45 protein-coding genes and 2 pseudogenes (1 of these 47 running past the window's edge) are annotated in these 57,671 nt (G+C 44.6%); 30 read left to right on the forward strand and 17 right to left on the reverse strand.

All coding sequences use genetic code 11. The annotated features are described in order from the left end of the window. Positions 1–75: 75 nt before the first annotated feature. Positions 76–333 (reverse strand): annotated as a pseudogene (locus J5X92_RS15220) (TonB-dependent receptor); the annotation flags it as partial. Between the two features lie 537 nt (positions 334–870). Between J5X92_RS15220 and J5X92_RS15225 the strand changes: the two are divergent. Then, the gene (locus J5X92_RS15225) at positions 871–2,190 is read left to right on the forward strand and encodes a dienelactone hydrolase (protein ID WP_126873864.1); all 1,320 of its coding nucleotides are present in this window, start codon (positions 871–873) and stop codon (positions 2,188–2,190) included. A 180-nt stretch (positions 2,191–2,370) separates the two neighbouring features. On the opposite strand, the gene J5X92_RS15230 is transcribed toward J5X92_RS15225, so the two are convergent. The 5 genes from J5X92_RS15230 to J5X92_RS15250 form a co-directional block, all read right to left on the reverse strand. Further along, positions 2,371–5,352 carry a TonB-dependent receptor gene (locus J5X92_RS15230; RefSeq protein ID WP_126873863.1) on the reverse strand — a complete coding sequence of 994 codons (2,982 nt, stop codon included), beginning with the start codon at positions 5,350–5,352 and terminating at the stop codon, positions 2,371–2,373. Between the two features lie 66 nt (positions 5,353–5,418). Next, a complete protein-coding gene (locus J5X92_RS15235) occupies positions 5,419–8,091 on the reverse strand; it encodes a glycoside hydrolase family 16 protein (RefSeq protein ID WP_126873862.1) in 2,673 nt (890 codons plus the stop codon). Between the two features lie 405 nt (positions 8,092–8,496). Next, complete coding sequence (locus tag J5X92_RS15240) at positions 8,497–11,637, reverse strand: carboxypeptidase-like regulatory domain-containing protein (RefSeq protein WP_208806045.1); 3,141 nt, start codon at positions 11,635–11,637, stop codon at positions 8,497–8,499. 110 nt (positions 11,638–11,747) lie between these two features. Beyond that, positions 11,748–12,524, reverse strand: a complete 777-nt coding sequence (locus tag J5X92_RS15245) for a fimbria/pilus periplasmic chaperone (RefSeq protein WP_013786428.1) — start codon at positions 12,522–12,524, stop codon at positions 11,748–11,750. Positions 12,525–12,586: 62 nt separating this feature from the next. Continuing rightward, positions 12,587–13,081, reverse strand: coding sequence for a hypothetical protein (locus tag J5X92_RS15250; RefSeq protein WP_208806046.1), 495 nt, complete (start codon positions 13,079–13,081; stop codon positions 12,587–12,589). 511 nt (positions 13,082–13,592) lie between these two features. Here J5X92_RS15250 and J5X92_RS15255 point away from each other — a divergent pair. Next, positions 13,593–14,543: a cation diffusion facilitator family transporter gene (locus J5X92_RS15255; RefSeq protein ID WP_013786426.1), complete on the forward strand. Its 951-nt coding sequence runs from the start codon at positions 13,593–13,595 to the stop codon at positions 14,541–14,543. A 28-nt stretch (positions 14,544–14,571) separates the two neighbouring features. Here J5X92_RS15255 and J5X92_RS15260 read toward each other — a convergent pair whose 3' ends face one another. From J5X92_RS15260 to J5X92_RS15270, 3 genes and pseudogenes are all read right to left on the reverse strand, one after another. Continuing rightward, the gene (locus J5X92_RS15260) at positions 14,572–16,293 is read right to left on the reverse strand and encodes a solute:sodium symporter family transporter (RefSeq protein WP_126873858.1); all 1,722 of its coding nucleotides are present in this window, start codon (positions 16,291–16,293) and stop codon (positions 14,572–14,574) included. A gap of 19 nt (positions 16,294–16,312) precedes the next feature. After that, positions 16,313–18,412, reverse strand: a pseudogene (locus tag J5X92_RS15265) (alpha-xylosidase). Between the two features lie 161 nt (positions 18,413–18,573). Then, positions 18,574–19,335, reverse strand: coding sequence for a sulfite exporter TauE/SafE family protein (locus J5X92_RS15270; RefSeq protein WP_126873857.1), 762 nt, complete (start codon positions 19,333–19,335; stop codon positions 18,574–18,576). Between the two features lie 101 nt (positions 19,336–19,436). Between J5X92_RS15270 and J5X92_RS15275 the strand changes: the two genes are divergently transcribed. The 6 genes from J5X92_RS15275 (at position 19,437) to J5X92_RS15300 (ending at position 25,303) form a co-directional block, all read left to right on the forward strand. After that, entirely contained in the window at positions 19,437–20,186 is a 750-nt protein-coding gene (locus tag J5X92_RS15275; protein WP_013786422.1) for a GntR family transcriptional regulator, read from the forward strand. Between the two features lie 345 nt (positions 20,187–20,531). Then, complete coding sequence (locus tag J5X92_RS15280; RefSeq protein ID WP_126873856.1) at positions 20,532–21,494, forward strand: aldo/keto reductase; 963 nt, start codon at positions 20,532–20,534, stop codon at positions 21,492–21,494. A 9-nt stretch (positions 21,495–21,503) separates the two neighbouring features. Continuing rightward, positions 21,504–22,496 (forward strand): TauD/TfdA family dioxygenase, encoded by a 993-nt coding sequence (locus tag J5X92_RS15285; protein ID WP_126873855.1) that lies wholly within the window; start codon positions 21,504–21,506, stop codon positions 22,494–22,496. Between the two features lie 5 nt (positions 22,497–22,501). After that, a complete protein-coding gene (locus J5X92_RS15290; RefSeq protein ID WP_126873854.1) occupies positions 22,502–23,503 on the forward strand; it encodes a putative sulfate exporter family transporter in 1,002 nt (333 codons plus the stop codon). A 63-nt stretch (positions 23,504–23,566) separates the two neighbouring features. After that, positions 23,567–24,946, forward strand: coding sequence for a sulfite oxidase (locus J5X92_RS15295; RefSeq protein ID WP_126873853.1), 1,380 nt, complete (start codon positions 23,567–23,569; stop codon positions 24,944–24,946). 3 nt (positions 24,947–24,949) lie between these two features. Further along, positions 24,950–25,303, forward strand: a complete 354-nt coding sequence (locus tag J5X92_RS15300) for a hypothetical protein (protein WP_126873852.1) — start codon at positions 24,950–24,952, stop codon at positions 25,301–25,303. 174 nt (positions 25,304–25,477) lie between these two features. Here the strand turns inward: J5X92_RS15300 and J5X92_RS15305 are convergent, their stop codons facing one another. Both J5X92_RS15305 and J5X92_RS15310 read right to left on the reverse strand, forming a co-directional pair. Beyond that, the gene (locus tag J5X92_RS15305; protein WP_126873851.1) at positions 25,478–28,051 is read right to left on the reverse strand and encodes a glycoside hydrolase family 3 N-terminal domain-containing protein; all 2,574 of its coding nucleotides are present in this window, start codon (positions 28,049–28,051) and stop codon (positions 25,478–25,480) included. A 13-nt stretch (positions 28,052–28,064) separates the two neighbouring features. Next, positions 28,065–29,309 (reverse strand): sugar MFS transporter, encoded by a 1,245-nt coding sequence (locus tag J5X92_RS15310; protein ID WP_013786414.1) that lies wholly within the window; start codon positions 29,307–29,309, stop codon positions 28,065–28,067. A 338-nt stretch (positions 29,310–29,647) separates the two neighbouring features. Between J5X92_RS15310 and J5X92_RS15315 the strand changes: the two genes are divergently transcribed. The 12 genes from J5X92_RS15315 (at position 29,648) to J5X92_RS21455 (ending at position 45,525) form a co-directional block, all read left to right on the forward strand. Then, entirely contained in the window at positions 29,648–31,591 is a 1,944-nt protein-coding gene (locus J5X92_RS15315) for a TonB-dependent receptor (protein ID WP_208806047.1), read from the forward strand. A gap of 176 nt (positions 31,592–31,767) precedes the next feature. After that, entirely contained in the window at positions 31,768–32,922 is a 1,155-nt protein-coding gene (locus J5X92_RS15320; protein ID WP_208806048.1) for an HmuY family protein, read from the forward strand. A gap of 3 nt (positions 32,923–32,925) precedes the next feature. Beyond that, positions 32,926–34,104 (forward strand): ABC transporter substrate-binding protein, encoded by a 1,179-nt coding sequence (locus J5X92_RS15325; RefSeq protein ID WP_208806049.1) that lies wholly within the window; start codon positions 32,926–32,928, stop codon positions 34,102–34,104. After that, positions 34,101–35,354, forward strand: coding sequence for an iron ABC transporter permease (locus tag J5X92_RS15330; RefSeq protein WP_208806050.1), 1,254 nt, complete (start codon positions 34,101–34,103; stop codon positions 35,352–35,354). Before J5X92_RS15325 ends, J5X92_RS15330 begins: the two co-directional genes overlap by 4 nt. Beyond that, positions 35,341–36,159 carry an ATP-binding cassette domain-containing protein gene (locus J5X92_RS15335; RefSeq protein WP_208806051.1) on the forward strand — a complete coding sequence of 273 codons (819 nt, stop codon included), beginning with the start codon at positions 35,341–35,343 and terminating at the stop codon, positions 36,157–36,159. Before J5X92_RS15330 ends, J5X92_RS15335 begins: the two co-directional genes overlap by 14 nt. Positions 36,160–36,180: 21 nt before the next feature. Next, positions 36,181–36,909, forward strand: coding sequence for a DUF2470 domain-containing protein (locus J5X92_RS15340; protein ID WP_208806052.1), 729 nt, complete (start codon positions 36,181–36,183; stop codon positions 36,907–36,909). A gap of 346 nt (positions 36,910–37,255) precedes the next feature. Then, positions 37,256–38,611: a GH1 family beta-glucosidase gene (locus tag J5X92_RS15345; protein WP_013786406.1), complete on the forward strand. Its 1,356-nt coding sequence runs from the start codon at positions 37,256–37,258 to the stop codon at positions 38,609–38,611. Positions 38,612–38,663: 52 nt separating this feature from the next. Next, on the forward strand, positions 38,664–40,010 hold the full coding sequence (locus J5X92_RS15350; RefSeq protein WP_208806053.1) for a glycoside-pentoside-hexuronide (GPH):cation symporter: 1,347 nt from the start codon (positions 38,664–38,666) through the stop codon (positions 40,008–40,010). A 56-nt stretch (positions 40,011–40,066) separates the two neighbouring features. Continuing rightward, positions 40,067–41,068, forward strand: a complete 1,002-nt coding sequence (locus J5X92_RS15355; RefSeq protein ID WP_013786404.1) for a LacI family DNA-binding transcriptional regulator — start codon at positions 40,067–40,069, stop codon at positions 41,066–41,068. Between the two features lie 80 nt (positions 41,069–41,148). Then, complete coding sequence (locus tag J5X92_RS15360) at positions 41,149–42,231, forward strand: methyl-accepting chemotaxis protein (protein ID WP_208806054.1); 1,083 nt, start codon at positions 41,149–41,151, stop codon at positions 42,229–42,231. Between the two features lie 58 nt (positions 42,232–42,289). Beyond that, positions 42,290–43,795 (forward strand): ATP-binding protein, encoded by a 1,506-nt coding sequence (locus J5X92_RS15365; protein WP_013786402.1) that lies wholly within the window; start codon positions 42,290–42,292, stop codon positions 43,793–43,795. Between the two features lie 149 nt (positions 43,796–43,944). After that, entirely contained in the window at positions 43,945–45,525 is a 1,581-nt protein-coding gene (locus J5X92_RS21455) for a PAS domain-containing methyl-accepting chemotaxis protein (protein WP_013786401.1), read from the forward strand. Between the two features lie 88 nt (positions 45,526–45,613). On the opposite strand, the gene J5X92_RS15375 is transcribed toward J5X92_RS21455, so the two are convergent. After that, entirely contained in the window at positions 45,614–45,901 is a 288-nt protein-coding gene (locus J5X92_RS15375) for a YebG family protein (protein WP_013786400.1), read from the reverse strand. A 344-nt stretch (positions 45,902–46,245) separates the two neighbouring features. Here J5X92_RS15375 and J5X92_RS15380 point away from each other — a divergent pair, with 344 nt between their 5' ends. The 5 genes from J5X92_RS15380 (at position 46,246) to J5X92_RS15400 (ending at position 50,011) form a co-directional block, all read left to right on the forward strand. Next, positions 46,246–47,418 (forward strand): HAMP domain-containing sensor histidine kinase, encoded by a 1,173-nt coding sequence (locus tag J5X92_RS15380; RefSeq protein ID WP_013786399.1) that lies wholly within the window; start codon positions 46,246–46,248, stop codon positions 47,416–47,418. Between the two features lie 242 nt (positions 47,419–47,660). Beyond that, a complete protein-coding gene (gene rpsF, locus J5X92_RS15385; protein WP_013786398.1) occupies positions 47,661–48,059 on the forward strand; it encodes a 30S ribosomal protein S6 in 399 nt (132 codons plus the stop codon). A gap of 11 nt (positions 48,060–48,070) precedes the next feature. Further along, positions 48,071–48,298 carry a 30S ribosomal protein S18 gene (gene rpsR, locus J5X92_RS15390; protein ID WP_013786397.1) on the forward strand — a complete coding sequence of 76 codons (228 nt, stop codon included), beginning with the start codon at positions 48,071–48,073 and terminating at the stop codon, positions 48,296–48,298. A gap of 26 nt (positions 48,299–48,324) precedes the next feature. Next, positions 48,325–48,777, forward strand: a complete 453-nt coding sequence (gene rplI, locus J5X92_RS15395) for a 50S ribosomal protein L9 (RefSeq protein WP_013786396.1) — start codon at positions 48,325–48,327, stop codon at positions 48,775–48,777. A 151-nt stretch (positions 48,778–48,928) separates the two neighbouring features. Continuing rightward, a complete protein-coding gene (locus J5X92_RS15400) occupies positions 48,929–50,011 on the forward strand; it encodes an MBL fold metallo-hydrolase (protein WP_126873313.1) in 1,083 nt (360 codons plus the stop codon). Between the two features lie 20 nt (positions 50,012–50,031). Here the strand turns inward: J5X92_RS15400 and J5X92_RS15405 are convergent, their stop codons facing one another. Then, a complete protein-coding gene (locus J5X92_RS15405; protein WP_126873312.1) occupies positions 50,032–50,685 on the reverse strand; it encodes an MOSC domain-containing protein in 654 nt (217 codons plus the stop codon). Between the two features lie 130 nt (positions 50,686–50,815). Here J5X92_RS15405 and J5X92_RS15410 point away from each other — a divergent pair, with 130 nt between their 5' ends. The 5 genes from J5X92_RS15410 to dnaB all read left to right on the forward strand — a co-directional run bounded on the left by J5X92_RS15410 (position 50,816) and on the right by dnaB (position 55,266). Continuing rightward, positions 50,816–51,391 carry a sigma-70 family RNA polymerase sigma factor gene (locus J5X92_RS15410; protein WP_126873311.1) on the forward strand — a complete coding sequence of 192 codons (576 nt, stop codon included), beginning with the start codon at positions 50,816–50,818 and terminating at the stop codon, positions 51,389–51,391. After that, positions 51,384–51,959, forward strand: coding sequence for a hypothetical protein (locus J5X92_RS15415; protein ID WP_126873310.1), 576 nt, complete (start codon positions 51,384–51,386; stop codon positions 51,957–51,959). The genes J5X92_RS15410 and J5X92_RS15415 overlap by 8 nt, the downstream gene beginning before the upstream one ends. Before the next feature lie 11 nt (positions 51,960–51,970). Continuing rightward, positions 51,971–52,951: a DUF4097 family beta strand repeat-containing protein gene (locus tag J5X92_RS15420; RefSeq protein WP_126873309.1), complete on the forward strand. Its 981-nt coding sequence runs from the start codon at positions 51,971–51,973 to the stop codon at positions 52,949–52,951. Positions 52,952–53,220: 269 nt separating this feature from the next. Beyond that, positions 53,221–53,691, forward strand: coding sequence for a hypothetical protein (locus tag J5X92_RS15425; protein ID WP_126873308.1), 471 nt, complete (start codon positions 53,221–53,223; stop codon positions 53,689–53,691). Between the two features lie 189 nt (positions 53,692–53,880). Beyond that, positions 53,881–55,266: a replicative DNA helicase gene (gene dnaB / locus J5X92_RS15430; protein WP_013786388.1), complete on the forward strand. Its 1,386-nt coding sequence runs from the start codon at positions 53,881–53,883 to the stop codon at positions 55,264–55,266. A gap of 117 nt (positions 55,267–55,383) precedes the next feature. Here dnaB and J5X92_RS15435 read toward each other — a convergent pair whose 3' ends face one another. From J5X92_RS15435 to J5X92_RS15450, 4 genes are all read right to left on the reverse strand, one after another. Beyond that, on the reverse strand, positions 55,384–56,565 hold the full coding sequence (locus J5X92_RS15435) for an OmpA family protein (RefSeq protein WP_126873307.1): 1,182 nt from the start codon (positions 56,563–56,565) through the stop codon (positions 55,384–55,386). A gap of 90 nt (positions 56,566–56,655) precedes the next feature. After that, positions 56,656–57,102 (reverse strand): secondary thiamine-phosphate synthase enzyme YjbQ, encoded by a 447-nt coding sequence (locus J5X92_RS15440; RefSeq protein WP_013786386.1) that lies wholly within the window; start codon positions 57,100–57,102, stop codon positions 56,656–56,658. Beyond that, a complete protein-coding gene (locus J5X92_RS15445; RefSeq protein ID WP_013786385.1) occupies positions 57,092–57,556 on the reverse strand; it encodes a chemotaxis protein CheX in 465 nt (154 codons plus the stop codon). Before J5X92_RS15445 ends, J5X92_RS15440 begins: the two co-directional genes overlap by 11 nt. Then, a protein-coding gene (locus J5X92_RS15450; protein WP_013786384.1) for a transcriptional repressor crosses the window boundary here: on the reverse strand, positions 57,546–57,671 show its end. Its footprint extends 348 nt past the window's final position; only the last 126 of its 474 coding nucleotides appear in the window; its start codon lies beyond the right edge, outside the window; it ends in the stop codon at positions 57,546–57,548. Before J5X92_RS15450 ends, J5X92_RS15445 begins: the two co-directional genes overlap by 11 nt.

Raw genomic sequence — 57,671 nt, forward strand, 5'->3', positions numbered from 1 at the left:
GTCTCACTCATGCCTAACTTCCGCACCCTGTCTAATACTATGAAAAACTGAGGCGACAACTATCCTGACACAGGGGGGTACTAATGCTTGTAGACCTTCAATGTTGTTAGAAAATGCAGCGTTAATTTGGTCTTCGCGTAAAACAGAAACCGCAACCGGCACTTCATTTAAGCTTTCTACACGCTTTTGTGAGGTAACGGTTATTTTTTCGAGCCCTTTAGGCTCAGCAGGTTCTGCTTCTTGTGCGCTGGCAGCAAAGCCAATGGTCATACAAGTACCAATGGCTAATGCCCGAGTAATACTTGAATGTAGTGTGCTAGGTCTTAGTAACATGGTGTTCTCCACGAATTCTTTTTTATGGGTTTAGTCCAGTTATATTTGCCGTGTGTCCGACGGTCTTCTCTTCAATTTCGCTTACGTTGTAGTTAACGCGTAATGCCTGTTTATCTTTTTGTCTTGCTCATTTGTCTTATATAAGACAGAAGATAGTCAAAATTTAACCAAAAAGTAAATCAATTGGAATCTTTTTGTTAATTAAGTGTTTGGTGGATGCAAAGTCAGTTTGAATTTGATTTGTTTTGGTTAAGTGTATGTTATTTATGGGGTTAAGTTTGTTAGTGGTGGATTTTGTTAGTTCGTAAATAGTCGTTATATGTTTTATTTATACAAGTTTATAACAATAAGGCTGCTGGTTTGTCTTGCATTAGACCGGTAAATTTAGGGGGTGTAGAGGCATAAAAGTAGGGTGGGCCAAATTTAATACGTAATTTGGTTAATGTGCTTTTAATGCTATCCCTAAAGTGTCACAGTTATGTGAGCATAATTATTGATTTAACTAGGAATATCAAAATGTATGGAAGGAAGTTAGGTATGGGTGTTAGTAAAAGTATTTTGTTTAAAGGCCTATGTATTGTGTTATGCATAGGTAGTGCGACAGGCAGTTATGCAGAGAATAGAATTGATACTCAACGCTCTGATGCACCAGCACTTTCAGCCTATGGCGAGTATGCTATTGGGGTTCGCAAGCTTGAGGTGGTCAACCCTAAGCAGATTGATATTCTTGCTCTTGATGCTACTAAGGCTAAGCCAAACCCACTTCCTACTTATGACCGCCCACTAACCCTAGAGGTTTGGTATCCGGCAGAGCAGGGTAGTACTGGCAATACAGTGTTAAACGCATTTATTCGCGATGGCAAACAGCAGGTTGAATTGCATGGTAAAGCGGTAAGAGATGCTGCGCCTTTAGAAACGAAAAAAGCCTTTCCATTAGTATTGGTATCTCATGGATATCCCGGTAACCGTTTTTTATTAGCGCATTTAGCGGAAAATATCGCTTCTAAAGGCTATGTAGTGGTATCGATTGACCACACCGACTCTACCTATCGTACACAAGCGGCCTTTGCATCTACGTTAGTGAATCGCTCTGTCGATCAGTTATTCGTGCTATCGCAAATTGAAACCATGGCAAAAGAGGAAGGTTCATTCTTATACCAATTAGCCGATGCCAGTAACACAGGTATTATTGGCTATTCTATGGGGGGATATGGTGCGGTAATTAACGCGGGTGCTGGCATTACCGAACAAGCGGTAAATAGCAAGCTGAGTGCGCCCTTTGGTACCTTGGCTCGCCATCAAACTGGTATTAGAGACAAGGTCGACTCTCGTGTCAAAACGATTATTGGTTTTGCGCCTTGGGGTATGAATTACCGTATGTTTAATTTAGACAGTGTGGCTATTCCTATGATGCTGGTGGCAGGTTCACAAGATGATGTGTCAGGGTATAAAAAAGGCGTGCGAGCCATTTGGGAAGGTGCAAAAAACGTAGATCGCACCTTGCTAACCTACGACAACGCAAACCACAATGCAGGTGCAGTTATGCCAGCGCCTGAAGAGTCTTTTGTATTTGATGAAGCACTAGGTTTTGATGTGAGTTCACACTATATCGACGCGGTATGGAATAACGCACGCATGAACAATATTGCACAGCACTTTGTTACCGCATGGTTAGGTAAATACCTTAAAAACGATAGTGGAATGCAAGCTTATTTAGACCTAGTACCAGTATCAAATGACGGCGTGTGGGCCATGGATGAAGATGGAAAACCGAAGGCAGAACATACTTATTGGGAAGGCTTCCCTCATCGCACTGCAAAAGGCTTGAGATTAGAGCAACTGCCAGCGGGGCAATAGTACCCTCGAAGTTTATACGGCGGCTCTTGCGTAGCCACGTGAAAAATTAACAATAAAAAAAGCGGCGTAGAGGTTTATTTCTACGCCGCTTTTATTTTTTTAGTTAGTGCTTTTAACTATGACTTCTAAACTATAACTTCTAACCTATTACCTCTAAATACGGCCTTCAGGCGTAAAGGATTAGAAGGTGTAGCGCGCACCGAAAGTGTAGCGAGGACCATATTGACGAGCAAATAAGAACTGCTCTTCAAAACGTCCGTAACCTTGTTCAGTTTCATCGTTAATGTTTACGCCTTCAAGGAACACGGTTAGGTTTTCGTTCACATCGTAGTTTACGCTGGCATCAACCTGTCCATAAGTATCGAACTGGGTTGCTGGGTTATCTGCAGAGCCTTGGTCTTGACCAATACCAACTATGTAGTCAGAACGCCATGCATACGTCACCTTCACAGATAAGCCTTCTTTTTCATAAAACACTTGGAAGTTAGCTGAATCACTAATACCCACAAGCGGATTTTGCTCAGAGCTTAAGTCGTAAGGGTCATACTTCACATCGCCATCTACTAAGGTTGCGTTTGCACCTACACCAAAGCCAGTATCACCAAATGTATGTTGAACCGCGAGTTCAATACCCTCTACCGTTCGTGTATCGCTTAGGTTACGAGGTTTGGTTACACGCCATGTAATTAAGGGGTCATCTGCGTTAGGAGTTACTACGCCATCGGCATCTGCATAGCCGTTATCTACAAAGTATCCATAGATAGCACTGTCAGTTGCTTGCACGCCTGCTGCTTCTAACGCTGATACTGCTTCGTTCCAACGAGGACCTTGATAAATATCGTTCAAGCCTTCGAAGGTTTCTTCAGATGCTGAATACGAAATATAGTTTTTAACTGACTTTCTAAATAAACCGACAGACGCGTAACTGGCTTCGTCGTAGTACCATTCAAAAGAAAGGTCTAAGTTAGTTGATTCGTAAGGTAACAAGCTTGTATTGCCTTCTGTTGCCGTACGAGAACCAATTTTAGGGCTTCCGCTGAATGAACGGCCACCTTGTAGTAGACCGATAGGCGCACGAGTAATCGATTTACCCCATGAGAAACGGGCTACTACGTCGTCGGTGACGTCTACTTTAATATCCAACATCGGTAGCAATACATCGTACTCACCCGTAAAGTCTTGAAGCTGTAAGTCAGCCTCAAATTGGGTTATCCATTCTGACGCTGCTACCCAGTTAACTTGAGTTGGCACGCGAACTTCTGCGGCACTAGGTACTTCCGTTTCTTCATAGCGCAGGCCAGCGTTTACTTGAACATAGTAATCGCTAACTTCGAATTCCCACTCTGATTGTACATAAATAGAGTCGGTGGTCTCTTCAACATTACTCACTGACGGATCGCCACTGAAATAAGGGTCAATCGAGTAAGCGTTACTTTCACCTACCACGTCAGCGGTAAGGTAAGCTAGCTGACGAGCAACGGCTTCATCAAAGTCAAACGTGTAATAGTACCCAGGATTCATGCTAGCGCCGCCACCAGAGAATGCGTCTAGGAAGCCGCTGGTGTCGTTTCTGACGAACATATCGTCTGGGAATATTTCAGTGTAAGAAGGGCTGAAGCCCGGCCCGCCACGCAAGCCACTCCATGCGGTAAATCCTGTTAAGGTTTGCTCAGTTCGTGCATAACCAAAATCAATTTTTACCAATGGAATATCAAAGGCTGAGTTGAACCAGGTTCCGTCTAACTGAAGCTGCTCGATGTCAGAGCGGCCTGGAGAATAGATGAACTGGCTGAAGTTAGAATCAATTTCACCTGGGTTAATTTCGTTCGTGCCGTTATTCCAGTTAACAAAAACTTGTGGAATTTCACCTTCACGGTAGTCATATACCTTAGAGATAAGTTGATCAGAACCCAAAATAACTTGGCCTGCACTACCTAACCCTTCATCGTAGCCATTGTCGGTTTCATTGTACGAATCATGGTAATCAAGAGTGAAAAACCAGTCGTCATTCAATTCCCAATCTAAATTTACACCTAAAGAGCGTGCATCAACCCGTGTTGTATTTCTGCTTGCAGTAAATGAAGCATCGTCGCCGCTAATATCAGCATAAACGGCGGTTCCATTGGCATCTAACTCGTAAGCATTGATGTTAGAGCCAAAGTTATTCCATATACCCCAGCCAACCGTATTTGTGCCAGTTGTGGCGCGAGTAGCGGTGTAATCAACAGTAGCAGTGAAATTATCTACAGGGCGGAATTGAAAGGTAACTTGACCATTTGAGCGTTCGCGCTGTATATCATTAATGCTGTAGTTCATATCTTTTGGAAAGAAGGCAGCATCAGTGATATTGGTACGATTATCGATAACGTTAGCAGCATCTAAATCTGGTAAATCTGCGTTTTCTTGCAACACCCAACCTTGAACACTGGCAGCCTGTTGTTGGAAATCACGTTCTTGATGAGAAAAAGACACCCCAAAACCAAACATATCGTCAGCGAAGGTGTTGCTGTAGACCCCAGCAATTTCTGGTGTTACATCATCGCCTTCAACATTAGAGGTGTCGTAAATGCCCTTCGCCGAAAACGAGGCTTGTTGACCAGGGCGAGAAAGAGGCTTCATGGTAATGATATTTACCGTAGCACCTAACCCACCACTTGGGTTTTCAGCACGGGCTGTCTTGTGTAGCTCAAGAGTACTCACCCCTTCAGATGACAAGTTCTCTAAGTTAAATGAACGGGTGAAGCCGGTACCTGGCATTTGACGACCGTTAAGTGTCACCAAGTTAAATTCTGGGCCAAAACCACGAACGGTAATTTGGCTACCTTCACCGTTAGAACGGCTGATAGTCACACCGGTAATGCGCTGTAACGATTCCGCAAGGTTAGTATCTGGAAACTTACCTAATTCTTCTGCCGAGATGGCATCTACAACGCCGCTTGAGCTGCGTTTTACGTCCATTGAACGAATCATACTGCCGCGAATACCGCTAACCTGAATAACTTCAACTTCACTTGGTACGCTATTGTCAGAGGCCGCAGCTTCTGACGTTTGCGTTTCTGGTCTTTCTACTTCTTGCGCAGAAGTAGAAAATGCCAAAGTTGAACCCAACAACAAAGCCATTGATGTGGCGAGCTGGGTCTTTTTAAATGTTGTATTTTTCATAATTGACCTACTAAATCTTTATCAATTTATTGCTGCCGCTTGAGTGTGCAAGCGGCAGAAGCTTTGTTATTGCGCTGCAATTTCAGCATTATCTATACGGTATACCGCACCTTCACCGGCGCCCCACGCTGGGAACACCATCACAACATCGATAGCGCTGATGTCTAGCCCAGCGTCATACAAGGTTTGAAGTGGAAAGGTGTAGGTCTGCCATTCGCCAGTAATTGGATCTGCGCCTTCAAGGCTCTCTGAAATAGCAAGCTCAACGGCGGTTGAGGTATCGCCTGATTCAATCTTAAAGAGCCAAGGTGCTGATGCATCGTTAGGCGCCGAGCTTACTTTCATTTCGAAGCGCACTACGCCTGTTGAAAGCAATGAAGAGGCATCAAAATAAACATCGTCGTCGGCAAGAAAGCCCATTACGGTAGGTGTCGCACCAATACGGAATTCTGCCACTGTGCCGTGGTCGGCATCATCCACTTCTTCTGTGGGTGTAGAGCCGCCGCAGCAATCCCAAATTGACCATTGGTCAGCCGCTGTATCAGCGAATATAGTTAATTCGGTTGCAGCAGGGGTGTCGCCATCTGGGTGGTAAAACTTAACATTATCTAAGCGATATACCGCGCCTTCACCTGCTGCCCAAGTTGGAAATACCATAATCACATCAATGGCACTTAGGTCTAGGCCAGCAGCTTGTAGGTCAGCAATAGGAAAGGTATAGGTTTGCCATTCACCAGCAGTTGGCGCTTGTCCTTCAACGCTGTCAGAGATAGGTAACTCAACCGCAGTGGCACCGTCGCTAGACTCAACTTTAAATAACCAGCTGGCACTTGCGTCGTTTGGCATGCTAACAACGCGCATATCGAATTGCAGTAAACCGCCATCTGCTAAGGCAGAAGCATCAAATGGCGTGTCGCCACCGCCTGACGCTGAACGGGTGATAAAGCCCATAACAGTAGGTTCTGCGCCAATACGAAACTCGGCTGTTAAACCATGTTCTTCATTATCGATTTCTTCTGTAGGAGTTGAACCGCCACAGCAATCCCACATCGGCCAGTCTGGATTCATTTCATCTTCGAATATCACCAACTCTGGGTACGCAGACTCTTGCGAAATTTCAACATTGTTTACACGGTATACCGCACCTTCACCGGCACCCCATGCTGGGAATATCATGATGACATCAATAGCGCTGGTGTCTAAACCGGCATCAGCTAAAGCACTTAATGGAAACTCATATGACTCCCATACGCCTTGCTCAGGTGTATCGCCAGCGGTATCAGCAGGACCGACATAGCCAGTCATTAAAGGTAGCTCGACGGCGGTAGAGCCTTCACTACTTTCAATCTTAAACAACCAAGTAGCAGTGGTGTCGTTAGGGGCTGACATCATCTTCAGGTCGAATTTTACGCTACCGTTTTCTTCCATAGGCGAGGCATCGAAGGGTGATGCTTGACCTGCTGGCTCGGTAATAAATAACTCGCGACTAATAAAGCCCATGACAGTAGGTTCTGCACCAATGCTGAATTCATATACCTGACCTTCAGCGCTATCTTCTACTAACGCAGGTGTTGAACCACCGCAGCAATCCCATACTGGCCAATTAGGGTTGGTGGTACCGTCAAAAATAGTCAGGTTTTCTGCAATACCTGTTGAAGGTGGTGATGGAATTGGAGCGGCACCTTCTACAAGCGCATCGTCAAGTGAGTCGTAGCCTGGACGAACCGTTTCACAGCCAGCACCGGTATCTGGGTTTGAGGCACATTCATAAACCCGAACATAGTCGATATCAAAGCGCTGGCCATTTTCAAATGCTTCTGCATCAATGCCCGTTTCGTTGACCGCTTCAGGCCACTCTCCACCTACCGCTAAGTTTAGAATTAAGTAAAACTCTTGGTCATATGGTGCGTTATCCCAATGGGTAACTAGCTCACCCGTACCTTGTTCGAAGTATTCGGTGTACCAACCACGATGTGACAAGCCAGTGGCTTCGCCATTACTGTTGTAACGTACTTCAGAACGACGCTGGGTGGCATACAAGTAGTCGTCCATATACCAACGAATTTCACCTTCTTGCCACTCTATCGCGTAGGTATGAAAGTCATCTGCTGGGTTAGCGCCATCAGGCAATGAATAAGCTTGGCCTGAACTGTCGTTGTTTGGCCATTCTTGACCATAATGTAATGTGCCGTAGATATGCGCTTCAGGGTTGCCATCTGCATCTGCTGCTTTAAGGTTAACCGCTTCAAAAATATCGATTTCACCCGAACGCGGCCAGCCACCATACACTTCGTCAGTAGGCATCATCCAAAAAGCTGGCCAACTGCCTTGACCCGATGGCATTTTGGCGCGCATTTCAATGCGGCCGTATTTAAAATCTGCTTTGTAACGAGTAATTAAACGGGCTGATGTATAAGGCTTTTGTGCACCCTCTTCAGCGGGTAATGCAACAATGCTCAATGCACCATCACTAACGAATGCGTTTTCCTCGCTGTCGGTATAGCACTGAGCTTCATTATTGCCACCACCATCGCAGTTAACTTCACGTGTCCAGTTGTTATCGTCAATGGTCGCATTTTCGAATTCGTCGCTCCACACTAGTTCCCAGCCTGTTGCAGGGGCGCTAGTGTCAACGGCGTCTATATCCGTAGAAGTGGTTGCTCCACCACCACAGCCAATCAAAGTTGTGACCGTTAACGCGGCAGCAATCCGAGAAAGTTGAGTTACATTTTTAGTCATTATCTTCAGCCCTAATGCTAAGTAAATGGTTATCTAAAACGCCGCGTTGACCACGTCGAGTTATGCTTTGTAAGCGCTTCCATTTAAAGTTGTTATTTTTCTGTTTGAAAGCGCTTACATAAGATTAATGCACGTTAATTGAAAGATCAACAACACTCTTTGATATTTTTAACATTTGGTTTACTTGATGTGGGTGTGTTTACGTGAGGAGTGATTTTAACTTTATGTTATATATGAGTTTTATTTGGTGTGAAGCAAAATCACAGCAATTAGTACAAAAAATTAACCTTGTATTCAGGCGAATAAAAATAAAATGTTAATTGTTTAGTCGAAAGGTTTTTGGCAAAAACTGCTTAGAAATATTGCATCAGAAAACGTGTAGGTTAGCTGCTTCGATTAAAGCCTCTATTGTTTTGTTAGTAAGCTTTCACGAGTGACGGAAAGCGGGCCGCTACGGTATTTTGCATCGTAATAATCATCATCACAAACTGATGTCGCGCCCGCGGGAGCGACAAGGCGGTAAAACGAAGGAGACGCATGGTTATTAGGCAATAGCATCAGTTCAGGGTGCTCGATAAAAATCATGGGATTAATTGAGCTAAGGGCTTGATAGGCGGCAAGCTGACATAGGCGTTCGGCGGAACTGGATTCTATTTGACGAAGTGAGCTCTGAATAAGTTCTTGTATATCCTCTAATACAGACTCTAATCGCCAATGCTCACCGGTATATCGCGCTGATGGGCTTATGAATGCGTGACTAAAGGCTGGGTGTTGATTGAGTTTTTGTAATATCATTTTGGCTTCGCTAAATAGGTCAAACCTGCCTACCGTTACATAGGTTAATGCTGCACTATGATTGCGATGAAATTGAATAGACTCAGGTGCTATGGGTAAATGCTTCATCACTTCAAAAATAGAGCGAGAATGCCTGAATATACCAATTTGAATTTCATATTTGTGGAGGGTATCTGGGTTTGAAACAGGCTCAACGGTTGCAGAATGGTATGCAAGGTTTTCGCTAGATGAAGATGCTTCTCGCGCAAGCAAAATATCATCTATAAAAACAGAATCGCCTTGTGCTAGGGCGGTAAATGAAAGCGTACTGGTTTGAATCGTTAAGCCTTTCTGAATGAGGTAATCCTTATCTATTTCAATGCGATACTCACCAGGGGGAATAGCGTTAACATAGAAATAGCCATCGCTCTCTGTTCGCGTTTTAACGACGATTTGTTCAGTATTATCGATAAGTGCTATGTCAACATAACCCGCTCCACGGCTAGACGAATCACCGATTACGTAAATAGTGCCCTCAACATCATTAAAGGTATGTACTGGGAATTGAGTTTTATTAACCCCGCCGGCGTGGGTCAGTATTTGTACTTTGCCAGAGGCTGGCAACATATATGGGTCAGGAAGCGAATCTGGTTTTAAGGTGAGGTTTTGTACTCTGGCCCCAGTATTGAGCCTAACCATTCCATTTGCATCGGTACTTTTATCACGCCATAGTGAGCTTCCCGTAAACGTAACGCCTTCTATAGGCATTTCGTTAGGGTCTTTACGTAAATTTCTATTATCGTCTAGGTAGGCAAATGCATCTATGCGTCCAGCGGTGGCCCCCGCTGAGCGTTCAAAATTCAAACTTTGCGTATACGGGTTAACATTCGTATTGCCGGTTAAGGAAAGGTTTACTGACCAATCTCCGCCCTCCATTACGCTGGCTGCCAACCCAATATTTAACGACTCAAAGCGCCAGTTGTGTTGGTGTCTAATTTCCAAGACATTGTCAGTATCTCTTCTATAACGTATGCGAGTTTCTCGATGTTGGGTGAGCGATTGTGGCCACCGCATCGACACATAGAAATTGTCGGTTGAAAAGCGATCTGAAGGAATAAAGTTCCAAGCACTAGAAAGGTTCCATCCATTAACGTCTTTGGCGTAATACAATCGGCCAGTGACCGCATCGCTACTATTGTTAGAGACGCTGACCCCTGAAGCAAAAGTCCCCCCCAGAAAGTTGTCATTTAAATTCACGTTAAAAGCACTTTGGGGTTCATCGAATTCATAGGCTCGGTGGGTCATACTGGCGTTCCAACCAAAGCGCCCAAACCACTCAGTTTTACCGTTCAAACGTAACGAGGAAATGTGCTTAATATCCTCGCCTTGTGAGTATGCATCGCTATAAAAATTGTTAAAGTAACGGGTAGAAAAGTTCAAGTTGAGGTTATTGCTGAACCTGCCGTTCCAACCTAAAAACATACCATAACCACCCGTATCCTTATCTGACACCTCAAATTTGAGTGCCGAGCCGAAAAGTTGGGTATTGATACCGGCTGTGACATACGAGGCAATTTCATCTTCCAGCCAAAGACGTTGAACGCTAGCAGATAATGTTGCGCTATCCGTGAGGCCATAGCCGAGCCGGGCGACAGTGGCTTTTCCTATTCCTGTGGTAGATACTTGACCATCCAGTAAGCGAAATTGATTGTCGGTAAGCCCAAATAAAAAATCGAATTTTCCCTGCCTTAGCTGGTTATTACCCACATTGACGGTTTTAGTTCGAACCTCTTGCTGACCTTCAGGCCCATATAGCTTCAACTCGAATAAGTTTGCGCCATAGAAGGTTTCTATATCTTCGAAAAGTACCTTATTCTCCTCGTTACTGAATTGCTCATCGATAAATTGTCCATTTCTGAAAAGTTGTATCCGCCAGCCGGGTAATACGAACTCTTCAATACTAGTGCTTGAAAAACTGCGCCGCTGCCGTGTATCCCCATTATGTACAATCAAGCCGAGTGACTGTCCAGAGCGTGTAACCAGTTCATCTCTTTGCAGCTGTATATCGCCAAACTCATAGGCAAAGTTGTCTAAGGCGTTATCAGAACCTTGGTAGTTTTCGTTTAAGGTTTTGCCAAATCGCAGGTAATGGACACTGGTGTCATCAACTCTGCTCACACGTAGGTTTGCTGAATGATATAAGAAATCGAACCCTGCGTTTATATTGGCTGAAAAACGATTATCGCTGGTCGCACTATCTTGTTTTGATAGGCGGTAGGTAACCAGTGGCGAAGTGAAGAACTGATATTGATCTTCAACCACTTTACTTACAGGCACTACGCTAGGCTTAAAGTGTAGCTGCGGATTATCAGCGCTTACGTTTGAAGATGAATTTAGGGGAAGACGGCCAGTGAGGTTGAGCTGAAGCAACGTATAATTAAACGTTTGTTCAATCTGCAATAAAGCCGCAATCATGCGTGTATCGATATAGATATCAAAATCATCGGCTGCCCAAAGAAACGTATCAGGCGGCGTATTACTAAGAGTAGGCAAGGCTTGATTGAATGCATAGTTGAAGCTGCAGAAATCGTCATTACCTTGAGATTGTATAATTCCTTGAGTCATTGATATTTCCCAGTCTAGGGAAAGCGCGTCAGCGAACAGAGATGCGGGAACTAGGTATCGTTCACCAACAGGGTAAACGTCAAAGCCATCCCATAGGGGACGACCGTTAAGGCGTAATACACTGATTAATAATTGGTCTTCGTCCAATGCCACCCGAGCCGTTGAAGAAATGGGAGGACAGGGTTCCGCCCAAGAGACGAACACCGTAAGACACAAGAATATGAAGGATAGTATCCTCATGACACGTTAGCAGGCTGCTATTTTATAACGTGTTCAATAGATAGCGCTATATCGCCACCAAATTTATCAATTTCAGTAAACCGAATAACAACGGGCCCTTTTTTGGCGTTTTGCAAGGGAATCAGTACTTTTCGACGTTCAAGAGGGCGATAGACTGCTACGTTATTCAGTACACCGATCTCTTCCCCATTCGCATCCTCTATTATGAAGTTCCCGAATAGCGAACGATTGCCTGAACGTTTTAGCCAAACTTGTACGTGTGGCTTCCCGTTATAAATAATGGTGGAAGGATTCACCATTGAAGCTTCAGCGGTAATGCGTCCATGACGCACTATAATCGGAATATTGTATGCAAGTTTGCTGGCAAGGTTTACATTCCCGTTTGTACCAGGCGCTATTTCTGTTACTAAGCGAAGATTAGCGCGGTACTCGCCATCAGCAAGTCCAGCAGGCTTTCGTAACGCGAAGCGCAGCGCTTGACGCTCTCCGGGTAGAATATTGCCGCGTTTTGGAGAATATCTAATAAACGTTGATGCTGTAAGCGGGTCTTCTGTGACCGCGTACACTAATCCCTCCTCAGTCATCGCATTAATAGATAACTCTGCTTGGTAAGACATTGGCGTTGAGCTTGTGTTACGTATTTGGATAGAGTCTGAGCGAGATTTTGAATCAAAATAAATGCGAAATTTAGATAGCGAAACATCTGCATTAGCCACACTGGAAAAAAATAGAGCAACAGAGATAACAAGAAAAATAGAAAGGCGAATGGGTGTTAACAGCCGTATCAGTATCATATTTACTTCTGATTTCGAGTATAGAAAAGAATAGGCGAACGCAGCTCGCTCGCCTCGAACGATTACTGGAACGTAACGTCAACTATATAGTTAGCTGTATAAGAGTCGCCTGGCGATAACGCCGAGTCCACAGTCATGTCACCATATACATCGATAGTAAGATCTGTACCTGATGCGTCTGTAGTAACCGCAGTCAATGTGCCGTCTGCGATATTGTCGTGTGTTGCCACAGCTGAATTGATGTCGTAGTTCGCTTCAAAAGTCACATTGGTGCCAGATGCACCTGTCACTGTTACATTCACAGGAACATTCGAAGCTAAGCCTGATACCGTAATTAGACCAATAGCAATGTTAGCATTAGAAACATCGCAATCGCCCGATACTAAGCCCGCATCATTCATGGTACACACAGAGCCTACCGTCGGTTGCATTGCACCGAAGTGAAGCGTAGCAGTCTCTGCAATAGTGGCATCGGACATCGCGTCTACATTCGCTTGAAATGTTTCACTTGCTGCAAGTGTTGACGCAGAGATAGTAGAAAGTAGCGCTATTGTCATTATTCTTTTTTCATTTTGTTTCCTCTCATACCTTTAGTCGGGGCTGTCTAACGAAATAGATTACAATTGTTCTAAAATCAGTGAGTTGCTTTGAAGTTATTATTCGAACCCAATTGACAGCGAAAATATATAACCACAGTCTTTACCCTTTTAAAAGGCGTTAAACCTCATGCTTACTTATTGAATTTAATAACTATTATCGAGATGAAAAAAAGCAGATGTTCAACGTATTGATTATGTTTAAGTTTTTTTTAAGGTACTTTTTAAAGTTGTACTTTTGTATACAAGCATAAATTTTAAAATTTTCAATATTTTTTAAAAAAATTTTATTTGTGTGGGGTAGAGAGACGTTTTTAGTATTTTATTACGCACTTGAATGCTGACGGAAATTTATTATTGTGTTGTTGAGCGGACTTTAAACTGCATGTTTTTTTAACAAGTATCGTGTTTTCAAGGATGCGGTTTATAATTTCAGTATGCAGTGGACATGCTATTAAAGGAGTAACAAATAATGCACCATCATTCTCACGGTCATGCTCACGGACATAGCCATGCAGAAACTGATAGCACCCGTATAGGCTGGGCATTCTGGCTAAACTTCTGCTTTACCATCATAGAGTTTATCGGTGGGTGGTTAACTAACAGTGTTGCCATTATGGCCGATGCGGTGCACGATTTAGGTGATACCTTGTCTATTGGCCTTGCATGGTGCTTAAGTAAATTGGGTAATAAATCGGCTACCGACAAATACTCATATGGTTTTAAGCGATTGAGCCTCTTGGGCGCTATGATCAACGGGCTCATTCTTGTTGCAGGCTCAGCGTGGGTTTTATCAGAAGCTATTCCTCGGTTGGCGAACCCTGAAATGCCGATGACAGAGGGCATGATGGGCTTGGCAATAATGGGCATTTGCGTGAACGGATTTGCGGCTTATAAGTTAAGTGGCGGCCATTCAATGAATGAAAAGGTGCTCAACTGGCACCTTATTGAAGACACTATGGGCTGGGTAGCAGTACTCATTGTAGCTATCGTTTTACATTTTGTAGATTGGCCTATTCTCGACCCAATCCTATCTATTCTATTTACCCTATTTATCTTATTCAACGTGCTGAGATACGTAGTGCAAACCATGAAATTGTTTTTGCAAGGGTCGCCTGATGATACCCAGAAGCAGGCTATTTCTGATGTCTTGTTAAGCATTGAGCATGTTGAAGAGCTACATCATGTTCACTTTTGGTCTCTTGATGGCGAACAGCATGTGCTAACAGCGCACGTGGTAATTAATTGCAGCATTGATAACACTAAACTTCTGTCTCTAAAGCAAGAGGTGTCACATCGGTTAGCGCCGTTTAATTTGGCTCATACCACTATCGAATTTGAATTGCCTGGGGAGCCCTGTCGGGATGAAAGTGACAATTTACATGTTCATCCGCATCACCATGAACATGTTCATCTTAAATAACAAAGGCGGCCAAGGCCGCCTGTTTGTATTATGGGTGTGCTAAGCGTTTTAACCCTAGTTCGTATCTGGCACGCCACCACTTAAGGCTTATGCCGATGGCGACAAAGCAGGTGCTCCATAGCCCTACCAACGAGGGAATAAAGGCGTTGCTAATACCGCCCACGAAACCTACTGGTGAGAACATCAGGTACAAAGTAACAATTAAGCCAACCAGTATAATTGCGCAAGGAATAGCGTAGCGCCACGGTGTCATATCCACCTCTGCTTTAGGTACAAAGCGCCATGGCTTCGCCATAGGGTAGAAGTGACCGATGGCCAACATAATACCTAGCTCGATAGCAAATAAAATAGCGTAAATATGAATAAAGTTAATCTCTACTTGCCACACAAATTTCAATAAAGCGTAGGCAATTACGTGGAAGATAATGGCGACTTTGGCAGCAAGGGCAGGCACATTTTTAGTAAATAAACCAACTAGTACAATGGTAATAACGGGAATGTTATAAAAACCAGTAAAGATACGGATGATTTGCCACAACCCTTCTGGCGCCAGCATTAACAGCGGCGCAGTAATGAAAGACACCACAGCAATAACTAAACTGGTAATTTTGGCTACACGGATAAGCTGAGAATCACTCACCTTATCTTTCTTAAAGGGTTTGTATACGTCTAAACAAAACAGCGTGGCCGCACTATTTAATAGTGAGTTAAATGAGCTAAAAACCGCCCCTAATAATACGGCTAAGAAAAAACCAGACAAGTATTGTGGTAGCACTTCTTTCACTAAGTGGGGGTAAGCCAAGTCGATAGTTTGCAGGTTTTCATTTTGGTACAAGTGATACGCAATAACCCCGGGTAACATCATCATAAAGGGCACGAGTACTTTAAAGTATCCCGAAAACAACACGCCCTTTTGACCTTCAATTAAGTTCTTAGCACCAAGTGTGCGTTGAATCACGTATTGATTGGTACCCCAATAAAACAGGTTGGCCAATATCATACCGGTAAAAATAGTCCCGAAGGGCACGGGGTCATCCGCCCCACCTATGGCATTAAGCTTTTCAGTTTCGGTTGTTGCAATAGTGGTTAGGCCGGCCGCGAAGCTACCATCACCCAATGCAATTAAGCCTAAAATAGGCACCAATAACCCAACAATAAGAAGGCCCACACCGTTAATGGTATCTGACACTGCCACTGCTTTTAAACCGCCGAATATGGCGTACAAGGCACCGATACTGCCCACCATAATAATGGTGACAATAAGGCTGGCTTCATAACTTAAATTCAATAACCCAGGCACATCGAACAACCGAAGAACGGCAATAGAGCCTGAATAGAGCACTGAGGGAATAGTAATTAAGGTGTAACCCACCATAAATAACACCACGGTCATTCTTCTTACGTTATCGTCGAAACGGTCACGTAAAAATTCGGGTAGGGTGGAGAAGGCGCCCGCTAAATAGCGGGGCAAAAATATCAGCGCCATGATAATGGTAGAAATACCGGCGGTAACTTCCCATGCCATAGCACTTAAATTGTACCCAAACGCAGAGCCGTTAAGCCCAATAAGCTGCTCTGCAGACAGGTTGGTTAAGATCATCGAGCCCGCAATGAAGGTGCCGGTTAACCCCCGACCTGCTAAAAAATAGCCGTCTTGGGTATTCACTTCGCCTTTCGTTTTCATGTACGAAATAATGGCGACCACGGCCATAAAGGCCATGCAGGTCAGTAAGGTAAGCGTCACATTCATGCTAATACTCCGACGACTATTACGGCCACATAGTGGTAGCAGACATATCCATTTCGGTATGTTCTACCTCAGGGCCTAAAACCACTTGCTCACCTTTGCGAACAAATACCGCCAGCTCATTCAAACCTAGGATTTGCTCGTAGTACTTACCGCCTTGGTAAGTGTCTTCGTCGGTAGGTGAAGTGCTAGCAGCATTAAAACGAACCCAATCACCTTCTGGTAAATAGAACTTCACTTTACCGCCAGGCACAATACAAGGCACCACTAACAAGCTTTCGCCGCACATGAATTGTTGCTCAAACTGGCTAGCAAGTGGGTCGTTAGGGAAAGCGAGTGCCATAGAACGCTGCACTGGTAAGCCGGTTTCACTGGCTTGTTGCGTAGCTTTTTCTAAATAAGGCAGTAAGCGGTAACGCAGCTTTAGCGCATTAAAGACAGCATCAGACGCTGCTTCACCGTATGACCAAGGTTCGCGAGGGCCAATGCCATGCAGGCGCATGTGAGCAGAGAATACTGATGCCTGTGCCCAGCGAACGTAGAGTTCAGCGTCGCGGGTATCTTTATAGAACCCGCCTATGTCGGTGGCGAAGAATGGACCACCCGACATGCCCCAAGATAAGCTACCGCGGATACTCGCAGCTAGACCATGCCAGTCTGCTTGAGGATCGCCGCCCCACTGGGCAGGAAAACGTTGGCTGCCGGTCCATGCTGAACGACTGAACAGAAATGGCCCGGTTTTACAGTATTTCTCAGCCGCTTCGTACACGCAGCGGTTATACAGCATGCTGTATACGTTATGCAGGCGGTCACCTGAGTCACCACTGTAAGAGAGCATGTTGTCATCTTCTAACTGCTCACCAAAGTCGGCTTTAATCATATCAACACCCAATTCGAACAGAGGCTTGTGTGATTCTTTCCAAAATTCGTAAGCGTCAGGGTGGGTGAAATCTAAAATACCTGAATCAGGTAGTGGCGTAAGTACTTCACCGAAGGGGCTTAAATCCCATTCGTAGCGATAAGCTTCGCCCGTGCGTTTGTCTTTAATTAACCAGCCTTTTTCAGCGGCCTTTGCGTACAGTGGATTTTTCACTGAAATCATGGGGTATTCCCATACGCAAATTTTAAAGTCCATTGCTTTTAGTTCATCAAGAACCGGCTTAGGATCGGCATAGCGAGTTGGGTCCCATTCAAATGCAAAACGGGTATCGGTGTCTTGCCACGCTCGGCCATCTAGCGTAATGACGTCGCAAGGCATGTTCTTTTCACGCACTTCGCGGGCAACAGCTAATAGCTCTTGTGAGTCTTTATAGTAGGCCTTGGAAAGAATAACGCCTAGGCTCCACTTTGGTGGAACAGGGGCAAAGCCGGTTAAGCTACTGTAAGTATGAATACTTTTCGCCGGGCTATCACAATGATACAAGAACATATCTAGCAAGGTGTCTTCTACCACGCAAACGTATGCCCGCTGCGACCAAGGCGCATAGCCCACACCGTGCGTAACCGGCGTTGGCGTGTGAACAAAAAGGTTCCAGCCTTCAGGGCTCCAAGCGTAAGGGGTATTTTTATAAGACTTTTCCGTGTTTACGCCAAGTGCATCATGATTATATGAACGAACCAACTGGCCGCGTTTATCTAGCTTGCCCCACTTTTCACCTAAGCCGTATATGGATTCATCGTCGCCAAGTTCTAGGCAAACAATCCAGCCCGCATCGGTTTTCGCGAAAGGCGGTAGGCGATGTTGGCGCACAAAGTGACCGTCGGTAGCCGATTCTTGTACTACAATATCGTTTCGATAAAGTTTGAAATGAAGTGGAGCAGAAAAAAGCGCTAAACGATAGTCTCCTGCATTAACGGTGCAGTGTTGCTCATCGCCTGTGAAAACCAGTTGCTGAGTATCTGGCGTAGTAATAAGCATGCCATAGTCAAAGCCATCATCTAACGTGGCATTTTCTCCACCTTACTGAATACGTAGGCCGAATTGGCTGATAGAAAATAGTAAACTGCCATATTGGGTAGGCACCGCTAGGTGATGATCGTCTTTCAGATAAGGGCTCGCGGTAATGTCTGCCGCCTTTATGCTGTTCCAGTCTGGCTCGGTTACCGAAAATGCATTACTCATATCACTTCACTCTTCGTGTCTTATATAAGACATAAGTTAATGAAATGTAACTTGGCTGTCAACGAGCAATTACACTTTTCAGTGCAAAATATTACAAGTGTGGGTTGTATGAGAAACGGCGAATGGCGTTATTGCTATCAGTTGATGCTTCTAGCCTGTGTTTAGTTAAACACGTGGGGCACGTTTTGAAGAATCAAGGTTAGCCCACTAAGCGCTAATGTACTAATGGCCAGTAATCTTACCACGCTTGGTTCAACTCGCGCAGCTAGTAGCCTACCAATGCGCGTAAAGATTAAGATCAGGGGGATAGCAAAGAGGGTAGATACAACCGTAGTATGATCGGGCAGTGTCCCAAAAGGTACCATGGCTAAACGGATAAGCGCGGTAACACTAAAGATTGCAAGCAGGGTATATCGCACTTCGTGCACAGACCAATTCTGGCGATAACACTGAAATACAACAGGTGGCCCAAAAGTAGAAAATAACCCGCCTAATATGCCGCCCAATGCACCAGACACCAAAAAGCCCCACCCTTTGCCTGAGGCAGCAGATTGGCTTCTTTTCACAATAAGTAGCAAACAGCAGGTTAATATTGCCAGCCCAAGCAGAATATTTAACCAAATCGACAATCCAGCGGAAAGGTATTCAAGCAGAGCATAGCCTACTGCGATAAAAGGTATGCCACCAATCAACACAAGCGTGAAGGCTTTGCGGTGGATAAGGTGAACATTCTTCAAGACAATACTGGTTGAGTTAACTAACCCTAAAGCGCTAATTAAAAAAGTGGTGGCGGTAAGGGGAAGTAAATTAAACAAGGTAAAACTAGATACCACCATTAACCCAAAGCCAAACCCACTTAAGGTTTGCAGTACAGTAGCAAAGCCCAATAGAATGAACATAGGGACTAGGGTTTCAAGTAACATTTTGCATCTACACCTGTAGTTGAGTGTGATTTACATCAAAAATGCGCTATAACTCTTGTGTATGATATAACAACAAAAATTAAGCATTAGGTTAGGGTTTCATGTCTTCATCTCAGTTCGACCACAAACTAAGTGGTCCCAGTCTTGCGTTCCAACCGCTCTATCAGCAAGTTGCCGAGTATATAAAGCAGCTCATTGTGGAGCGCCGGTGGCAGCCTGGTGAAATGTTGCCAAGCGAGTTCAGACTAGCTGATGAATTTAACGTTAGCCAAGGCACAGTTCGTAAAGCGTTAACCTTGCTTACCGACACGAAAATTGTAACACGTCGCCAGGGTGTAGGTACCTTCGTTTCCGAGCATACTGCACAAGATGCCCTGTTTCGATTTTTCCCGTTGCAAGCTGATGGCAAGGGGGCAGACCTACCCAAAGCCGAGCTGCTTGGCATAGAACTCATATCCCCAGATAAAAACGTACAAACCGCGCTAAATCTATCCGGTAAAGAGCGAGTGACAAAACTTGAACGTCGCCGCATTTTAGATAACGAGTTTTGTATGCTGGAAACGATTTTCCTGCCTGCTAAATACTTTGCCGGTATGCACGAACGCAAAGATATTCCACATACCTTATACCATTTTTACCAAACAGATTTTAATCAAACCGTCTTTAAAACCCGAGACGGTATTAAAGCGGTACTGGCCTCAGATAACGATGCCAAGCTACTACAAATAAAGGCCGGCGAGCCGTTGTTGCTGGTAACACGGGTGACAGAGTCTATAGACGGTAAACTGATTGAATATCGCGAAAGCAAATGTAGGAGCGATCACTATCATTACCAAGTAGAGCTCGATTAAATCAGGGCTAGCAACCCTTCTACTCGCTTAGCGCACAACCTTTTTAAATCGCCACACTCTGTACATATTGCTGCTACTTTTAATGCAGCTCCTATCAGCATTCTACGCTTTAATAGCGATGCCTTTAAAACCAGGGACCTTTAAAGTTATACCTACAAAATAAGGGCTTCGGTAGACCGTCATTCAATAACGTCACTTCGTTATAAACACAAAAACCACTTCGCGAGTATCAAAAAGTGAGTGCCCAATTTATTTTGTTAACACTTTGTTGACATGGCATGCGTCCTATAATAACTTATGTCTTATACAAGACTAAAGTCTTTTTTATTAAACAGGATTAAAGATATGAACGCGTTAGAGAAAATTCCTGAGGTTGGGTTTGGTTTCTGGAAGGTAGATACCGCCATTTGTGCTGATACAGCATACGAGGCCATAAAGGCAGGCTATCGTCATTTAGACTGTGCCGCTGATTATGGTAATGAAAAAGAAGTGGGCGAAGGTATTCAGCGTGCTATTAAAGATGGTCTTTGTACCCGTGAAGAGCTTTGGATCACATCTAAGCTTTGGAATACCTTCCACGCGCCAGAGCATGTGCCGCTAGCACTTGAAAAAACATTGAGCGATTTACAGCTAGATTATATCGACTTGTACCTTATTCATTTCCCAATAGCGCAAAAGTTTGTACCTATTGAAACTCGTTATCCACCAGAGTGGTTTTACGATACTACGCAAGAGAACCCAACGATGGAGTTGGCGCCTGTTCCACTTTATAAAACATGGGAAGCCATGGAAAGTTTGGTAGATAGCAAAAAAGTAAGCCGTATTGGTGTGTGTAATTACAACACTGGGCTACTTCACGACCTAATGAGCTATGCCCGTATCAAGCCTGCCATGTTGCAAATTGAGTCACACCCTTACCTAACACAAGAACGATTGATTCGTTTAGCGAAAGACTACGACATGAACGTTACTGCGTTCTCGCCACTTGGTGCACTGTCTTATCTTGAGCTAGAAATGGCGGATAAAACGGAGTCGGTACTAGAGCAAGACGTCGTGAAAAAAGCAGCTACGGCTCATGGAAGAACACCTGCACAAGTGGTACTTCGCTGGGGCGTACAACGTGGCAATGCCATTATCCCTAAAACGTCGAAGCCTGAAAGAATGCGTGAGAACTTAGCGTTGTTTGATTTTGAACTTACCGACGAAGAAATGCAGGCTATTTGTGCGCTTAACATGAATCGACGTTTTAACGATCCGGGGCACTTCTGTGAAGCAGCCTTTAATCGTTTCCACCCTATTTACGACTAGGAGAGTACTATGAGCAACGCAATCGAATATGCCAATGTGCCAACCCAACACCGCTATAACGGTCAAGTCTTCCCGCAAATTGTGGTGAATAACGATGGCTGTAAAACCGTTGAAGAAACGGTGATGTTTATTCAACAAAATCAGGCTGAGCTAGAAGCACAACTCGCCATATCGGGGGCGTTGTTGTTTAGAGGGTTTCCTTTAAACTCTGCGGAAACCTTTGATATTTTTTCAGCCGGTTTTGGTTATGCAAACTTCACCTACAAAGAGTCGCTATCTAATGCAGTTCGCATTAATTTCACAGAACGGGTTTTTACTGCAAACGAAGCGCCTAAAGATGTAGAAATTTTCTTACATCACGAAATGGCACAAACGCCAATTTCACCTAGCAAAGTATTCTTTTACTGCCAGTCAGCAGCCGACGAGGGTGGTGCGACACCCTTATGCCGTTCAGATAAATTGTTTGAAGCATTAAAGGCTGAAAACCCAACGCTTGCTAGCGATTTTGCTGAAAAAGGCTTGAAGTACACTACCACCATGCCTGCTGCCGATGATGCTAATTCTGGTCAAGGCCGCAGCTGGAAAAGCACGTTAAGTGTAAAAAGTACAGCAGAAGGCGAAGCCAAATTAAAAGAGCTCGGCTACAGCTGGGAATGGTTGGAAGATGGTAGCTTACGCGCCGTTACTCCTGAGTTACCCGCGGTTATTGATTTAGGCGATGGTTCACATTCATTTTATAACCAATTAATCGCGGCTTACATGGGGTGGAAAGGTGTGCGTGAAAATCCATCTTCAGCCATCACCTTTGGCGATGGCTCTGCTATTCCAAAAGAAGGGTTAGAGCGAATTGCTGAATTGTCGCAGCAGTTTACTTTCGACCTCGAGTGGCAAGACGGTGATGTTGCCTTGGTTGATAACTATCGTGCGATGCATGGCCGCCGTCCCTTCTCGGGTGAAAGAAAGCGCCAAGTGTTAGTGGCACTTGTTGCTGCTGAGCGTTAATTGTTATGACCGAGTTTGCCGCAAAGTGTAAATCGATTTGGCCTGGTTTTGGTATTGCTACAATAACCGGTATGGCAGCGCTTTTTTTAAGTGAGCATTATGGCGCCCCTGCCATGTTGTTCGCGCTGTTACTGGGTATGGCAATCTCATTTTTGTATCAGGCCGATGGGGTGTGCAAATGCGGCATTGATTTCACTGCCAGCACGCTATTGCGTGCCGGTGTAGTGCTGCTTGGTTTGCGCATTGCTTTGGACGACTTAGTCGTACTCGGTTGGCAAACTGCGGCAATGCTTGCCTTTGCTATTTTCTCAACCATAGTGTTGGGCGTGGTAATGGCAAAAAGCGTAGGAATGCAGAAACGCTTTGGCGCACTAACTGGCGGCTCGGTAGCCATTTGTGGCGCCTCTGCGGCATTAGCGATTTCTACTATTCTGCCTGCTGGCAAAAACCATGAACGAGATACTTTGCTCACGGTGATTGGTGTAACGGCCATGTCGACTATCGCTATGATTGTTTACCCGATTATCGCAGGTCAGCTAAACATGAACGATACCGAAGCGGGTATTTTCCTAGGCGGTACTATTCATGATGTGGCCCAAGTGGTAGGGGCCGGTTATTCGGTATCTGAAGATGCCGGCGATATGGCTACGCTCACTAAACTCGTGCGAGTTGCCATGTTATTGCCTGTTGTTATGATCATGATGGTGATAGTAAAACGTGCACACAGCAGCGTGCAGGATCTCGATGGCGAGATGCCTAAACTACCCGTGTTCTTAGTGGGTTTTGTGGCTCTTATGCTATTAAATAGTTTTGTTACCCTACCTGAAGTGGTTATCGATTCAGGTTCACAGATATCACGCTTTTTCCTTGTGGTATCAATTACTGCCATCGGTATGAAATCAAACTTAGGTAAATTGGCTGAAGTGGGCATGTTACCTATTGTACTTATTGTGACTGAAACCCTGTGGATAGCTTTGCTTATTTTAGGTTATCTGTTTTTGAACTAGTTCTTGAGTTAGCTTTTTTAAGTTAGTTTTTCGTCAAAAATGCACTCGTAAAGGAGGCAATGCGTGCCTATCTCAAACAAATCTAAGCAGGGTGTGAGCACGCATTCTGAATCATCAGACCAACAGCCTTTAGTAAACAAAACCGGTATACATGCCCTTTACGCCGAAAATCCTATCGCCGCCGACGAACAGGTATTTGGCAGAAAAACCGATGGCCTTACACGCCGTGGTTTTCTATCAGGATTTAAAACCCTCTCATTATTACTAGGCGCAGAAATTGTTTATGGCCGTTTTATGCCAGCAGGGCTTATTCCCGCAGCATTAGCACAGACAGAAACGCCCTTTAGCATTGAAGGTAAAGACGGGTTAGTGGTATTAAACGACAGGCCTATTAACGCCGAAACACCCGCGCATTTACTTGACGATAAGATTACGCCAGCGTCGAAATTATTTGTGCGAAACAACGGGATTGTACCTGAAATAACGCCTAAAGATTTTGATGAAAATGCGTGGACACTCACTATTGAAGGGGAGTCGGCAGCAACATCACGCACTTTCACGTTAAGTGAGCTTAAAGCCAATTTTAAACACTACACCTATCAATTAACGCTTGAGTGTGGCGGTAATGGTAGAGCTGAATTTTCGCCTGCGGCCAGCGGAAATCAATGGACTACCGGCGCGGTAGGCTGCCCGTCATGGACGGGAGTACGTTTAAAAGACGTACTTAACGCAGTAGGTATCAAAGATGATGCTGTCTACATTGGTTACTACGGTGAAGACTTGCATTTGAGTCGAACGCCGGGCAAAGCAGCTATCTCTCGTGGCGTACCTATTGGCAAAGCGCTAGAAGATGAATCGTTAATTGCTTTTGAAATGAATGGCGAACCGTTACCGCTTATGAACGGCTTCCCTATGCGGTTAATGTTTGGCGGTTGGCCTGCTTCCACATCGGGTAAGTGGCTGTCTAAAATTGTTATTCGCGATCGGGTACACGATGGCGCGAAAATGGGCGGCAATGCCTATCGTGTGCCGTGCAAACCAGTCGCACCAGGCACGAGTGTGCCAGAAGACGAAATGTGTATTATTGAAGCCATGCCGGTGAAATCCTTGATTACCCACCCCAAGTCCGGTGCCGAGCACAACAAGGGCAAAGCGTTGGCAGTACGCGGGCATGCATGGAGCGGCGAAGCTTCAATAGCCAAGGTGTTCACCTCAATTGATTTTGGGCAAACTTGGCAACAAAGTACTTTGTCGAAGCCAGTTAATAGGCATGCTTGGCAGCACTTTAATTCAGAAATTAACTTCAAGCAGGCTGGCTACTATGAAATTTGGGCGCGAGCTGAAGATGCAAATGGCCGTTCTCAGCCAATGGTGTTACCTGGTTGGAACCCCAAAGGTTACTTAAACAATGCGTGTCATCGCATTGCAGTAAAGGTAGTGTAGCCAATGAGCAGGCAGAGAAGCGCGCTAATGCTATCGGTGTTATGTGCTACATCACTAGTAACGCTAGCTAACGAACATAAGCTCAACCCCGCGACAGGGCTTGTTGATGCTACGGGGCATAATATGGTGGCTGCACACTGTACTGCCTGTCATTCCGCTAAGCTTATTTCGCAAAATCAAATGAGCCGCGAACGTTGGCTTGAAACTATTCGCTGGATGCAAAGCACACAAAAGTTATGGCCCTTAGGTGAGGCTGAACCTGTCATCTTAGATTACCTTACGACGTGGTATGGGCCCAAAATCCAAAGTCGACGTGCACCTATTCCAGCTCATCTAATGCCACAAGGATCAGACTAGTTTCATCGCGGCTAAAAACTAAAACACCTAGTTTACAAACATCAAAAACGGGAGCCTATGCTCCCGTTTTTGATGTTTGTAATCTAGATGCTAGGTAAGGTTAACTTAAGCCCAGATAGGCGAAGCTAAGCCCAGCTAAACTAAACATTAACTCGCTAGCCCAGCAATCACTCGCTATGGGCACGCAATGTCTGACATTAGCGCATCATCACTAGGAGCATTTGCTTCAAAGCGTACATTAGATACCAATAACGATGCCGACGCGTTAGCGTTAAGCGCAAATGGTGAGAAAAGCTCAGCAAATGACGCGCCTGCTTCTACGAAACAGCGTGAAGGAATAACAACCGTTTGCCATTCGTTTGAATTCGCCGCGAAGCTATTTAACGGCAACGACACACCGCAATCACGACTACTACAACCAATAGACACACTAAGGTTATCTAGGCCTTCTGCTAATTTCACATCAAGCACAAGTGCCGATCCATCTTCACTGTAATCACGCATATCTTCAGGGAAGGGCGAATAGAAGCCTACAGTCGCTTTGTCAGTAAACGTTAGCGATAGGCTATCTTCTTGCACCATGCGGTCGGTGGTACGTACACTTGCGCCTTCAGATTTCACCGTATTGCTTGCTACCCTAGTATCACCCGAGGCGTCTTTAATCATTAGTTGCCAAGGCTTTTGTGTAGAAAGTACGTAAATATCATGAGCAGGTAACGGTGCGTTTGCATCAACGCCAGTCGACTCAGACAGCGGCGCTTCGATAGGATCAGACTCGCCGAACGCTAATCCATAGCCATATGCAAACTGTGCAGTTTCACCATCATCTTTGTTCACAATTTGGGTCGGCGTTGCTGGCCATGAAAATGACAATTTACCGTGCATAGGGTATTTTATGTCACCGTTTTTCTTGGTGAACAATACATCGGCAACACCTTGGCCTTCAGAGCCAGGTAACCAGGCTACTACAAATGCATCACTGGCGTTAATTTCTGGGTTTACCCACAATGGACGGCCGGTAATGAAAACAGACACCACAGGAATACCTTGGCCCTGGAAAGATTTCAACAGCGCAAGATCTGACTTGTCGCCACGTTGATATTCAACATTTGAAATATCGCCATTGCCTTCAGCATAAGGATTTTCACCAAATACGATAATCGCCACATCAGGTTTTGCTTTTGAAGCGGTTTCAATCACACCCGCTTCAAACGCTGTTCCTTCAAATAGCGTAGCCGTTCCGCCCGCTTCGCTAACCGCTTGCTCAATACCCTCAAAAATAGAGGTTGCACCTGGGAAGTCACTATTTTTATTACCCGTGCCTTGCCACGTTATAGTCCAGCCGCCTGATTGCTTACCTATATTATGGGCAGCATCGCCAGCAACAACCACGTTCATATTTGGCGCTAGGGGCAGCAAGTTATCTTGGTTTTTAAGCATCACTAGCGACTTTCGAACCGCTGAACGAGCAATATCGCGATGAGCTTGTGCACCAATAATCTCGCTATTGCCTGATAACGCACGGTTAGCCGGAGAAGGTTGCTCAAACAGACCCATGCGCACTTTAACCCGCAATACGCGGCGTACCGCATCGTCTAAACGAGACTGTGGGATAACACCAGATTTGACCTGTGCAATGGTGTTTTCGTACAAAGGTTTCCAAGCACTGGTAGGCACCATAAAGACATCAAGCCCTGCATTCATAGCTTGTGGGCAGCTTTCGTTAGTACAGCCTTCAATTTGACCGTGACCATTCCAATCACCGACTACAAAGCCGTCAAAGCCCATTTTGTCTTTTAGCACATCAGTAAGTAAATATTTGCTGCCGTGAATTTTCTTGCCATGCCAGCTGTTGAATGAGGCCATTACCGACTGTGAGCCAGCATTTAAGCCTTCAACGTAGCCTTGTGCGTGAATGCGAAATAAGGTTTCTTCGTCGGCAATGTTGTTACCTTGATCGTCGCCACCTTGTGTTCCGCCATCACCAATAAAGTGCTTTACCGTTGAGATAACATGGTTATCGTCAATGCTGCCACTGGCAATATCGCCTTGCATGCCAGATACAATAGCCTTGGCATAAGCGCCTACAATGGCAGGGTCTTCTGAATAGCTTTCATAGGTTCTTCCCCAACGATCATCACGGGCTACCGCAACAGTTGGCGCGAATATCCAATCAATGCCAGTCGCACGTACTTCTTTGGCAGTCGCTTCGGCAATTTGAGTGATAATGGCAGGGTCGTTCATCGCACCCAAACCAATATTATGTGGAAACAAGGTAGCGCCAATGACGTTGTTGTGACCATGTACTGCATCGGTTCCCCACATGGTTGGAATGGTGCTTCCGTCAACAGAGTCGTCTATTGATGCTTGATACATGGCATCGGCAATGGCAATCCAATCTTGAGGTGTAGCGTGCTTATCATTATTGGGAAATGCACCACCGCCATTTAAGTACGAACCAAACCCGTAGGTACGCATGTCTTCTAGAGTCACATCGCGAATTTCAGGCTGTATAGTTTGCGCCACTTTTTGCTCAAGGGTCATAGTAGATAAGATTTCGTCTACTTTAGCTTCCACCGCTTCGCTGTTTTCTGTACTAAAGGTAATTTCAGGCCAAAAGTCGGGTACTGATTTTTGTGATGCTTGCTCAGTCAGCTCAGTTTTCGGCGTGCTAGCCTCGTCTGTCGCTGGCTGACAACCTGCCATAACCAATGCTGCGGCAATTAATGAATATGAACTTAGTTTCATAAAAATCCCTTGTTTATTTGTGGCTAGCAGCCAAGTTAACGGTAGCACCACGAAGCCCGTAATAAGCAATATATAAATAGCAAATAACCGGCAATAAGAAAGAAAGTTGAACACCCACGTTGTCAGCAATAACACCTTGCAGCAGTGGTACAATAGCGCCGCCCACTATGGCTAAACACAACATGCCAGAGGCTTGTGCTGTTTTTTGGCCTAGCCCTTTAAGTGCAAGACTGAAAATGGTGGGGAACATGATAGAGTTACAAAGTCCTACCGCTAAAATAGTCCACATGGCGATATTACCGCTGCTGAATACCGAAACAATTATAAGTGTGCATGAGGCAAATGAGTTTACGGCCAGTAGTTTGCCCGCGGCCACTTTTTGCATTACCGCGGCGCCAATGAAACGCCCTACCATAGCGCCACCCCAATAATAGGCTATGTACTTAGATGCTTGGCTTTCGCTCATGCCTTTAATGCTTTCTAGTCCAAAGTAGTTGACTAAAAAGCTGCCAATCGCAACTTCAGCGCCTACGTATAAAAATAAACCTAGCGCACCCAATGACAGGTGGCGATGTTTTAATAAACCGGTATCTGTCGTGGTAGCGACATCCATTTCACTGTGCGTGGGTGAGGGAAGCTTCACTTTAACCATAACCACAGCCATGGCCACTAATACAGCGGCCAATGTTAAATAGGGAAGGACTACCGCATTTGCATCTACTGCTGCGTTTTCCATTCCTTCATGGGCACCAAATAATACGATGCCACCAATAATTGGCGCGACTGTAGTACCCAACGAGTTAAACCCTTGGGTCATGGTGAGTCGACTAGAAGCGGTATCTGGGTTACCCATAATGGTTACCAAGGGGTTTGCAGCCACTTGCAAAATAGTGATACCTGAAGCTAATACAAACAATGCCCCTAAGAACATCCAATACTGAGTGAAAAGCGCTGAAGGAATAAATAGCACACAGCCCACTGCTGCTGTGATTAACCCCACACCAATGCCTTTTTGATATCCGGTCGCACTCACTAACTTTCCGGCTGGAATAGAAATAAGAAAGTAGGCGCCAAAGAAGCACGATTGCACCAGCATAGCTTGAGTATAAGAAAGCGAGAATAACGCTTTCAAATGGGGGATCAGAATATCGTTAAGTGCGGTAATAAAACCCCACATAAAAAATAACGACGTTAACGTAGCTAACGCAAGTTGACTGGTGGTTGTAGACCCAGCCGTGGTTTTTATTGTTTGATTCATAGGTAACGCCCTGAATTCACTTGTTAGTAAACGAAATTTCGTGTTCGCATTTGGCTTGTTGGTTACTTTGCGTTAACGAATTGGTTCGGTATTTGTTAACACTTTGTTGGTCAGTATAGGGGGCGAAAATGAAAATGCAAGCGCTTACATTATTTGATTGTATGCGTTTACATTTTTATTTAAATATTACAATTACCTGCTGTGTTCTCCTGCCTTTTTAATAGTTTGACGTTGCATAGTTAATATTATTTACCAATAGCACTTGCTTTTTCTCTTCAAATAAATAAGATCAAATACAAATTGTTATCATTTGCATTATTGATTAGAAAGTAAATTAAATGAATCATTCTTACACTGTTACTTTGCTATTAGCGAGCACGCTACTGCCAACATACGCCCTAGCCGAAACCGAGGCGCCGGTTGAACGCGTTGTGGTAACGGGAACACGTACACCCAAGCTTTTAGGTGCATCACCGGTAAAAATCGATGTGGTAGATAAAGCGGAAATTTCCAGGCTTAGCAAGGGAACGTTAAGGCAAGTGTTAGAAGTGATGCCCGGTGTGGTAGTTCGGCGCAGCCAAAAAGACGGCTACAACGTACAGCTGAATGGGTTTAACGGCGACCATGTGTTGGTGTTAATTAACGGACAGCCAGTTATCTCTCCTACAGGCTCTTCTGTCGACTTAGATCAAATTAGCGTTGCCAACATTCGACAGATTGAAATTGTACGCGGCGCAGCATCGGTTCTTTACGGTAGTTCAGCCATGGGGGGCGTTATCAATATTATTACTGATGTGCCAGAAGGCTCACAGTTATCCGCCGACTATGAACTTTCTCACTACAGTGATGATGGGCTCGACAGCGATACCCTAGGGCACACGGCTAAGGTTAGCGCGGCTAAAGAGATAAAGCACTGGCAGCTAGGATTGACCGCACAGCATATTACGAACCTCGGCTTCGATTATGACCCTGATACCGTGTCTCAAGATGGTGGTGCGGTGGATAAATCCTTCGTGCAGTTTTCCTTATCAACAGGTATCAATGACCTCGGTTTTAGTTACAAAGGCCAATGGCTAGATGAACAGAAAGACAAACCTCAGTCCTCTATTCCAGGGCAAGCTAGCATTATTAGTTATGTGTCTAGCGTTACCCAATGGCAGCACGATGTAAAACTTGCTGAACAGCAGAATTGGCATGTTAATGGGCGCTATTTGTCTCACGATGAACAAAGTGGTAATACCAATGGCTTGCGCCAAACCGATATTCAATTAGCGGAAATTGAGGCGCAGAAAATTCTATATTTGGGTGATGTTGAGTGGGTAGGGGGGTTGGTAGCCCATGCTGATAACTTAGACCAGCAAAATGTGGCAACGGGAACGGTAGAAGTTGACGATGTTAGCCGAGAAAGTACCGAAGCGTACTTGCAAGCCAATTGGCAGCAAAACGATACTCAAGCCTTATTGGGCCTTCGAGTACAAAATGATTCTGATTTTGGTTGGCATACGGCAGCAAAGCTCAGTGGTAGTCAAAGCTGGAAACTTGATGAAACCACACTACAAGTACGTGGCGGCGGTGGTACCAGTTATCGAGTACCTAATTTAAAAGAGCGTTACTACGTGTTCGATCACAGCAACCTAGGTTACATGGTATTGGGCAATGAAGACCTTGTGCCAGAAACGGCGCTAAGCGCCAATGTAGGATTGAATGGGCGATTAACTCCGAAACAAAGTCGATGGTGGTATCAGGCCGATATCGATTTTCATTACACAGAAGCAGAAGACTTTATTACCACCGCGGTAGATGTAGAAGCATCACAAGAGGCCGGACTTGATATCTCTGTGTACGAAAACCTCGATGAAGCCACGCTTTACGGTGCTGATTTGAGCGTAAGCGCGCAAAACGATAACTGGCAGTGGCAACTTAACTATAGCTACTTACATGCCGAAGATGGTGATTCTGAGCGCTTGCCCGAACGGCCCACTCATTTAGTGAAAGCCTCAGTGACCTACCAATTTGATAAAAGTGATACCAGCGTTCAATTGTATGGCGTGCATGAAAACGACGTTTCTCCCACCTCTGGTTACACCGTTACCTCGAAAGACAGCTACACCACCTTAAATGCCGTGGTGCAGCATGACTTTTCTCGCCACTGGCAAACCCGCTTGGGGGTTGAAAACCTTACCGATGAACATCGCTCACCCGATTCACTTTCGGCGGGGGCTTTTGATGCTCGGCCTATTTCAGCTCGCCGAGTTTATTTGGGCGTGAGTTACCAATACTAACCCTCTGGAAAGATCCAGTACTTAAAAACAAAAAACTTAAAAATAGAGAACTTAGGAACCAATATCTAAAGACAGAAAAAGCCAGCAATAAGAAACAATAACAGAATTAGATCATAGCGCCGTTTACTCAATTAATCCCAACGGCTAAACACACAATATAGAAAAGGAAAGAACACATGAATAAAAAATACTTAGCATTATTACTTGCTGTGTCTCTGGGGCTTGTGGCCTGTGGTGGCTCTGATAGTAGCGATCCAATCGTTGAAACGCCTGACCAAAGCGGTGAAGACAGTGACGAGGAAGCAGATGACAGCTCGGGTGATGAAGGTGAAAGCAGCAATGAAGTGGCCACAATTTACGGGCCATATAGCACAGGCAGTACATCTGAACCTGTTGCTGTTTATTTTGATTTAGATACACAAACCCAGGTTACGCTTACCGAAGAAGAAGCCGCGATCGACACCACCTGGGATATCGGCTTTAAACGCACGTCGGTATTTTTAAATACAGCACAAGAGACGCCAGTAAGTGTCTACTTTACTGCCAACAACAGTGATTTCTACGACGAAAATGGCGCAGCTGTGGCAGATTTATTTCTAAATGCGACCGCTGATAGCGAACTTGATGATTATTTAGCGGTGACAACGAGCGACGTGCCAGATGCAGAGGCATTTTCTACTGATACCGAGTCTGCCGTTATTGGCGATACTTTTTATAATTATGATACCACTACCCATGTAGTGACCGCGGCCAGCGATACTTACTACGTGGTGTCATCAGATGAAAATTACACCAAATTCCATGTGACTGACATTGTGACTGAAGGGCGTGGTATCGGCGAAATTACATTGGGTGTTATGCATCAAAGTGTACTTGATGGGCAAACCACGTTTGCAGAAGAAGTATCGCTAAGTGTTAATGCAGTAGGCTGTACTGCGCCTATTTACATCGATTTCGATGTGCAGCAAGAGGTGACTGAAACCGATGCATGGGATATCACTATCCCTTGCGCTGATGAAGCGGGTGAATTTACCCTGTCTATTGCCGATGATGCAACTGTACTTCGTACCGATGCTGACACCTATGCCGGAATAGATACCGAAGCCGCTGCATTTTATGGTTTCAGTGCTGAAACCGTTAGTGACTATGCGTTTACGGCTAACAACTGGTACTACTACGACAGCACAAGTCACTTACTGTATTCCCAGTTTGGGGTATACCTTATTCAAGCGGGCGACAGCGTATTTAAATTCCAAATAACTAGCTACTACGATGAAGACGGTACATCAGGCGCATACAGTTTCCGCGCCGATCCCGTTACCGAGGAATAAGTAATGGCGAAAACCAAATTGCCCAGCTTATTCAGCACGAGAAAAATGCTATATGTACTAAGCGTAATGAGTGTATTTTGGTGTTTAAGTAGTGGCAGCGTTCATGCTGCCACTACATCCTCAGCACCTAATACCCACACAGCACCTAATACCCACACAGCACTGTCCGCATCTTCGGTACATGAAAACCAGCAAGCTGACACGCCTCGAATTATTGCTGCGGGCGGTAGTGTAACGGAAATCATCTACGCGCTAGGGCGGGGTGATTGGGTGGTGGCAACAGACAGCACAAGTATGTTTCCCGCGGCGGCGACTGAGGTAACAAAACTAGGCTATTTTCGTCAACTTAGTACAGAAGGCGTGCTTGCCCAACAGCCTTCTTTACTATTAGGGGCGAGTGCCACAGGCCCAGAACCCATGTTAGAGCAAGTTGCCAAAGCAGGGGTTGATGTACACGTTTATCATGTCTCAAAAGACATAGACGGTTTAAGCGAGATGATACTTGATATTGGTCACAGAGTGTCGGCGGTAGAGAAAGCCGAGCAGCTTGTTACTGACTTACATCGTCAAGTGGACGTTCAGCAAAGGCAATATTCCGAAGCAATAGCATCTTACGCAAGTACAGGTTACCCCAACACTATTAGTGCGCTTTTCGTGGTAGCGAATAATGATAGAGGCATTACCGTGGCAGGGGCCAAAACTGTACCGCAAGCACTGTTTGATACCTTGGGTATGACCAATATTGCAAGCGATCTCAATGGCTACAAATTGATGGATGCCGAGTCAGTGCTTATGCGAAATCCCGATGTCGTGTTTGCAGCAGGACATATGTTGCATGGCGAAAATGCCCTGAATTCTCTGTGTTCACACCATGCTATTGCCGCAACATTTGCGGGCCAACATTGTTTGGTCAAAGCAATGGATAGCAGTATTGGTCTAGGATTGTCCCCCCGTTTTGCGATTGCGCTAAAAGCCGTTGCTGAACATGGCTTACGTGCTTTATCTATCAAAGCGGCAGATACCCCAATGCTAGAACCGGTTAGCTCCCAGTCTGCAATTCAAAATGGTGTCATTCAAGAGCAGGCTATTCAAGTGAGTATTGCTAAAAGCCCTATTGCAGAAAGTACCGGCGTAGATAAAAGCACAAAGACAGACACCCAGGGTATGGGAAGGTTCGAGTGACAGCGTCTACCTCAACCCACGGCTCTGCCACTAGCTCGCCGCTGGCAAAAGCGTCGCCGACAAAGCCCACGGTGACAAATAACCCGCTGCCTGAAAAGATGCAGAAAAATAATGTATCAGCCGTCATGGTAAACCTGCTTTCAACAAGAGCAAGGCGCAATCGGCATGGCCTAACACTTCTTGGTGCATTGTTGGTACTCAGCGCTTACGTAGGCGTTGTGAGCGGCAGCTTATCGATTAATGTGGGAGAGTTGGTGTGGCATGAACTCTCTGAGCTAACAGGGCCGTTTTTTTCTCAAGGGGCTTCTATTGAGAAAAGCGGCGTTAATCGAGAGGCAACGCCACTTGGCGCTTCAACTACATTTAATAGTACGCATTGGTACGTACTTACTGAACTGCGACTACCACGGGTTATTATGACCTTATTCATTGGGGCGCTATTGGCAGTGTCAGGTTGTGCTATGCAGGGCTTGGTGAGAAACCCATTGGCGGATCCAGGTTTAATCGGTATTGCCGGTGGCGCCGCGGCTGCAGCAGCAGTCAGCATGGCTATAGTGCCGCCACTCGTACCCGCGCTCGCCTCTGTTTGGGTGGCACTTTGGGCGTTTGGCGGGGCGTTATTGTCCGTGTGGACCGTGTTACGTTTTGCTAATAGTGCGCAAGGTGTCTCGGTGGCTACGCTAATACTTGCAGGGGTAGCAATAAATGCTTTCACCGGCACCATTATTGGCGCCATTAGCTATGTGGCCAGCGACGATGCACTTCGCCAAATCACCTATTGGACTATGGGCAGTTTAGCAGGCGCTAGTTGGACCTTATGCGCGCTGGTGGCAGCAGCCGGCATTATCGCTATTACAGGTTTAATGATGTCTCGTAATGCGCTTAATTTATTGGCGCTAGGTGAAAACGAGGCGGCTTACATGGGGCTGAATGTAGCGCGTTATAAGCAAATTATACTGTGGTTGGTGGCATTTGCTGTCGCCTTAGCAACCGCTCTGTGCGGCATTATCGGGTTTGTGGGTTTAGTTGTGCCGCACATGTGCCGCACATTATCTGGCGTCAATCACAATGTACTCATTCCTGCTTGTGCATTAATGGGGGCACTGTTGTTAACGGTTGCCGATACGTTGGCTCGTACATTATTCATTCCAATGGAAATCCCTATAGGTATTGTCACATCCGCTATAGGAGCACCTTTTTTCTTGTATCTGCTATGGCAACAAAAAGGGGTATTTAATGGCTCGCTGTAACCACGCTGAATCACAGACGCATGAAACTCTACTCACCCTCATTGATGTCGATGTTATTAGGGGAAAACGACAGCTATTGTGCAACCTTAGTCTTGTGTTTAATGCGGGGGAATTTATTGCCCTTGCGGGCGAAAACGGCTGCGGGAAATCATCCCTGCTTACTGTGATAGGCGGCCTAGCGCCGCTTGATAAAGGCACGCTTTTGTTTAACGGTGAGCCCCTACGTGAAATAGGTTTGCGAAAGCTTGCAAACTATCGCGCGGTCATGGCGCAAAGTGCGTCTACCCCTTTTGGGTTTGTAGTAGATGAAATATTGCAGTTAGCGCGTCATCACATTATTGAGTCGCCTGACAATCGACATCATATTATCGGCAAGATTGCTGAGCAGTTTGACATTACTCACTTGTTGTCGCGAAATATTCAAACCTTGTCAGGGGGCGAGCGGCAAAGAGTATTTTTAAGCAAAGCAATATTGCAGTTACTACCGGTAAACCCAAAGGACAGCTTAGTTGGAAAACTGTTGCTGCTTGATGAGCCAACCTCTGCACTAGACCTACGGCATCAAAAGTTGGTGATGCAGCAATTGGTCAGTCTTAGTAAACAGGGGCTTTGCATAATATGTGTGAGTCACGACCTTAATTTAATTTCACCTTATTGCAGCAGAATGATTTTACTGGCTGAGCAGGGGTGTATAGCCGATGATAGGCCTGAAAATGCGCTAACCATAGACACATTAGCTCGCTGCTATCACACCCAATTAAACCTTATTCGTAACCAAGAGCACGATGTGTTTGTTACACATTAATTTAAAAAGACGGAGTTTCTTATGAGCATGCAAGACATTGCATTTTCAGCAAAACAATTAAGCCGAACTCACCATAGTGGTGTGCTAGGAACCCATTCAACGTCAATGCCTGGGTATCCCTTTGGTTCGGTCGTTCCTTATTACCTCACGCCCGCCGGTGATGCCATTATCTACATTAGTGACATTGCCCTGCACACTCGTAATATTAAAGCGAACGATAAAGTCAGTTTAACCATCTTCGATGCTGCTGAAGATGATTCTCAAGCCAATGGTCGAGTGACTATTATGGGCAACGCAGAACTCGCTAACAAAGCGGATGTGAAAGCACAGTATCTAAGATTGTTTCCACAGGCTAAGGGTTATGAGCAAACCCATGACTTTAACTTTTATGTTATCCGCGCTGAGCGAGTGCGATTTATTGGCGGGTTCGGGAAAATCCACTGGATAGATAAAGCGTACTGGCAGGTTGAAGAGCAAGAGTGGCATGGTTCACCAGAAGGCATGATTACTCACATGAATGAAGATCATGTTGATGCCATGCAGTTAATTTTACAGCATAAAATCGGCGTGAATATTGAGCATCCTATTATGCACAGTGCATTTCCAGAAGGTATGCATTGTGGTAGCGAGGAAGCGACCTGGTTCATTCCATTTGAATCCATTTGTGAAACTTCCACCGATGTTCGAAAAGCCCTTGTCAAACTGACTAACGATGCACGCACGGCATTGAACATACCCAAAGCGAGCTAAAAGATTCGCGCTATCGAAACGTCGTGTTCTTTTATCGCCGTAAGTGCTAGATATCCTACCTTTATTGGAAACCCAGCGAAGTGCTTAGCTGGGTGTTCTTCTGTGAATAAAATGTAAAATTCTTCTCTATTACTCCTCGTCTCTATATGAAAGCGCTTACATAAAATGCTACACTTTGTTCCATATAACCGGCTTTGTACATAAGTGCCAATAGCGCATCTTATATAAAGCGCTAATACACCTTGGCTTTGCACAATCTGAGTATTGTTAGTGCCTGTGATATTCATTTTTTATCGTCTGTTTTAGACAGGCGCTGATACACACATTCGAATAAGGTTTTGTACACATGGAAATTTTAGCCCAACCTGGCTCTCCTTTTATGCAATCAAATTTCACTATGGGGGTTGCGACATCGTCATTTCAAATAGAGGGCGATGCAGACAACAGAGAGCCAAGCATTTGGGATACGTTTTGCAATACACCTGGAAAGATTGCCGATGGTAGTCATGGCCTAGTGGCATGTGATCATGTGAACCGTTTGGAAGAAGACTTAAGCATTATCGATTCGTTAAATGTAGACGCTTATCGATTTTCCATTAGCTGGCCACGAATTATTAAAAAAGATGGTTCGGTTAATCAACAAGGGCTCGATTTCTACCTTGCCTTGCTAGCCAAGCTAAAGCAAAACAACATAAAGCCTTATGTCACTCTATATCACTGGGATTTACCGCAGTATTTAGAAGATGAAGGAGGCTGGTTAAATAGAAAAACGGCCTATGCGTTTGCTGAGTATGTGGATGTGGTGAGTAAAGCTTTCGGTGATAACGTATTCTCATACGCCACCTTAAATGAACCCTTTTGTAGTGCTTATTTAGGGTATGAAGTCGGCATTCATGCTCCAGGGAAAGTGGGTAAAGAGTTTGGTAAAAAAGCCATACACCATTTGTTGCTGGCTCATGGTTTAGGCATGCGGGTACTGCGTAAAAATGTACCCAATATCGAGTCTGGCGTGGTACTTAACTTTACCCCGTTTTACCCAAACTCTAATGATGAAAAGGATATTCGTGCCACAAAATTAGCGCATGATCATCATAACGACTGGTACATTAAACCGTTAATGCATGGTTGTTACCCTGCTCTTATCGATGACATTCCGGCAGCGCACCGGCCAGATATTCTCGATGGCGATATGGATATCATTTCTGAGAAAATAGATTACTTAGGTGTGAATTATTACACTCGCGCTAAGGTTTCCGATGATGGCTCTGAAGATCCTTGTCAGTTGCCAGCCCCAGAGGGAAGTGAAACTACCGCAATGGGCTGGGAAGTTTACCCGCAAGGGTTAACTGATTTGCTGCTACAGTTGCATAATGACTACCCACTACCACCGCTTATTATCACTGAAAATGGCTTGGCCAGTGATGATACGCTAACAAAAGATGGGGCAGTAAACGATGAGCAGCGTATTCGATATCTAACCACTCATTTGCAGGCGGTAGCTGATGCCATTGAAGCAGGGGTTAATATAACAGGCTATTTTGTTTGGAGCTTGTTAGATAATTTTGAATGGGCGCTGGGTTACGAGAAACGCTTCGGTATTATTTACGTTGATTACGATACGCAAAAACGAACGTTAAAAGCCAGTGCACTAAGATTACAACAATTGCTAGAAGAAAGACGAAAAGCGTTAAACGCAGCCTGATAGATGCGCAATTGATTAAAAGCATAAAATAATAAAGATAACGGTGAAGCCAATGGTAAGTGCAAAGGAAAAGATTGCCTACGGGTTAGGCGATACGGCAAGTAATTTCATTTTTCAAACCGTCATGCTGTTTTTGACATTCTATTACACCGACGTTGTCGGCATACCGGCTGCAGCGGTAGGGAGCATGTTCTTACTGGTTCGCGTATTTGATGCGGTTACCGACCCTTTAATGGGATCTTTGGCCGACAGAACAAGAACGCGGTGGGGCGCATACCGCCCCTATTTATTATGGTTGGCTTTGCCTTTTGCGCTGTGTAGCGTGCTTGCGTTTACCTCGCCTGAATGGCTTACCGAAGACGGTAAGCTTTACTATGCATTTATCACCTACGCACTGTTAATGATAATGTATACGGCCATCAATATTCCTTATTCTGCATTGGGCGGCGTGCTAAGTGCCGATGCTTCAGAACGGGTATCTATCCAATCTTATCGCTTTGTCTTCGCAATGGGTGGTGGGCTGCTGGTGACATCATTTATGTTGCCATTGGTTGATTACTTAGGGAGCGGCAACGAAGCGCTTGGGTATCAGCGCGCTATGATAGTGATGAGTATAGTGGGGATGGTACTTTTTCTACTTTGCTTTGCTGGTACTAAAGAGCGGGTAAAACCTGCCAATGAAACGCCTGCACCCTATAAAACTCAGCTAGCGGCCATTTGGCAAAATGACCAGTGTCGTGTTCTTTGTATGGTTGCGATTGTGTTACTTACCGGCATGGTGATGCGAAACACGCTAGCGCTTTACTATGTGAAGTACGTGTTGCAGCGGCATGAATCGGCCACATTGTTTGTTACTGCGGGTATGGTAGGCAGCATTATAGGCTGTGCGTTGGCGAACCCAATTGCTAAACGATTTTGCAAAATCAAAGTCTACACTTGGCTTCAGTTAGCCAGTGCAGCAGTGTGTATCGTAAATTATTTTGTGCCTTATCAGGCGTGGTTTACGGCCATTGCACTGCATTTCCTTTGGGGCCTTATATTGCAAATGGCTACGCCGCTACTGTGGGCAAAAATTGCTGATGTGGTGGACTATGGCGAAGATAAAACGGGGCTTCGTATGACCGGGTTAACTTACTCAACCGTAGTCTTTTTTATTAAGGTTGGACTAGCTTTGGGCGGCGCACTTGCGGGGTGGTTACTCGCATCAGTTAACTATCAACCGGACGCATTTTCACCTGATGTGGCAAAAGGAATTGTGGCGTTATTTTGTATCGGGCCGGCAATTGCATCGATAGGTGTTGCGATTATTATGCGCTGGTATACATTAGATAACCAAAAAATGATGGCAATTCAGCAGCGCCTTGGATTGACCACAGACGATGCGCATCGCGCATCGTAACAATAATTACGCAAAGCAAGGATATACACAGCGCACGTATGCACTGTTAATGCTATATGGTAACGATTAAACAAGTAAGTGAATTAGCCGGCGTGTCGTCAGCTACAGTATCTCGGGTTATCAACAACACAGATACCGTTAAAGAGAAAACGCGTCAGCAAGTGCTTGATGCGATGGAGAAGCTTGGCTATCGACACAATGTCATTGCGGCTTCCCTTGCCTCAAATAAAACCCATACCGTTGGGTATGTGGTTCCTGAATTACACGGCTCATTCTTTGGCGCCATGATGGCCGGTTCTGAAAAAGTGCTTAGGCAAGCCAACAAACATATGTTTGTGGTAACAGGGCACAGTGACGAAGCCTTAGAGAAAAAAGAAATAGAAGCCTTGCTGAGTCGCCGCTGCGATGCGCTTATTTTGCATGTTGAGGCGGTCAGCGATGAGTACCTTATCGACCTTGCCAGCCAAGATGTTCCTATTGTTGTGGTTAACCGCTACATAGAAGCTATTGGTGAAAAATGTATCAGCCTAGACAATGTGCTCGGCGCATATCTAGCCACCAAGCACCTTATCGATTTGGGGCATACTCAAATTGCATACGCCGCAGGCGCACTGTTTAAAGCGGATGGTTTTAATCGTTTACTTGGGCACAAAAAAGCATTAGAAGAAGCCAATTTTTATTTTGATGAAGAGTCCGTGGCTGAAGGTAATTTCCAAGCCTTCTCGGGTGAAAAATGTGTGGATGAACTGTTTCGTCGCAACGTAAGTTTTAGTGCCATCGCCTGTGCAAATGATGAAATGGCATCAGGTGCTATTAACTCACTCAGAAAGCATGGTAAACGCGTACCGGAAGATATCTCCGTCATCGGATTTGATAACGTTGACTTTGCTAGTTACCTAACCCCTAAACTGACTACCGTGAACTATCCAGTGCGCGAAATTGGTGCTATGGCATCTCGCTGGATTTTAAATCAGGCTTATGGCGATGGAAAACTGACAATGGAACATATTTTGTCGCCCAAATTGATTATTAGAGGAACCACCAGAAAATTCGAGTAACTTCAACCAACGACGAATGGTGAAGTTACGCTTTTTTCTGTTATGCTGAATTTTCACACATATTAAAATTTGGTCACCCTATGTTCGTTTCTCGAAGCAAATACTTAGAAAAAGAGTCTCAGGCCACGCAACTTGAAAATCGCTATCAAGTTGCCCTAGATAAAATATCAGCCTTAGAGTCTGAAAATACAGAACTTCATCGGCAAGTTACCGAGTTAAGCGATGCTTCAAAGAAAAGTAAAGACGATGTGGTAACACGGTGCTTGGTTAACTCTTTTAACCAAGTGGAAGGTATTCGAGAAACCGTATTAGGGTCTTATCAAAAAATAAACACCGAAAATCAATCAATATCAGACATTAATGAATTGTTTGAGCAGTCCTCTCAAGTACTTACCAAAATTGTCAAAGACATGAGTGGTTTGAATACCCAAATGGTGAGTATGAGCGAGCGCATTTCTGGGTTATCAAGTACAGCGGATAACATCAACAAGTTTGTATCTACTATTACCAGTATATCGGATCAAACCAACCTACTGGCATTGAATGCTGCTATTGAAGCCGCCCGTGCGGGTGATGCTGGTCGTGGATTCAGTGTCGTCGCCGATGAGGTGCGTGCACTCGCTACTGAAACCAATAAATCAGCGACAGAAGTGTCTGAACTAGTAAATGATATTATTCAATCTACGGCAAAAGCAGTTTCAGGTGTTAACGAATTAAGAGGCAATAACGAAGAGCTAGAAGAAGGGATTAGTACCCTTAATAGCAGTTATGAAACCATGGTTTCTCATTGCGATAGCATGAAAACGACCATTAATGAGGGGGCGTTAAGCTCCTTTATACAAACGGTTAAGCTAGACCACGTAGTATGGAAGTCAGATGTATATGCGGTTTTATTTGGTTACAGCGATAAAAAATCAAGTGATCTTGCTGACCACGCGAGTTGTCGTTTGGGAAAGTGGTATAGCGAAAATCAGGGTGCGGCTATTGGCAAGTCGTCACCATTCAGAGATTTAGAAACACCTCATGCAGCGGTTCATCGTGCTGGTGTAGCTGCTATTAATGCAAAAGCAGAGGGTGATATTTCAACACTAGAAGCTAAAGTGATTGAAATGGAACGCTCTAGCGAGAAAGTAATGCTGCTATTAGACAAGATAGTGAGCTAACTTGTTTTCTCATATACCTAAATGCGTTTGAAGAGGTATAGACTAAAAGGCTTATATATTGAGCGATGCTTCAATACCCCCTAGCCCCAATGAGGTTGCTGACTTAAAAGCTCAAGTAAAATTACTTGAGCGACAGCTTAAGCGCCAAAAGATAGCGCGGGCAAATGCTGAGTGGTTTTTAGAAAGCTACTCAAGCGATGCCTATTCGGCAACGCAAGCCTTGCGTAAAGCATTGCATGAATCAAAAAAAAGAGAGCGAGAATTAATCTTTTTGAATCGCTCTGCTTCCCACCTTAAAACCTCCGATAGCGGGGCAAGTTTCATTTTCTCCGCTATTGAGTCAGCAGTAGAGTTCAGCGATGCCTTTTGTGGTTTAGCCTTCATTACCAAAGCCGGAAAAGTGGTTCAAGGAGATGACAACAAAATTTGGCAAGTAGAAAATGGTTGGGTTGAAGCCAGCGATTTAGCCAAGGTTATGTTAGATGAACTCCCGCTGTCTGTTAAAGAAGACTATAGCCAATGGTGTGTAAATATCGTTGAAAGGCCAGACAATCATGAAGAGGCTTACGTATTACATTTCATGCAGAACTTGGGCAATGGCGAGCAGGCATGGCTAGCACTACTGACCAAAAACAGTGAATTAGATGAAGAAATGCTTTATGTGCTGGATGCAAATAAGCACTATCTACAATTTGGTATAGGCTACCGAAGTTCTAAACACGAAATTAAGCATCACAAAGCCGCCCTATCCTCGATGGAAAAAGACCAACGCTATCTGCAAGAAAAGCTAATAACCGCAGATAAAATGGCCATGTTAGGTCAGTTGGCGGCCGGTATTGCCCACGAAATTAATAATCCGATTGGTTATGTACGTAGCAACACCTCGGTGGCTGGCGATATCTTTAAAGATTACCAGAGTGCTTTGTCTGAAATAAAGGTACTTTGTGAAGATGCGGGTGGAGAAATAGAAGCCCGTTATTTAGCGCTTGAAAACACGTATTCATTAAAAGATAGTGCCGAGGCTATCTCTGAAATGTTTGAAGAGTCCTCAGAAGGTATTGAAAGAATTATCGATATCGTAAAAGCGCTAAGAGGGTTTTCCTACCCTAGCGGTGATAAGCGCGTAGCCATTAATGTTGCCGAAGCGATAAGCTCAGCCTTACGAATCACGAATAACCTGCACAAGTATAAAAATAAGGTCATATTCACGCCTCCTGAAACCGATATCGAAGTACTAGGCAACGCTGGGCAAATACAGCAAGTACTCGTCAACTTACTTACTAACGCCATCTATGCCACAGATGAAGGAAAATGCATTAAGTTTGATGTTGAATCCCTAGAAGGCGAGGCGGTCATTACGTTGCAAGACGAAGGCAAAGGTATGTCAGAGGAAGTCATTGGCAAAATGTTTACCCCCTTTTTCACCACTAAACCACCTGGTGATGGCACCGGCCTTGGTATGTCTATTTCACTGACTATTATTGAAGAACACGGCGGCCAGTTTGAAGTGACCAGTGAAATCGATAAGGGCACCACAATTAAGGTACGCCTGCCACTGGCGTAATCTTTTTATTCGTATAATCTTCATTATTACCGAATTCTTTTTCTACTTTAGTATTAATTGTTACCATGATCGTCTACCCTTTTAATGAATTACCGATGAATAGGGCTCTCCTATTTACTTTGATACCACTATAGCAATGGATTTTATTAGTGAAGAAAAATCAGTCTGTTACCCAGCGCGAATACAAATTCCCTTCTCACTACCGCCTTATCTCTTCCACTGACAAACGGGGTGTCATACAACACTGCAATGACGAATTTGTAGAGGCAAGTGGGTACAATCGAGAAGACCTGATAGGAAAAAACCACAACATTATCCGTCATCCGGATATGCCCTCAAGTGTGTTTAAAGAAATGTGGCGAACTTTAGAGTCGGGTCAAAGTTGGGCTGGACTCGTTAAAAATAGAAGAGAAAACGGCGACCACTATTGGGTGTCAGCATTCGTAACTCCCGTATACGAAAACGGGCAAGCGGTGGGTTATGAGTCAGTTAGGGTTCATGCCGCCGATGAAGAAATAACACGAGCATCCGCTATATATGCCAGGTTATCGGCAGGAAAATCGCCAATTCCCTTTGCTGCAAAGCTTGGTCAAACACTTTCACCCATGTTACCCATGATAGTGGTAAGTTTATTATTATTGGTAGCCATTGGTTTTACCGCGGGTTTGGTACCCCTGGGTGTTACTTTCATTGCGCTACTGATTATGATGGCGTGGCAATCGGCAAAAAGTCGGAGCTATTGGCGGGAATTTCTTTCGTTAAGCCCTGCTAGTTATAGTAATGAACTCGTGGCACAAACGTATTATGCCGATGTTGATTATATTGCTCAGGCTAAGTTGGCGTTAGGCTGTGAACTCGCGCGTACGCGCACGGCGTTGACCCGCATCAAAGATGCATCTGAGGGGTTGGAAGATATTGCGGTTTCAACTCACAGCCAAGCCGAGCTAACCAGCAAAACGATTATTCAGCAAAATCTTGCCACCCAGCAAATTGCCACAGCGGTAACTCAAATGAGTCAGGCTATTCAAGAAGTGGCTGAGCGAGTAGAGAGCAATGCTGTTAGTGCCAAAACTGCCGCAACTAACGTACAAATGGGTAACGACAAAGCTGAAGAAGCGATGCAGGCTATACTGTCATTAAAAGGCGCGGTGGAGTCGATTTCCGATACGGTTACCGAGCTTGCCCAATCCACCAGTGATATAGGCGAAGCCGCTAGCATCATTTCTAGCATCGCTGATCAAACAAACCTGCTAGCACTTAATGCCGCTATAGAAGCCGCCCGCGCTGGCGAGCAGGGACGCGGTTTTGCTGTTGTTGCCGATGAAGTTCGTACCTTGGCTTCTAAAACCCGGGTGTCCACCGATAAAATTCACAATATCATTCAAGAACTTGTTGATAGAACAGAACGGGCCGTAAAGGTATCTTCAGAAGGGTTGGTGTCTGCTGAACACGGTAGTGCCATTGTTGAAGAAACCCGAGGCGCGCTACAAGAAATCAATAATGCGGTAAGTGGTATTGCCTCAGCTACCGTAGAAATGTCTTCTGCTGTAGAAGAACAAAGTACCGTGGCTGAGCATATTAATCAGCAGCTGGTCGATGTTGCTGATAGTGCAGAAGAAACGCAGAAGTCTTCAGAAGCCTCGCTCAAAGTGGGTCGAGATCTTCGTGACACCGTAAATCAAGTTAACGGGTTAATTGCTCGTTTTAACACGGATAAACGCACAGGATAATCTGTGCTGTTTATTTTTTAGCGTGCTTTGAACCATTTTCTATTTACGTTCGTTCCACTTAAAAGCACGCCGAGCTTTTCTGCTATGCTTATCCGTTGGCTTTAAGCTTTACTACGTCGGCACTCTCATCTTCTAGTACACTCTGTGCTGTCGCGCCTTTAAAAATCTTGCTCACCTTGTCTTTATTTTTCGACAACATAATTGTGAGTTCTTCAACAATGCTATCGTCAATGCCTAAGCCCTTTGCTTGAATGTATTCAGCAAGGTTGTCGGCAGCGTCGAGCATCTTATCGTACTGATCTGCTTCTTTTTTATCGGTAGTTACCAATTTTTCTACCCCTTTGTGCGTGACAACATACTGTGTGGTAATGGCCATGGTAGGTCCCCTTAAATGAATAGACAATAAAACTGTACAATATTTAACTGGATAAATAAACAGTATTTAAAGTTTTTTGATATTATTTTTTTACAACTTAAGTATAGTGACCAAGTACGCTTGGATGTATTTTAAAACGTACGTTGGAAAACAGCTTTCACATCGTCATGTCTATATTCAAAAATTTACCGGTTTCGTTCACATTGGTTGCAGCCTGTAGCTAGTTAAACAGCCACGAAGAACAGTAAATTTATCACTAGGCACAAGAGTCTTTCTTGCTAGAGCGGGAAATCGAGTGCCGACAGTCGGCGTGATATGGGTGACTTAGATACAAAGAGGAAGTAATGAGTTCTTCAATTGAGCGTGATATTCGCACTATTCAATCGATAGAAGCTGTACCACATATAATGAAAATGTTATCAGATGTCACTGGTCTTCGCTTTATCTGCGTAGCCAGAGTGACAGAAGATAACTGGACAATGTGCGCAGTATATGACCAAGTGAACTTCAATTTAATTCCGGGCGATCAACTCGATATCAAAACAACGTTTTGTAGCCAAGTCAGAAAATCTACAAAAGCCATCGTCATTGAACACGCAAAGAAAGATGATGTTTATCGCCAAAGTGAAATTCCTAAGATGTATGGCTTTGAAAGTTACTTTTCATTTCCCATTTACAACCAAAACGGCGATTTTTTTGGAACATTATGCGGCTTAGATCCACGTCCTGCAGTTTTAAAAACAGATAAGATTGAAAGTCAAATTAAGTCGTTTGCTGAGTTAATATCGAGGCAAATGGAAGTTGACGATCGTTTAGCTGCGGTTGAAACCGATCTCATCAGCGAGCAAGCTGCCGCTAAATTGCGAGAGCAATATATCGCCATTTTAGGCCACGATTTAAGAACACCTTTGTCGGCACTTAAAATGGGGGTCGACTTTCTTGTTGATCACGCCAGCGATGCGACTTCCCAAAAAGTACTGGCCCGAATGGATAATAGCGCTAAACGTATGACGCGGCTCATTAGTGGCGTGATGGACTTTACGCATGGTCAAATGGGCAAAGGTATTCAATTAAACGTTAAACCAGCAAGTGATTTAAAAAGTGTACTAGTACACACCGTAAGTGAACTTTCGGGCCTGCATCCAGACCGAGAGATACTTGCGGATATCATTATAGACGGCACATTTTCATGTGACCCAGAGCGTATCAGCCAGTTGCTGTCTAACTTGCTGATTAATGCGATAGTGCATGGCGATGCAGCGCAACCTATCAAAGTCATGGCGAATATCGAAGAAGAAACACTGACATTAAGCGTATCTAACGGAGGCACTCCAATAAGTGCGGATGTCATAGATAAGCTATTTCATCCATTTTGGCGAAACGAAAAAAACAAAAAGACCGGTGGATTAGGTCTAGGATTGTTTATCGCCTCGCAAATTGCGGAAGCCCATAAGGGGAGTCTGATGGTGCATTCAGATGAAAATGAAACCGTGTTTTCATTTAAGGCAGCATTGTAAGCATGAAGGTTAAGCCTCGCGCTTAGCCTTTTTTAACGTCCATGAACCCCGCTACCCCATCATTTAGCGTATCTAGCTAAATTTCATCAAAACACGTACAAATGTAAAATTTTCCGGTGATTAATGCTTGTACAAAAGCGGGTATGTGCGTATAATCCGCGCCCTTACAGCCACCCTAACTAGGTTCCTTGTCTCTATACAGTCTGGCTGTACTGTCGAGGCTACAACCGTAAGGAGCAATAATGCGTCATTACGAAATCGTATTTATGGTTCACCCTGATCAGAGTGAACAAGTACCTGGTATGATCGAACGTTATACCACTATTCTTAAGCAAAACGATGGTCAGATTCATCGTTTAGAAGATTGGGGCCGTCGTCAATTGGCATACCCAATTGAAAAGCTGCACAAAGCCCACTATGTATTGATCAATGCTGAAGCGACTGCTGAAGCTGTTGACGAGCTGGAAAATGCTTTCCGCTACAACGACGTTATCTTACGTAACATGGTAATGCGCACTAAAAACGCTGTAACCGAGCCTTCTCCTATGACTAAAGAAGAGCGTCGTGAGCGTCGTGACGATTCTGCACCTCGTACAGAGCGCGCAGAAAGAAGACCTGAATCCACTGAAGATAACGCTTAAGGAGATCACCCATGGCTCGTTTTTTCAGACGTCGTAAATTCTGCCGTTTCACTGCAGATGGTGTGACTGAAATCGATTATAAAGATATCGCTACTCTTAAGAATTATATCACAGAGAGCGGTAAGATTGTCCCTAGCCGTATCACTGGTACAAGCGCAAAATATCAGCGTCAGCTGTCTTCTGCGATTAAGCGCGCACGTTTTCTTGCGTTGCTTCCGTACACTGATTCACACAAGTAATTTGGCGTAATTAAGGGGTAGTTAAGATGAACATCATCCTACTAGATAAAGTCGCCAATCTTGGCGGTCTGGGCGACCAAGTAGCTGTTAAAGCTGGTTACGCTCGTAATTTCCTGTTTCCACAGGGTAAAGCAGTTCCTGCAACTAAAGCGAACGTTGAAAAGTTTGAAGCACGTCGTGCTGAACTTGAAGCGAAAATCGCTGAGCAGCTTGATGCTGCTAATGCACGTGCTGAAAAACTAAATGAACTTGCAGAAGTAACTCTTGCGGCGCCAGCTGGCGACGAAGGTAAACTTTTCGGTTCTATCGGTACGCGTGACATTGCTGATGCAATCACTGCAGCTGGTGTTGAAGTAGCTAAAGCGGAAGTTAAACTTCCTACTGGCACACTTCGCGACACTGGCGAATATGACATCGACTTACAACTTCATTCTGATGTAACCACTTCTATTAAAGTGATCATCATTGCTGAAGCATAAGCGCTGACGTATACGAAAAACCGCTCTTATGAGCGGTTTTTTTATGTCTGATATTAAATTATTCATACCTGCTTACGTTTATTTTTAAAAGTGACCTACCCATATTTTCCTATTGGGTTAAGATAAGTTATTGAAGGATTATGAGGTTGGTATGAGATTTGGGATTTTCTTTTGGGTGCTTTTCCTAAGCGGATGTAGTGCTTCTAATCATGTTTCTGTTATTGCGTCATCTGATACGGTGGTGAGGTACAGCGAAAAAGAAGGTTACCAAGATCGGTTTGTAAATCTTTACAGTGACATAAAGACATACCCTGTAACCTGTCAAGAAGACTGCTATCCTGCCCATATCGATATACTTTGTGATTCGCTCATGCAAGACTGCCAGTACCAAGGTGATAATCCTCAGGTCACGCTAGATACTGGTTTTCATATTAAATGGCTAGGTCATGCGAGTTTCATCATTCAAACCGCAACAAAACAAAATATCCTTATCGACCCCGTATTTGGGCAATTTGACTGGCCTATTAATTGGGGGTTTAAAGTAACAGAGGGTTTTTATAGGAATATCCCTGACGAGCCCGATGATGTTGTGATGCAAGCTACGGATGCGGTACTTTATTCTCACGTCCATTACGATCACTTCAACAAATCTGACATAGAAACTATTGGCAATACTCCAACATACTTTGTCCCACTTGGCGTTGCCAAGCAATTCGACCAAAACAATTACCGCATAAATGAAATGGCTTGGTATGCAAAGAAAGTCATTGGAGAGACTACAATCCATTTTGTGCCTGCTCATCATTTTAGTAATCGGACAATTGTTCCGTTTCTTTATGAGGACAATAATGCTGCCCTGTGGGGTGGTTGGGTGTTAGAAACTCAGGGAAAAACATTATTTTTTGCTGGTGATACAGGTTATTCGCCACACTTCAAAAGTATAGCGGAACGTTTTGGAAACATAGATGTGTGTTTGTTACCTATTGCTTCCTATTTCAGTGAAAATGATCCGAAGTGGTATCGAGAAGTTCATACTACGCCAGAAGATGCACTAACAGCGGCTAAGGATTTAGGCTGCCGTGTCGTGGTGCCATGGGGATATGGCAATAGAAGTTGGAGAATGGGGGATAAAACATCACATTCGGCCTTGTTTAGGTTATTGCATATGAATGATAAGCTCAACAACGATATTCCCTTGTACTTGTTAAACGAAGACGAGGAAGTGATGTTCTAGTCTGTCTGATGCCGAATGCACTAGCCAGCATGGTCCCCTTTGTTGGCTATTTTAAAGCATTTTAAGCGCCACTCTTCATCAATTATCTCCAGTTCTGAGAGCTTTCTAGCCAGTGTTGTATCCGTTTTAATGTGGGTGCAATGCATTAATGTTTGGACGTTAACAGTGTTGCTTTCCCTGCGTACGAGTTCCACTTTATCACCCACATTTATAACGCCTGTGTTAAGCACGCGGTAATACCAACCCGTTATCCCTCGCTCGCCAACAAACCTGTCTAGGTTTTTAATATTAAAACGTTGGGATATTTTACTGCAGGGGGCTCGCGGCGCACTGACTTGCAGTACAACCTCACCGAACTTCCATACGTCGCCAATATAAACCGTGGCATCATCCATACCATCCACGCTGATGTTTTCACCAATACTGCCAGGCTCAAACTCACCGTCTGGAAAATGCTTACGTAGCGTAAAGTAATGAAGGGGGCTAAATTGATGCAAAACCTTTTCGGGGCCGCCATGAAGTTTCTTGTTTGATTGTTGATCTTCGTCGGTACAATCAAGGTGGACGGTTAGCTGTGAAACTGCGCTTTTTACAATACTACTCGGTGCACCTCGTGGGCCAAGTGGTTGGGGCTGACCTGCAAATAATGCATCCACTTTTAAGGGTGAGGACATACAAACTCCAAAAATAAGTTTTGCTAATTTAAACCTTTATCACATAGGGTACGACTAACCTTTTAAGAATAACAAGATGGTAAGCCAAAAATGTTGAAAAAATCGGTTTACGAAAAAAAATGAGATTGTGATGGAGCGCACTTTAACAAAGGTTACCAATCTGACTAGCGATGATGAAAGCCAGCGTGAAGCCGCGGTGATTCTCGCGGCTAAGCAGGGTGATAAAGTGGCCTACAAAACCTTGTATCATAACCATGTCGGGCGAGTGTATGCACTGTGCTTGCGTCTAACAGGCGACCGCGGTCTTGCCGAAGACGCCACACAAGAAGTATTTATTCAGTTATGGTCAAAGTTAGACAGATTCGACGGACAAAGCCAGTTTTCAACTTGGTTACATAGTGTATCAGCCAATGTGACCGTGTCGTATTTGCGTAAACAGCGTAACTGGGTTCAACGTATGTTTAATATTGAAACCAGTCCAGCGATGGAGATGCCCGCAGCGGCAGACAGTAGCCAAGTCGATTTAGAAGCACTAGTGGTTAGATTGCCACAAAGAGCACGAATGGTATTCGTACTACACGCTATTGAAGGCTATAGGCATGAAGAAATTGCACAAATGTTAGATATGGCAGTAGGCACCAGCAAAGCGCAGTTTCATCGCGCTAAACAACTGCTAAAAACCTGGATGTGGTGTGAAGATGAATGAGTTTGATAAAGCCTTAGAGGTTGAGATTCAACACCTACCTAAAACTCGTGAGCCTGAAAGAGATTTATGGCGTGGTATTGAATTGTCACTACACAGCCAAGTAAGCGGCAAAGCCGATGAAAATGGGCTACACGAAAATGGGCTAAATAACGAGCCATCAGGCCAAGACAAGCGCGGCACAGTTGCTCGCTTATCTACCACACCATGGTTGGCCATGGCAGCGAGTGCCATGCTAGTCAGCGTTATTTGGTATTTCTCGCCTGTTTTTACTAACGGTGAAACGAGCGGGCAGCAACCTAAGCTCGCAGGTTATGCGTTAGTTGATGCACTGAGTGAGCAGCAAGATGAACAGATGACCACTTTGCTGGCGAGTTACGACAGTGCGCCAGAATTAAGTGAAAACTGGCAAACCCAATTAAAAGAATTAGACGACGCTGCTGTTGTGATAAAAGCAGCATTAAAAGATGATCCTAACAATCGAGCACTACTAAAGATGCTAAAGCACGTATATCAACAGCAAATCACATTAATTGAGCGAGTGCACGCGCCCAAATGGCAACAAATTTAAGGAGTTATATTATGACTATTATTCGCAAAAGCTTAGCCAGTGTACTTTTTCATGGTGTACTTTTAAGTAGCACAATGCTGGCCTTTACTGCGTATGCGGGCGAGAAAATAGACCGCATACTAGATGTCCCAAATAGCGTTAAAATTGATATAGAGCACGTCAACGGTGACGCTGAAATTAGAGGTTGGGATAAACCTCAAGTACACGTTACCGGTGAACTGGGTGACAACACTGATGAGTTTATCTTTGAACAACGTGGCAATGTTATCGTCATTCATGTTGATGTGAAGCGTAGCGGCAAGCACTGGTGGAAAAACAAAGATGAAGGGGATGACTTGGTTATTTTTGTGCCTAAATCTAGCGATGTGAACTACACCGCGATTAATGCTGATGTTCAAATAAATGACATCGTCCAAAGTGTAAATGTTGAAGTGGTAAACGGAGATGTAGAGCTCACCGATATTGGTAATCGCGTAAAAGTAGAGTCGGTAAACGGTGACATTGCGTTGAACAATGTTAAAGGCAAACTTGATGTAGAAACAGTAAATGGTGATGTGGAGGCCGTTCATTCAGGTAAGGAAGGTGTGTCTTTTGTTGCCGTTAATGGCGACCTGAGGTTAAGTACATCTAGCCCTGACGTAGCGGTGGAAACCGTTAATGGCGGTATTGATTTAACCCTAGAGAAAATAGATTCTCTTAGTGTGACCACTGTGAATGGCGCCACGAATGCGCGCTTGCATTTAAACGAAAACGGGCGACTGAAAGCCAGTTCCGTAGGTGGGAAGTTACGTTTTAGCTTTCAACCTCAAGTATCTGCACAATTTGATATTGAGACGCATGCAGGTGGCAAAATCATTAATAACGTAAGTAGCGATGCGGTTAAAAAGCCAAAATATGGCCCCAGCAGTTGGTTGCGATTTATCAATAATGGCGGTTCTGCGAACGTTGATATCTCAACTGTAAATGGGCGTATTACCTTGGATACGCAGTAGCGGCAAGAGGCGAAAGAATTAAAGCATTGGCGTTTTTGCTTGAAAAAAGCACTAACGCCCCCATATAAAGGTTAAGTAAGGATAGGATATTGGTACATTGCTAATCGACGTTTACTCAGTTAAACGTCAAAAATTACGCAACGAATCCGTCCGCCGCAATTGTGCGTCTATTTACCCCACGCTAATGAACCTAATGTTTTTACCCGCGTCAGAATGGCTAAGTCGATATCCGCAACAGCGATAAATAATCAATTATTAGGAAAATAGCTTTGAATATTCTTAGCCATTTAAAGCGCTTCTGGCGCTTTCACGGACTTATTGCCGGCGCGATAAGTATCAGCTTTTTAACTTTAGGGTGTGCAGTACAAGATCCTGCCTTCTTTGAAGGCACCTGGGTGGTAACCCAAGCTTATCAGCCAGGAATCTCTGCACAAAGCGCCACAGAAGCTAAAGAGGTATTAGGTAGTTCGTTGGTTTACCATTCAGATGGTGCGCAACTGAATCAGCAGGCATGTGAGTCTCCTACCTATACCGAGAAGAAAGTGGATTCAGACGAACTGGCTGCTAGCTTCAAAATAGAGGGAAACGCGTTAGGTTTCGATGAGGGTAAAATTACGCAGGTAGAGCTATCCTGTGAAAATGGCCCACAGGCGTTAGGTTCAGTGCTTTTGTTTCAAGAGCATAATGTTGCTTATACCGTTTTTGATGGCACCTTTTTTCGCATTGAAAAAACGCTATAAGTTAACCATAGTGTGGTGAAGTTGTTGGAGTAGCCCTTACAAGATAAGCGCTTCACGAAGGTTTGCATTCCGCTAGTGGTTAATAATTTTTATTAACCTTCATTTATGAGCTCTTACTCCATTGTTCAACGAAGCGCAAAAGCGCATAATAGTCAGCCGTGCTTCAAGTAAACAGAGTAGGTAGTGTAAGTGGTATCCCCTCCAAAAGGCGATAATAATGTAGAGAAGTTGAAAGTTCCTCCTCATAGTATTGAGGCCGAACAGTCTGTTCTTGGCAGTATGCTAATTGATCCAGAAAGTTGGGACAAAGTAGCGGAGCTCGTTACTGATACCGACTTTTATAACCGCTCGCATCAAACCATTTATAGCGCCATTACTCGTTTGTTAAATAGAAGCGCGCCGGTCGACCTTATTACCGTATCGGAAGAGCTTGAAAAGCACGATGAACTTGAAAATGCAGGTGGCTTTGCCTATCTCGGTGAACTAGCTAAAAATACGCCAAGTTCTGCGAACGTGGTGTCATATGCGCAAATTATCAGTGAACGTGCAATCACGCGGGAGCTTATTGGTGTAGCCCATGAAATCGCAGAAGTCGGGTATAACCCTGAAGGTCGTGACAGCGCTGACATTCTCGACTTAGCTGAAAGCAAAGTATTTGAAATTGCAGAGCGCCGCACCGGTGAAAATGAAGGTCCTCGCGATGTAGAAGCGGTATTGGGTAAAACCATCGACCGTCTTGAAGTGTTGGTTAAAACCAACAAAGAAGTGACCGGTGTCACTACCGGCTTCACCGACTTAGATAAAAAGACAAGTGGTCTGCAGCCTTCAGACTTAATTATTGTTGCTGCTCGTCCTTCAATGGGTAAAACCACCTTTGCGATGAACTTGGTTGAAAATGCCATGATGTCCGAGGAAAAGCCGGTATTAGTCTTCAGTTTAGAGATGCCTTCTGAACAAATCATGATGCGTATGTTGGCATCACTCAGCCGAGTGGATCAAACCAAAATTCGTACCGCTCAGTTGGATGACGAAGATTGGGCACGCATTTCTAACACCATGGCGATGTTGAAAGATAAAGACAGATTATTTGTTGATGATTCATCTGGCCTTACACCCATGGATGTGAGAAGCCGAGCGCGTAAACTTGCTCGTGAACGTGGGGGGATAAGCTTGATCATGATTGATTACCTCCAACTTATGCGTGTGCCCTCACTCAGTGATAACAGAACCTTAGAAATTGCTGAAATTTCCCGCTCACTTAAAGCATTAGCAAAAGAGCTGGAAGTACCAGTGGTTGCCCTATCGCAACTCAACCGAAGCCTAGAGCAACGGGCCGATAAACGCCCAGTAAACTCAGACTTGCGTGAATCAGGCTCTATCGAGCAGGATGCTGACCTTATTATGTTCATCTATCGTGATGAGGTTTATCATGAGAACAGTGAAGAGAAGGGCGTAGCAGAGATTATTATAGGTAAGCAGCGGAATGGTCCTATTGGAACCAGCCGTCTTACCTTCCAAGGCCAGTTCTCTCGTTTTGACAATTATGCTGGTCCAGCAATGCCTGACGAATATTAACCAAGTAGAGACGTTTACTACCGATGCGCGGTGATAAAGCTAAGTGTTGAAGTCAGCAGAAATAACAAGCAATAAAAAAGGCGCCAATTAGGCGCCTTTTTTGTGTCTGAGGGAAGCTTACTTCTCTTCAGGAACCTTAACAGTATCTTTAACAGTCACTGAGATGCGACGGTTAACACGATGTGCTTCGGCATTTTTAGCTGTATCTAGTAAACGAGTCTCACCGTAACCAACAGTTTCTAAACGGCTAGCGTCGATATCGTACATGTCTACCATTACTTCTTTGAAAGATGCAGCACGGTCTTCTGAAAGATCCATGTTGTATGCTTCAGAACCTGGTGCAGAAGTGTGACCTTCAATTACCGCAGTAGTGTTAGTGTACTGCTTCATGAATTCAGCGAATTCAGAGATTTCTGGATCACGAGGTGCTTTAACAACTGAGCTTTCATTGTCGAAAAGAACGCGTAGTGTAATTTCTACTGTTTCTTCGTCAAATACAGTACAACCTTGAGCGTCAACTTTAACGCCAGCAGCTGTGTCTGGGCACATGTCTTTCGCATCTACAACACCATCGTTGTCAGCGTCTTTAAGCGCACAACCTTTCGCGTCAACAGCAGTCCCTGCTGGCGTGTTAGGGCACTGATCTACGCTGTTAAGAACACCGTCGTTGTCGTTATCTATGCTACAACCAGTTGCGTCAACACGAACACCAGCTGGAGTCATAGGACACTGGTCTTTGCTATCGACTACGCCATCATTGTCACCGTCTTTAGGTGCAGAAGGAGTAGATTTACCGAAAGGAATCGCTAAACCAAGTTTTACGCTGTAATCGTTATAGTCTTCACCAAAGTCATGGTAAGTAGCAATCTCTGTAACAATCTTAACAGATTCAGCGATATCCCAGTGTTTACCAATACCGATGTTACCTAGCGTGGTTGATTCGCCTACCGATTGACGTTTAACACCACCGAATAAGTACCATGCATCGTTAGGCATGAAGTAAAGTGCATCAACACCTACCATTTCGCCATCATCGCTAGAACCACCAACGTAGTCTAGTTCTAAAGCAGTAAATTCAACACGTGCTGCCCAGCTTTGAGTGAAGCGGAATCCGTACTCGAATGATACGCCTTGGCCGTCATCTAGTACTTCAGTAGTAGGACGTTCAACATCAGTGTTGTAATAAAGACCAGAAATACCGAACCAGTTTTTATATTCTGGCTCAGAAGAATCTTGTGCAAAGGCAGTTGATGAAAGTACGGCAAGCGAAAGTGCCGCTAGTTTAAAGTGTTTTTTCATAGTCACATCCTGTTAAACGTTGAGTGATTATCGATTTATGATAATTCTAGCTTGTGCTTAGTTGTACTAAGCAATTAATATGCCATTTTGTTATATAGGCGATGTCGCAAGCCCTTGTAATGTGGCAATAATCGTTCGTTGGCCGCCAATATCTCGGTGCTCGCCTAGCATGATGCCCTGCCAAGTACCAAGTTGTAGCCTCCCTTTCTCCACCGGTATTGAAACCTGACACCCCAGCAGACTTGATTTCAAGTGAGCCGGCATATCATCACTACCTTCGTAAGTATGCCGGAAAAAGGGCAAGTTTTCTTTTACACTATAGTTAAAGAAGGCCTCCATATCCGACCTAACAGTCGGATCTGCATTTTCATTTATTGTAAGGCTAGCACTGGTGTGCTTAAGCCATAAATGAAGAAGACCTACCTCAATGTGTTGCAGCATGGGTAAAGCGCTAATTATATACTCTGTTACTAGATGAAAGCCACGAGGAAATTCAGGTAGTGTAATTTTTTCAGAGTACCAGGAATTATTTGTCAAAGCAGATCTCTAAATGCGCCAATCCTTCATCGCACATAAACGGAAGGATGATTTTCGCGCCGCTGACCTGATGGCTAATCGTATGCTGCTTACCAGACACAACAATAGGTGTCGCCATTCCAAATTCAAATCCGCGATCTGCAAGGTCGCGTTTTGCCGCTCCGCATATCATGTTAGTGACTTCGCCAACCATATCTCCAACTTCTGCATCAAGTTTTTCAGGGCGTTCGCCAACCATGCGTTCCATAATGGTAAGGGCAAGAGATTCTTCAAAGGTAATGGACATAGAGCCACGCACACTTGGGCCTACCATGCCAATCAACCCAGACACATCGCCTTTAGCTACATCGCCTTGCTTGCGTTTGGGTTTACCAGGCGTAAGTTTGGTTTGCGCCATGGTTTCTAATACATTGAGTAAACCAGAAATAAACGGATTAACGAACTCAGCATTCATGAGTGTGCTCCTTTGCAACGGTATTTTCCGTTTGTTGACAATCAGCACAAAGACCATGCGCCTCTATTGTTTGTTTAGATACTTTGAAGCCGTTGGCCTCTGCCTGACTATCTAA

This window comes from Alteromonas sp. K632G, assembly GCF_017653625.1.
Classification (GTDB): Bacteria; Pseudomonadota; Gammaproteobacteria; order Enterobacterales; family Alteromonadaceae; genus Alteromonas; species Alteromonas naphthalenivorans.

What these genes read in the sequence shown, in the direction of transcription:
- J5X92_RS15225 (WP_126873864.1), top strand. Translation starts at nt 871, where the DNA reads ATGGGTGTTAGTAAAAGTATTTTGTTTAAAGGCCTATGTATTGTGTTA.
- J5X92_RS15230 (WP_126873863.1), bottom strand. Translation starts at nt 5,352, where the DNA reads ATGAAAAATACAACATTTAAAAAGACCCAGCTCGCCACATCAATGGCT.
- J5X92_RS15235 (WP_126873862.1), bottom strand. Translation starts at nt 8,091, where the DNA reads ATGACTAAAAATGTAACTCAACTTTCTCGGATTGCTGCCGCGTTAACG.
- J5X92_RS15245 (WP_013786428.1), bottom strand. Translation starts at nt 12,524, where the DNA reads ATGATACTGATACGGCTGTTAACACCCATTCGCCTTTCTATTTTTCTT.
- J5X92_RS15250 (WP_208806046.1), bottom strand. Translation starts at nt 13,081, where the DNA reads ATGACAATAGCGCTACTTTCTACTATCTCTGCGTCAACACTTGCAGCA.
- J5X92_RS15255 (WP_013786426.1), top strand. Translation starts at nt 13,593, where the DNA reads ATGCACCATCATTCTCACGGTCATGCTCACGGACATAGCCATGCAGAA.
- J5X92_RS15260 (WP_126873858.1), bottom strand. Translation starts at nt 16,293, where the DNA reads ATGAATGTGACGCTTACCTTACTGACCTGCATGGCCTTTATGGCCGTG.
- J5X92_RS15270 (WP_126873857.1), bottom strand. Translation starts at nt 19,335, where the DNA reads ATGTTACTTGAAACCCTAGTCCCTATGTTCATTCTATTGGGCTTTGCT.
- J5X92_RS15275 (WP_013786422.1), top strand. Translation starts at nt 19,437, where the DNA reads ATGTCTTCATCTCAGTTCGACCACAAACTAAGTGGTCCCAGTCTTGCG.
- J5X92_RS15280 (WP_126873856.1), top strand. Translation starts at nt 20,532, where the DNA reads ATGAACGCGTTAGAGAAAATTCCTGAGGTTGGGTTTGGTTTCTGGAAG.
- J5X92_RS15285 (WP_126873855.1), top strand. Translation starts at nt 21,504, where the DNA reads ATGAGCAACGCAATCGAATATGCCAATGTGCCAACCCAACACCGCTAT.
- J5X92_RS15290 (WP_126873854.1), top strand. Translation starts at nt 22,502, where the DNA reads ATGACCGAGTTTGCCGCAAAGTGTAAATCGATTTGGCCTGGTTTTGGT.
- J5X92_RS15300 (WP_126873852.1), top strand. Translation starts at nt 24,950, where the DNA reads ATGAGCAGGCAGAGAAGCGCGCTAATGCTATCGGTGTTATGTGCTACA.
- J5X92_RS15305 (WP_126873851.1), bottom strand. Translation starts at nt 28,051, where the DNA reads ATGAAACTAAGTTCATATTCATTAATTGCCGCAGCATTGGTTATGGCA.
- J5X92_RS15310 (WP_013786414.1), bottom strand. Translation starts at nt 29,309, where the DNA reads ATGAATCAAACAATAAAAACCACGGCTGGGTCTACAACCACCAGTCAA.
- J5X92_RS15315 (WP_208806047.1), top strand. Translation starts at nt 29,648, where the DNA reads ATGAATCATTCTTACACTGTTACTTTGCTATTAGCGAGCACGCTACTG.
- J5X92_RS15320 (WP_208806048.1), top strand. Translation starts at nt 31,768, where the DNA reads ATGAATAAAAAATACTTAGCATTATTACTTGCTGTGTCTCTGGGGCTT.
- J5X92_RS15325 (WP_208806049.1), top strand. Translation starts at nt 32,926, where the DNA reads ATGGCGAAAACCAAATTGCCCAGCTTATTCAGCACGAGAAAAATGCTA.
- J5X92_RS15335 (WP_208806051.1), top strand. Translation starts at nt 35,341, where the DNA reads ATGGCTCGCTGTAACCACGCTGAATCACAGACGCATGAAACTCTACTC.
- J5X92_RS15340 (WP_208806052.1), top strand. Translation starts at nt 36,181, where the DNA reads ATGAGCATGCAAGACATTGCATTTTCAGCAAAACAATTAAGCCGAACT.
- J5X92_RS15345 (WP_013786406.1), top strand. Translation starts at nt 37,256, where the DNA reads ATGGAAATTTTAGCCCAACCTGGCTCTCCTTTTATGCAATCAAATTTC.
- J5X92_RS15350 (WP_208806053.1), top strand. Translation starts at nt 38,664, where the DNA reads ATGGTAAGTGCAAAGGAAAAGATTGCCTACGGGTTAGGCGATACGGCA.
- J5X92_RS15355 (WP_013786404.1), top strand. Translation starts at nt 40,067, where the DNA reads ATGGTAACGATTAAACAAGTAAGTGAATTAGCCGGCGTGTCGTCAGCT.
- J5X92_RS15360 (WP_208806054.1), top strand. Translation starts at nt 41,149, where the DNA reads ATGTTCGTTTCTCGAAGCAAATACTTAGAAAAAGAGTCTCAGGCCACG.
- J5X92_RS15375 (WP_013786400.1), bottom strand. Translation starts at nt 45,901, where the DNA reads ATGGCCATTACCACACAGTATGTTGTCACGCACAAAGGGGTAGAAAAA.
- J5X92_RS15380 (WP_013786399.1), top strand. Translation starts at nt 46,246, where the DNA reads ATGAGTTCTTCAATTGAGCGTGATATTCGCACTATTCAATCGATAGAA.
- rpsF (WP_013786398.1), top strand. Translation starts at nt 47,661, where the DNA reads ATGCGTCATTACGAAATCGTATTTATGGTTCACCCTGATCAGAGTGAA.
- rpsR (WP_013786397.1), top strand. Translation starts at nt 48,071, where the DNA reads ATGGCTCGTTTTTTCAGACGTCGTAAATTCTGCCGTTTCACTGCAGAT.
- rplI (WP_013786396.1), top strand. Translation starts at nt 48,325, where the DNA reads ATGAACATCATCCTACTAGATAAAGTCGCCAATCTTGGCGGTCTGGGC.
- J5X92_RS15400 (WP_126873313.1), top strand. Translation starts at nt 48,929, where the DNA reads ATGAGATTTGGGATTTTCTTTTGGGTGCTTTTCCTAAGCGGATGTAGT.
- J5X92_RS15405 (WP_126873312.1), bottom strand. Translation starts at nt 50,685, where the DNA reads ATGTCCTCACCCTTAAAAGTGGATGCATTATTTGCAGGTCAGCCCCAA.
- J5X92_RS15410 (WP_126873311.1), top strand. Translation starts at nt 50,816, where the DNA reads ATGGAGCGCACTTTAACAAAGGTTACCAATCTGACTAGCGATGATGAA.
- J5X92_RS15415 (WP_126873310.1), top strand. Translation starts at nt 51,384, where the DNA reads ATGAATGAGTTTGATAAAGCCTTAGAGGTTGAGATTCAACACCTACCT.
- J5X92_RS15420 (WP_126873309.1), top strand. Translation starts at nt 51,971, where the DNA reads ATGACTATTATTCGCAAAAGCTTAGCCAGTGTACTTTTTCATGGTGTA.
- J5X92_RS15435 (WP_126873307.1), bottom strand. Translation starts at nt 56,565, where the DNA reads ATGAAAAAACACTTTAAACTAGCGGCACTTTCGCTTGCCGTACTTTCA.
- J5X92_RS15445 (WP_013786385.1), bottom strand. Translation starts at nt 57,556, where the DNA reads ATGAATGCTGAGTTCGTTAATCCGTTTATTTCTGGTTTACTCAATGTA.